Raw genomic sequence first — 53,633 nt, 5'->3', positions numbered from 1 at the left:
TCCGGGCTCCGGGCTCCGGGCAATTATCGGCGCATCCGTTTCACGTGAAACAAGACGAGGACTTACCCCCAAAACCGCGATGCAAGCTCAAGGCGAGCAGCGGGGCGGACCTGCACATCTCCCGCGTTCTCAGACTTGGCGGCCCTGGACTCCGCCAGCTGCTGCCCAGACCTTGAAATTGCACTCAGCTGGCGTTGTGGTCGCGGCGTCTACCTCAGTGGCGGGCTGGACCCGGCAGGCCCTCGACGAGGGATCGATCGAATCGCTGCGCGCCCCGCGTCCAGCACACAGGGCCGGCCGGCAAAGCGCAAAGCCAAACTCGCTGCACAGGTCTCGCCAACCAGGGGTCGGCTTCCCGCTGGCTCGACATGGCGGCCTGGCCTCTGTCTTCGAGAAAGCAGGTCCGTTCCGAGCCAAACAGCAGGACTCCTCGAATGATCCAGCAGCCGGATTTCCCTCAACCAGTCGGCAAGTACGCAACGGCGCCAGTACATGTGTCGCAAGCCCACAACCGCAAACTGCCGCCAAGGACGCTCGCAGAAGAAACGCAGCACGGACTAAGCCTGTGGGCAACACGAGCCAGCGCACCAAGCAAGTCCGGACGACGGCCAGGCGACACAGCCACCGAGGTTTCCACAGTCGACGGTATCCATCACCGGGCCCGACGCCGCTCCGTAGGAGATCAACTCGGGAATGCTCGCCGCCATCACGCGCCAGACGTTAGCGCTAAGACGCTCCGGAGCGAGGATCGTTCTGAACTAATCGACCCAACCGCAGGGCAGACGACGGACGTCTCGCCGTTTGCGAAGGATGACCGGCGATCACGCCGACCCTGCAATAACTGTCGACCACAAGAACCTTCAATAGGCAGCGATCCCAACCCTCGACGGATCAGGCAAGAATCCGCGGTGCCGCCGCGAAGATGCGCAGCAGCCGATCACCGCCGACGGGAACCGCGGTTGCCATACATCGGCGCGCCGACGCTTGATACGCCGCCGATCAAGTCGACCGTGCATGGAGAGTTCACGGCGTTCAAGACTGCTGCCGGCTAGCGAAGTTGTCCCCGAACGATCTTCAAGAGCCCATCGTTCCAACAGACCTATGTAACTTTCAAGGGAGCAGCCAAAATTGACAGAAAGCATCCGAGAGACCTCCCAACCCGAATTCCGGGCAAATCGGGCGTCAGATTTGGGTTGCTCCGGCAGAAGCGGAAGATCCGAAATCCCAGGAGAATCGTTCTGACAGAACCGAATGTGGTGGACCAAGCACCTCTCGCCCTGGCCAAGTTGATCGCCGACGGCCACTCCGGCGTCCAAGCCAGCGATCGCGATCTCCGGTAACCCCAACCGGCCATGCTCAGTCCGTTGCTGGAAGCGACCAGCCTCACCCTGTCGCGCACAAGCCGACGGAAGCTCCAACTCCAGCCCGCGCCCACGGAACTAGAAAACAATCCCGAAGGAAGAAACCAAACAAGGTCGACGAAGCACCGCGAGACGAGGAGACCAACGCCAACCACGGTCGAAGCCTCGGGGGACAGGCCACCACATGGAGCCCGCCGACCAAGCGAATCACCGAGGCCGCCCACCAACCGAACTCACGCAACCCGGCCGGCCACCTCACACCCCGGACATGAAGAAGGCACGTGATCCGCCGAATCACGTGCCCGTCGTCTCCTTCGGATAGCGACCCCGCCGCCGCCACCCGTACCGCTCATTCCGCTGTGGAGCCCGCGCCTTCTTCCTCCACGCCGATCATTCCGACGATCCGTTCGAGGTCATCCACCGTGGCGAACTCGATCGTGATCTTGCCCTTGTTACGGCCGATGTCGACTTTCACCCGGGTATCGAAGCGATCCGAGAGACGGTCTGCCAAGTCGTTCAAAGCCGGCGCGTGGACCTTGGCACGGCGGGCCGGCGTGGACTTCTTGGCTGGGCCGTCCGCGATTGCCAGGGAGACGAGCTCCTCAGTTGAGCGTACGGAGAGGCCTTCGGCCACGATGCGTTTCGCGAGGTCTTCCTGGGTGTCGCTGTCGTCCAAGCTAAGGAGGGCTCGGGCGTGACCCGCGGAAATGACGCCCGCGGCCACCCGGCGCTGGACCGGGGCCGGCAGGTTGAGAAGCCTTATGGTGTTCGAGATTTGCGGGCGGCTACGGCCTATGCGGCGCGCCAGCTCCTCATGGGTTGCGCCGAACTCTTCGAGCAGTTGCTGGTACGCGGCCGCCTCTTCCAGCGGGTTCAGGTTCGCCCGGTGGATGTTTTCGAGGAGCGCATCGCGCAGCATCGCATCGTCGCGGGTCTCGCGGATGATGGCCGGGATCGATTCCTTGCCGACCGCCTGTGCTGCGCGCCAGCGACGTTCGCCCATGACCAGCTCGTACGTGCCGTCGCCGATGTCTCGGACAACGATGGGCTGGAGGAAGCCGACTTCCTGGATCGAGGTCTTGAGCTCGTCCAGGGCCTCGTCGTCGAAGACGTGGCGAGGCTGCTTCGGGTTGGGCACGATCGAGGTGACCGCAAGCTCCGCAAAGCGCGCACCCGGCACGGGAGCCAGACTGACACCGTCGTCAACAGGGGGAGCGGCTGGCTCCGCAGGCGCGGCAACGGGCGGTGCGGAAACGGGAGCTGACGGCGCCGAATACTGCGGGGGAGGAGTCGTCGAAGCGGCAGTCTCCGCAGCCGGTGGTGCCTCCGCCGGCGGCGCTGTGGGAATCAGCGCGCCCAGGCCGCGGCCGAGGCCACCCCGTGGACGGTTCTTCATGCCGTGCCTCCCGTGTTGACCCCGCGGTTCGCAATCTCCAAAGCTGCCTCGAAGTAGCTCGTGGCACCCCGCGATCCCGGATCGTAGGTCATCACCGATTGGCCGTAGCTGGGAGCCTCCGACACCCGGACGTTGCGAGGAATCACCGCCTCGAGCACCTTCGAACCGAAGTGGTTCCGCACGTCCTGCTCAACGGCATCGGCGAGGCGGGTGCGGCGGTCGTACATGGTCAACAGGATCGTGGAGACGTCCAGCGTCGGGTTGAGGTGCTGGCGTACCAAATTGATGTTGTTGATCAGTTGATTGAGGCCTTCCAGCGCGTAGTACTCGCACTGAATCGGGATCAGCACCTCTTGTGCCGCGCACAGCGCGTTGACCGTGAGCAGCCCGAGCGAGGGCGGGCAGTCGATGAAAACATAGTCGAACTTCTCGGGGTGAGCGCTGATCGCCCGAGCAAGCCGGGACTCGCGCGCTACGACTGAGACGAGCTCGATCTCCGCGCCGGCCAGGTCGATCGTGGCCGGAACACAGAACAGGTTCGGAATGCCCTCGACTGCCTGCGCAACCTCCGCCAGCGGCACGTTGTCGATCAAGCAGTCGTAGACGTCGGGTACGCCCGCATGGTGCGGCACGTTCAGGCCGGTCGAGGCGTTTCCCTGCGGGTCCAGGTCCACCACCAGGACGCGGTTACCGTGCAGCGCGAGCGCCACAGCAAGGTTGACCGTCGTGGTGGTCTTGCCGACGCCGCCCTTCTGGTTCGCGACGGCGAGCACCCGGGGATGAGCGGGCCGCGGCATCGTGATCTCGCCGCTCGGATTGAGGATCTGCACAGCTCGCAACGCTTCCATGGCAAGGGGCGGATCGTCCTCATCCGGGGTCGGCGTTTCACGTGAAACATGCTCGGCTGCTTCCTGGGGAGCAGCCGGCGGGGCCGAAACCGGCGGGGCCGAGGTGGGATGTGTTGAATAGGCAGCGGCACCCGACGTGGGTTCGGCTGCGAGGCCAGCCGCGCCCGACGTGGGCTGCACGGCAAAACCAGCGGCGCCCGAAGTGGGCTGCGATGACAAGTCGCCGTGAGGATGAGTAGCGAATTCGCCGGTCGGCGAGGTGGAGAGTTCGCTGGGCACAGACGCCGAGCCCGAGGCTGTAACGCCAGCCGGAACAGCAGCAGGAGGCGCCGAACGGGGCGCTGGAGCGGTACGACGGGAGTCGGACGGAGTTGGTTCGGGAGCGCTCACCGGGGTGCCGTACACCTGTCCCTGGCCCGCACGTGGCTGCGGGACGCCCTGGTCTCCACTGTTGAAAGTCACGGTCAAGCTCACACTCCGATCCGGCTCGGCGTTAGGCTCGGTTTCACGTGAAACACCGTCCCAGCCGGGGTCGCCGTCGGGCCCCCTGCCATACTCATGCACCGTTTTATCCCTGCCTGGTTGGATGGAGTCGGCACCGCGAGCGTGCGGTCCGGCAGGAAGCGGCGGCGCGTCTACTACGCCAGCCGTCCGGTCCACACTATCGACGCGCGGCCAGCCTACGGCCGTCGGGCGACGCGTGCCACGCCTGTCCGTCTGATGAGTCGAGACCGATAGATTCGCGGGCGCCTCGAAAACCATAAATCCGGCAACATGCCGCAACTTCCCCCCGCACCAACGCACACTTCCACAAGGCCACCCCAACCCCGAAAACCTCATATATGTACGCGCTGCAAGCCCCACAACCGCAACCCCGGCGCTGGCAGAATCTCCCGCCCCTCCCCGAATCCCCCCAAGCACAACGCCCGTACCAGCCCGCGCCGACTCCCCGGTCTTCGGATCAGCCCCCTGACCACCTGGCAAACCAAAACCGCCACCGCCCGGCCCGCCCCACAACCCAGCCACCCCGGACGCATCCGCAACGTCAACATCCGCCGTACCCACGCCCGCGATCGAAGTGGCCGCCCCAAAAGCGACCATCGCGCCGTGCTCCAACACACGGTCGGCCATCAATCCAACATCCGACAACCCGAATCCAGCCAACCCAGCTGACGCCAACTCAACCGAGGAACCACCGACCCCGCTAAAGCCGACCAGACTCAAGCCAGGGCCAAGGCCGGAGCTAGGGCCAGAGCGAGAGCTAGGGCCAGAGCTAGGGCCGGAACCGGAGCTGAGGCCAGAGCTGGAGCTGGGGCTGAGGCCAGAACTGGGGCTAGGGCTGAGGCCAGAGCTGGGGCTAGGCCCGATGCTGGAGCCAGAGCTGGAGTCGGTCCCGGAGCCGAAGCCGGGACCAGGGCCGAGACCAGAGCCGCGGCGAAAGGCGACCGGACGGCGATCGACAGCGACCAAGTCTGCTGCCCCACCCGGCGTCGACTCAAGAAGGCCGGCCTCTGACAACCCGGAATCAAAACCGAAGTCAGGCGAGCGCGAATCCAAATGCTGATGCTGTCCAGGCGGGGGCGTAGGTCTCGGGATCTTCCCTGTTTTCTTTCGCGCGCCCCGCCTGGCCATTTAACCCCTCCGCGATCTCCTTTTCCCGGGACCGCGACCACCGGCGGCGCCGGAGGAACGGCCCTGGGCGGCCGTCCGCTGGGACGACCTTGGCCCTGGTGCCACGACGAGTCGCTCGCGCACGATCTCGACAACCGTGGCCGGCGGATCGATCAGTCCTGCCCCGCAGAGCCGGACGGTCGGGTCGCCGCCGCCCAGGCGCGCGATCTCGTCACGGTGCTCCGCTATCTCCTCCTCGGCTGAGGCACCCTTGAGCGCCAGAAGCCGGCCGCCCAGGGCGGCGAGCGGAAGGCACCAGCCGGCAAGCCGGTCCAGTGGCGCTACCGCCCGGGCGGTGACAACGTCGGCGGGGGCGGGGGGTCCACCAGCGACGTCTTCCGCACGACCTCTCAGGACCGTGACGGTCGAATCGAGGCCGAGCGCTGTCACCGCTTCGGAGAGGAAAGCGGTTCGTCGTGCCAGCGGCTCAACCAGTGTGATCGTGAGATCAGGCCGAGCCACTGCCAGCACGATACCGGGCAAACCGGCACCAGACCCCACGTCAATCACCGAAGCGCCCACCGGAATCATCTCGGACATAACGCCGCAGTTGATCAGGTGCCGTTCCCACACCCGCGGCGCCTCCCGCGGCCCGATCAACCCGCGAACGACGCCCTCGGTCACCAGCAGCTCAGCAAACCGCCCCGCCAGCTCCAACCGCTCCCCAAAGACCCGTTCCGCAGCCGCCAGGTGCTCAGCAGGCGGCCCAAGGACATCCGCACCGGAAGGACCCGCAGAGGGAACTGAATCACCGCCAGAGCCTTCTCCAGCCGCGGAACCCAAGCCCTCCCGAGCGCCAGACTCCGCCCCAGACCCAGCAACAAACCCAGAATCTGAACCACCAATAGCCACAGGGTCAGGCTCAACAGCAGACACAGGATCTTGCCCGACGACAGACACACGGTGAGACACACCGGTAGACCCCGACTCAGAGCCAGAGTCCGCCTCAGGCCCAGCGACAGACACAAGGTCCTGCCCGACGGTAGAAGCGGCAGCACGCCCAGAAGCAGTTGCAGAAGCCGCACGGCCAGACGCACCGGCAGGGACCGTGCCAACGCCAACGTCGCGAACAGGGTCAGCAGGAGACGCAGCAACGGGCCCAGCAGCAGATGCAGCAACGGGTCCAGCAGCAGAAGGAGCAACGGGTCCAGCAGCAGAAGCAGAACCAGTGCCAGACGCGGAGTCAGCAGCAGCAGTGCCCGACGCAGGCGAGGGCACCGCCTCAGCGGCAGGAACAGCGTCAGAGGCCGGCTTCCGAATAGAGGAGCCACCCTTCCGTCCAGGAAACCCCCGAACCGGAACCCGCCGCGAAGAAAGCGAGGAAAGCGAGGACGCCCGCCCCGACGACCCCGACCCCGAAGACGGCGAGGCCCCCGACAAGGGCGCAGACCCCGACCCCGACGGGCGCCTGGCCGCAGACGCAACCTCAGGCCCGGACGCAGACGCAGGGGAGAGTTCGGGATCGGTGGATTCTGAACGTACTGAAATGGGGGCGGGAGAAGAAGACGGCCCGGGCGAAGAACCCGGGCCGTGCTTTCCCGCGCCGGAGCGTGGGTCTGTCATCAGATCAGATCAGCCGGCCGCGCTGATGATGATGCGCCGGTTGGGCTCGACGCCCTCAGACTCACTCTCAACGCCGGAGATCGCGTTGACGACGTCGTGGACGCACTTGCGCTCGAAGGCCGACATCGGCTCGAGGCGGACGGCGTCGCCGTGCTCCTTGACCTTCTCGACGGCGTTGCGGGCCACGGCGGCGAGTTCCTTGCGGCGGGTGGCGCGGTAGCCGCCGATGTCGAGGAGGAGGCGGCTGGGGGAGCCGGTGGCGCGGAAGATCGCGAGGCGGGTGAGCTCCTGGAGGGCTTCCAGGGTGGCGCCGCGCTGGCCGACCAGGGACTGGAGGCCGCCGCCGACGACCTCGACCATGGGGCGGCCGGCGGATACGAGCTCGTCGATGTCACCGTCGGCGTCGAGGACGTCGAGGAGGCCTTCGATGTAGTCGGCGGCGACCTCGCTCTGCTTGAACAGATCCGAGTCGGTCGTCACGTTCTCCGACTTCTTGGGCTCCTCGGTACCGGCCGGCTCCGTGGTGACGGCTGCCGTCGTCTCCTCGGTGCTGGGAGTGCTGGTGTCGGTCACGGTCTCATCTCCGTACTCTCGGGCCGGACCTGCTCGGTCCGCTGTTTCCCGCTCCGGCGGAGTCCATCGCCGACGCGGGGAGGTCTGTGTCGCCGCACCTCACCAGGGTCGCGCGCGGCCCGGCCTGATGTGGCCGGGCCGTCGCTGCGTCATCCCTTGGGTTTGGTGGCGGGCCGCGTGCCCTTCTTCGGGTTCATCGGCTTGGCGCCCGGCTTGGGCGCGAGGGCCTTCGTGTCGACGACCGGGGTCGCCGCTTCGGGCTCTGCCTGCTTGCGGCCGAAGAGGCCACGGCCGGCGGACTGCACCGGGCTCTTGGCACCGTTCTTCGCTACGGTCGTGCTGGTCGCGGGGCGGGCCGATGAGGTGCCGGCCTTCGCGTTGGCCATGGCCGGCGGCGGGAACTTGCGAAGCACCCACTGCTGCTGGGCCAGGCTGAACAGGTTGTTCGTGACCCAGTAGATGACCACGCCGATCGGGAACAGCGAACCGGAGACGAGCAGCGACAGCGGGATGCCGTACAGCATCAGGCGCTGGATCATCTTCTGCTGCGGGTCTTCGGCCCAACCGGTCTTGAGGATCATCTGACGGCTGGTCAGGTAGGTGGTGGCCATCATCGTCAGCACCAGGATGCCGGCGATGATCTTCACCGTGACGCCGGCGCCCGTGTAGCCCAGCTGGGTCAGCTCGGCCGCGGACGAGCCGAACTTGGCCGGCAGCGGGACCGTGAACAGCGCCGAGTGGGTCGCGTCACGGAACTGGTCGGCCGTCCAGCCGTACAGGGTGGGTCGCGGGTTGTCCGGGTTGAGCCGGCGCAACACGTGGAACAGGCCCAGGAAGACGGGGATCTGCAGGAACATCGGGAGGCAACCCATGAGCGGGTTGGCCTTCTCGACCTTGTAGAGCTCCATCATTTCTTTCTGGAGCGTCTCCCGGTCACCCTTGTGCTTCTCCTGCAGTTCCTTCACCTTGGGCTGCAATGCCTGCATGGCCCGCTGGGACTTGATCTGCTTGACGAAGACGGGGAAGAGGATGACGCGCAGCGTCACCACCAGGAAGACGATCGAGAGGATCCAGGCCCAGTTGGTGCCCAGCACCCGACCGTCGGAAATGCCGATCGCGTCCCAGAGTGCATGCCAGCGCAGGAGGATCCACGAAATGGCGAAGTAGATCCAGTCGAGACTCAATTCATGCTCCAGTCACATCGGCAGGACGGTGACGGATCGGGTCGGGCACGGGGTCGTACCCACCGGGGTGGAAGGGGTGACACCGCAACAGCCGCCAGATCGCGAGGCCGGTTCCGTGGAGCGCGCCGTGCTTCGCGAGCGCCTCCTGGGCGTACGCGCTGCACGAGGGGTAGAACCGACAGCGGGCCGGCAACGCCGGGCTTATATACCGACGGTACGCGACGATCGGCGCGGTCAGCAGGCGGGCAACGGGTGTCATCGCCGCCGCCTGGGCGACCGAGCAGCGGCGATCGCCGCGTCCAGGTCGGTGCCGAGCGTCTCGAAGGACGCCGCGGCTGAGGAAGGTAAGGCCCGCACGACCAGCGAGGCGCCCTCGGGCAACTCGCCGAGCCGGGGTCGGACAAGGTGACGCAACCGTCGGCGGACCTTGTTCCTGACCACCGCGTTGCCCACTGCTTTGGATACGACAAAGCCGGCGCGCGCCTCGGAGGCTTGCGCCGGCTCGTCGAGAAGCAGATGGACGACCACGGTGCCACGGCCGGCACGGCGGCCATTACGGACCGCTGCGGCGAAGTCGCTGCTACGCCGCAGTCGTTGCGCTGCGGCCAGCACGACTACCTGGGCATCCGGCCCGTCAGCTGTCGGCTCTAGGCCGACAGCTTGGCGCGGCCCTTGGTGCGACGCGTCGAAAGGATGGCGCGGCCGGCACGGGTGCGCATGCGCAGCCGGAAGCCGTGGGTCTTGGCACGCCGGCGGTTGTTCGGCTGATAGGTGCGCTTGCTCACGTCAGAACTCCGTCTTCGTACTACGTCCAGGGGGCATCAAGCTGCAAGACGCCACTTTAGCAGAGCGCGGCGGAGCAACCGCCCGAGACTACGCAGGGCCGATGCGGTGGTCAACTGTTTCGACCGCGAACGCGGCGCGTGCGGTACCGTCCGTCACCCAGGTCGGTGGCGGCGCGCACGGAGTGAATCTTTTCGTGCCAAGCCTGCCCCGGGGTGGGTACCGCCGGTTGATGCAGGGGTGGCAGCGCTGTTAGCGTGCCCGTTTGCTGGTCTTCAGCGCCGCCGGTGACACCGGCCTCATCAGTGACACCGATCTCATCGGTGGCACCCGAGGCAGGAACCGGACGAGGCGGTGAATCGTTCGGCACGGTGAGCCTGTTTTCCCGCGCCAGCACAGGCTCCGGGAAGTCTGCCGACCATCCGGCCGGGGAGCGAATACCGACGAGTGCACAGGTTGTGGATAACCTGTGGACAAGCCGGTGCGCCGTGCACGTTCAGCACGTTGGATGTGCTGGCTTGGGGGGTCAAGCCGGTCCGTTGCCCACAAGGGCGGCGTAGCGGCAAAGGCGGAAGCCGAACAAGGCCACCGGGTGATTCCGGTTGGCGATGGGGGTGGCGCGGCGGTGGCCGACACGGTCGACCTTGGCGGGGTCTGGGCTGCGGCTACGGACGAGTTGGCGGACGAGATCGCGTCCGCTCAGCAGCGCGCCTACCTGCGACTCACCCGTCTTCGCGCCATCGTCGAGGACACTGCGCTCCTCTCGGTCCCGGACACGTACACCCGCGACGTGATCGAGTCGCGGCTGCGTCTCGCGATCACCGAAGCTCTCTCCCGGCGACTCGGCCGGCCCATCCAGGTGGCCGTCACGGTCCGCCCGCCTGAGGACGGTTCGGGACGTCCCGGCACGGTCTACGGCACCCCGCCGCCGGAGCCGCCGACGCAGCCCCCGGCGCATTACGCGGACCCGCAGCCCCCGGCGTACCCGGATCGTTATCCACAGCCTTCGGCCTATGACGCGCAGGCCTACGACGACGGCCCGACCGGCTCGGCCCAGGTGCCCTTTGCCCATGGTGTGCCGCAGGCGCGCGACGGCCAGGAGGCCCTGTTCGCCGCGCCGCTGCCCATGGGCCAGCCCGAGCAGACCAAAAACACCCTCGCCGAGGAAAAGCCGAAGGCCGACCCCCCGCGCCAGGTCCCGCACTACCAGGACAGCCAGAACGACGCCGTCGGTCACCGGATGGCCGGCGAGCAGTCCCAGCTGCGTGACAACCAGCGCCGCTCCGACGACCGCATGGGAATGCAGGGTCAGGACCGCCGCGACGACACCCTGCAAATGCGCCACGGCGGCGACAACGGTCCCGGCCGCTCGCCGCTCGGGAACCAGCAGGGCGGTCAGCGCCCCGGCGGCAACGACGGCAACCGGCTCAACCCGAAGTACATGTTCGAGACATTCGTCATCGGCTCGTCCAACCGTTTCGCCCACGCGGCGGCGGTAGCGGTCGCGGAGTCGCCGGCGAAGGCGTACAACCCGCTCTTCATCTATGGCAGTTCCGGCCTGGGGAAAACCCACCTGCTGCACGCCATCGGTCATTACGCCACGACGCTCGGTCACGCACGCAGCGTCCGCTACGTCTCGACCGAGGAATTCACCAACGACTTCATCAACAGCCTGCGCGACGACAAGACGCAGGCCTTCCAGCGCCGCTACCGCGACGTCGACATCTTGCTGATCGACGACATCCAGTTCCTGGAAAACCGCGAGCGCACGCAGGAAGAGTTCTTCCACACATTCAACACGCTCCACAACGCGAACAAGCAGATCGTGATCAGCTCGGACCGTTCCCCGCGCCAGCTGGCCACCCTCGAGGACCGCATGCGAACCCGTTTCGAATGGGGCCTGCTCGCGGACATCCAGCCCCCCGACCTGGAAACCCGCATCGCGATCCTGCAGAAAAAGGCCGCCCAGGAGCGCATGTACGCGCCCGACGACGTCCTCGAATTCATCGCCTCCAGGGTCTCGAGCTCCATCCGCGAACTCGAAGGCGCCCTCATCCGGGTAACGGCTTTCGCCAGCCTCACCCGCTCCACGGTGCAGCTGTCCCTGGCCGAAGAAGTACTCCGCGACTTCATGCCCGACGGCGGCGGCCCGGAAATCACCGCGGACCAGATCATGGTCTCCACAGCGGACTATTTCGGCGTCAGCCTCGAAGACCTCCGCGGCCATTCCCGCTCCCGAGTCCTGGTCAACGCCCGCCAGGTCGCCATGTACCTGTGCCGAGAACTGACCGACCTCTCGCTGCCAAGAATCGGCCAAGCCTTCGGCGGCCGCGACCACACCACAGTCATGCACGCCGACCGCAAAATCCGCCAGCACATGGCCGAACGCCGTTCCCTCTACAACCAGATCGCAGAACTAACAAACCGCATCAAACAAAACACCTGACACCTACAAGTACGCCCGGCGGCGCCCCCAACCGCAAACCCCGCGAATCCGCCTCCTCGGCCAGGCCGTAACCACTCCAGGCCGTCCCCCGCTGCCGGGCATCCCTGCAACACCGTCTCGCCTACAGCGCCGCACCAATTACCGCCCGGCAACGCTGCCCAAGCGCAGCAATCTCCCCGCCGAAAGCGCAGGCAAATTCCCCAGCGGCCCGGCCTCTAACGCTCGCCACCGACGAGAAGATCACGTTCGCCCTGCGGTCCGATGTGGATCTTGTTCGCCGTCGCGGCGCAACCGCCCGGCCAAGCATGAACACCCGCCGGTCCGCATCGGTACCTGCACCTGCACCTGCCGTCAGCCTGCTTCCATGTGCGGCGACCCTGTGCACAACGCAGCCAACGCCGACATCCCACATCGGCCGGCCACACTCCAGCGGTCAGACATCCGCCCTTGACGTAACCAACCCGCCAGTCCCGGGGCTGTACATATCCGACGCTCATCTCTGGTCGCGCCCGTCCCCGATCTCAGCAAGCCCGCCTCCCGACAACACCTCCGGTGTCCTGCTTGCCCATGTCACCGCTCGAGCCGCAGACACCCGCACTGTTCAGCCAGGGCGAACACCAACCAGGCCCCCAGGCGATCAAAGCGACCACGCCACCAACCACAGGCCCACCAAGTTACTGAGCCTGTGAGCTTGTCCCGCCGCTGAGCTTGTGCCGCCGCGCTGAGCTTGTGCCGCCGCGCTGAGGCTGTGCCGCCGCTGAGCTCGTGCCGCCGCTGAGGCTGTGCCGCCGCGCTGAGACTGTGCGCCGCTGAGCCTGTGAGTCACCCCGCTCAGCAACCGGGGCCTCTCAGCCACTTACCAACCAACCCGCTGAGCGACCCGGCACTCCGGCACTCCGGCACTCCGGCACTCCGGCACTCCGGCACTCCGGCACTCCGGCACTCCGGCACTCCGGCACTCCGGCACTCCGGCACTCCGATGATCAAGCGATCACGCGGCCTGATCACCCGCTCGCTGCGCCACCCATACAAAGTGCCGATGCTGCGAACGCCCCGAATGCTGGCCGCGAGGATGACGCAGGGTGCTCACAACTACTGGCGGCCGCCGCAGGCCAGCCACGACCGGGGTCATGGACCAACGGCTGAGGCTGAAGCGTGACATCCCACCAGCCACGAATCCTCGGACGTTGCCTGAGCGCGAACAGCCGCAAGCCAGGGATCCGACGAACAGCGAAGACGGCGGTGCACCCGAGAACCAAGCGGACGGACGCCAACCGACAAGCCACGCCTGCACCGCCGGTGTCGTGAAGCCGCCGCACATCACCTACAGATCCCGCCGCCAGCCGCCCCGGTCCAAAGCGGACGCCAGCAACACAGCCAGCCCTCATCCACAGGCACCAAACCGGCCTCCACCGCAGAAATTTCACAGCCTTGCCCGCCAGGCCCGCGAAATCTTTTTCGACCGGGCTGGGGACAACGAACGGCACCGGCGTGAGCTGCGCAGACACAAAGTTGTGCACCGGTTATCCACACCTCAGTCCACAGAGGTGACCGAAATGTCTGCCCGAGGGGGAGGTTCATCAGGCCGCAACCAGGGCTGGTCAGAGGCACTTTGGTCCCGGGTTTGTCAACGGTGGGACGGGACCGTTTCGTGCCAACGTTATCCACACTAATTCACAGGCATCCACAGGTTGTTGTCCCCAACGGTGGATAACTTTGGCGCCGGTTACCCACAGATGTGGACTGGCCCTGGGGAAATCGATGTGGATAATCACTGAGAGTCACAAAGTTTTCCACCTACCCCCACTGGATGTGGAAACCCTGTTGAAGGTTCTGTGGACGACGTGTCGGTAGCGTTCCGGCGTCATCCACAGGTCGGGGGACAAACCCGGTGGATATCCGGTGGATAACCGGTGGACAACGGTGGACAACTTTGGTCGGGACGCCAACTGTGGACAACCAGCTCGGTTCGTACCCTGGTTACCCACATGTGAATCACCGGTGGATAACTCTCTGACCTGCGACAACACGAGATATCCACACTATGCACAGGACCGATGATTACGACTGTTCTCTCTCCCGGAAAATTTGAAGATCAATCATCAGGGCTGGGGAAGGTGTGAATGAGTTGCTCGAGGCTCGATCCGGGCTCGGGTCAACTTCTCAGCACCGGGGGGCGGGCGGACGCATGACCACCGCTCGCCATAGAGTCAGAGGGCTCCATCAGCACATCCGAAGCTGGCTCGTTGAGCAGACGAGCAGTCAGAGAAGTCAAGAAAGTGACGCGGAGGGCATGGCATGAAGTTCCGGGTGGAGCGTGACGTACTCGCCGACGCCGTGGCGTGGACGGCTAAGAGCCTCCCCAGCCGACCGTCGGTGCCGGTTCTGGCGGGCGTCATGCTCCGCGTGACCGACGGCAAGCTGCAGGTCTCCGGCTTCGATTACGAGGTCTCGAGTCAGGTCTCCGTAGAGGTGCAGGCCGACGCCGACGGCGCCGCTCTCGTCTCCGGTCGCCTGCTCGCCGAAATCACCAAGGCACTGCCGGCCAAGCCGGTGGACATCGCGGCGGTCGGCTCCCACCTGGAGCTCGTCTGCGGCAGTGCCCGCTTCACCCTCCCGGTGATGCCTGTGGAGGATTACCCGTCGCTGCCGGACATGCCCTCCAGCGCGGGCACGGTCGACGCGCAGACGTTCGCTGTCGCCGTCGCCCAGGTCGCCATCGCGGCCGGGCGGGACGAGACGCTGCCGATGCTCACAGGTGTGCGGGTCGAGCTCGACGGTTCGACGATGACGATGCTCGCCACCGACCGTTACCGGCTGGCCATGCGCGAGCTCGAGTGGAACCCGGACGATTCCGAGATCAGCCTCAACGCGCTCATCCCGGCGAAGACGCTGAACGACACCGCGAAGGCCATGGGCCCGGTCGGTGGCGCTGTGACGCTCGCCCTATCTCAGGGCAACGCCGGCGAGGGCATGGTCGGCTTCGCGGGCGGCGCACGGCGCACCACGAGCCGCTTGCTGGACGGTGCCAACTACCCGCCGGTGCGCTCGATCTTCCCGTCGACGCAGAACGCGCACGCGAATGTCAGCGTCGCCGGTCTCGTCGAGGTGGTTCGCCGGGTCGCCCTGGTGGCCGAGCGCACGACCCCCGTGCTGCTGAGTTTCAGCGAGGATGGCCTGGTCGTCGAGGCTGGTGGCACCGAGGAGGCGCGGGCCAGCGAGGCCATGGAGGCAGCCTTCACCGGTGAGCCGCTGACCATCGGCTTCAACCCGCAGTACCTGATCGACGGTTTGCAGAACCTCGGCGCGTCGACCGCCGTACTCTCATTTGTCGACGCTTTCAAGCCCGCTGTGATCTCCCCCGCAGACGAAGACGGCGAAATCAAGCCCGGATACCGCTATCTGATCATGCCTATTCGGGTAACTCGCTGATACTGGGCCTGAAGAAACACTCACCTAGGGGGAACACCATGCAGCTCGGCCTAATCGGGCTCGGCCGGATGGGCGGCAACATGCGCGATCGCCTGCGCGCCGCCGGCCACGAAGTGGTCGGCTTCGACCACCACCCGGATGTCACGGACGTCGCGAGCCTGGAGGAGCTTGTCAGCAAGCTCGCCGCGCCGCGTGTCGTCTGGACGATGGTTCCGGCCGGTCAGATCACCGAAGACACGATCAACCAGCTCGCGGACCTGCTGTCCGAGGGCGACGTGATCGTCGACGGTGGCAACTCGAAGTTCACCGATGACGGCCCGCGTGCCGAGCGTCTCGCCGTCAAGGGCATCGGCTACCTGGACTGTGGCGTCTCCGGTGGCGTCTGGGGCGCGACCAACGGTTACGCACTGATGGTCGGCGGCGACGCCGACAACGTCGCGAAGGCGCAGCCGATCTTCGACGCGCTCAAGCCGGCCGGCCCGTACGGCTTCGCGCACGCCGGTCAGGTCGGTTCCGGCCACTACTCGAAGATGATCCACAACGGCATCGAGTACGCGATGATGCAGTCGTACGCCGAGGGTTACGAGATCCTCAAGGCGGCCGAGCTCGTCGACGACGTACCCGCCGTCATCAAGAGCTGGCGGGAGGGCAGCGTCGTCAAGTCGTGGCTGCTCGACCTGCTGGACCGGGCCCTCGACGAGGACCCGGAGCTGGCGAACATCCGCGGTTACGCGGAGGACACCGGCGAGGGCCGCTGGACCGTCGACGAGGCCGTGCGTCTCGCCGTGCCGGCCAACGCCATCGCGGCGTCGCTGTTCGCTCGTTTCCAGTCGCGCCAGGAGGACTCGCCGGCAATGAAGGCGATCGCCGCTCTGCGCAACCAGTTCGGCGGCCACGCCGTCAAGCGCTGATCCATGTACGTGCGCCGGGTCGAGCTCACCGACTTTCGTTCGTACGAGCGGGTGGCGGTCGATCTCGACCCCGGCGTCGCCGTTCTGGTCGGCCAGAACGGCATGGGCAAGACGAACCTGATCGAGGCCCTCGGGTACGTGGCCACCTTGGACAGTCACCGGGTGGCCACCGACGCGCCGCTGGTCCGGGCCGGGGCGACCTCTGCCGTGATTCGGTGCGAGATCGTCCACGATGGACGCCAGCTCCTGGTCGAGCTCGAGATCGTGCCGGGCAGGGCCAACCGGGCAAGGCTCAACAGATCACCGGTACGCCGTTCGCGCGAGATCGTCGGTGCCCTGCGCATGGTGCTCTTCGCCCCGGAGGACCTCGAACTCGTCCGCGGTGACCCGAGTGAGCGCCGCCGCTACCTGGACGACCTGCTCGTCGCACGTCAGCCTCGCTACGCAGGGGTACGCGCCGACTACGACCGCGTGGTGAAGCAACGTAACGCGCTGCTGCGGACCGCGTACCTCACTCGCAAGGTTGGCGGGACGCGTGGGCAGGACCTCTCGACGCTCGCCGTCTGGGACCAGCACCTGGCGCAGCACGGTGCCGAGCTGCTGGCCGGCCGGATCGAGCTGGTGGCGGCGCTCGGCCCGCACCTGACCAAGGCGTACGACGCGGTCGCTGCCGGACGGACGTCAGCTTCCATCGCGTACACATCAAGGCTCGGTGAAGGCCTGGCGCCGGACCGCCCAGCCCTGCAAGAGGCGATCCTCGCCTCGCTCGAAGAGCGACGCTCCGCGGAGATCGAGCGGGGGGTCACTCTGGTCGGCCCGCACCGCGACGATCTCACCCTGGCTCTGGGAGAACTTCCCGCCAAGGGGTACGCGAGCCACGGCGAATCCTGGTCGTTCGCGCTAGGCCTCCGACTGGCGGCGTACGACCTCCTGCGCACCGACGGCATCGAACCGGTGCTGATCCTCGACGACGTATTCGCCGAGCTGGACGCCGGTCGCCGGGAACGCCTTGCGGCCCTGGTCGCGGACGCCGCACAGTTGCTGGTGACGTGCGCGGTGCCGGAGGATGTGCCGGCGACCCTCCAGGGGGCCCGCTACGACGTCGGACCAGGAACGGTGACCCGTGTCTGAGGAGAGCGCCAAAAAGCCACCAGCGGCCGCCACAGAGGGCGCGGAGGCTCCCAAGGTTGCCGGGCCCGAGCTCGCACGCGCAGTCCTGGACGCCGCACTCGCCAAGCGCCGGGTGTCACAGCAGCATCGCCGCCGTACAGAAATCGCCCAAGCCAGCGGCAAACGCCTGCGCGGCTACTCAGGTCCGGGCCCCGACCCCCGCGACCCACAGCTCTTCGGCTCGGTCCTGGCAAACATCATGAAACAACGCGGCTGGCAAAAACCGGCCGCAGAAGCCACGGTCTTCGGCGCCTGGGAAAAGGTCGTAGGCGAGGACATCGCCAAACACAGCCGCCCCCTGAAACTCGAAGACGGCGTCCTGGAAATCGAGGCCGAGTCCACAGCCTGGGCCACCCAGCTCCGCCTGCTGACCGCCCGCCTCCTGAAGAGCATCGCGGCGGAGGTAGGCCACAACGTCGTAAAGCGCCTCAACATCCACGGCCCAGCAGCCCCCTCCTGGAACAAGGGCCCCCGCCGAGTCCAAGGCCGAGGCCCCAGAGACACCTACGGCTAAGCCCACGGCGCCAGGCCCCCGGCCTACGCCCCCGGGCCTACGCCCCGGCCCCCGGCCTATGCCCCACGGCTCCTGTTGGTGAGGAGCGAATTGCCGCGCTGATGAGTTCGGGCCCAAAATCGGCCAGGCGAAGCCGACGTCGATTTTGGGCCCGAACTCATCAGCTCCCAGCGGCGCATGAGCGATCGAACCCAATGACACAGCGCGATCGAACTAATTAATAGTCAGCAAATACTGCGTAGCCGCGGTCTGCGCAGCGGCGGTAGAAGCCGGACAGGATCGCCAGCTCGGTGCGGGCAAAGCTCCAGTGCGGAGCATTTCCCGCCTCGTCGCGCAGGGCGGTCAGGCGCTGGTCGAGCCAGCGCAGTTGCTGCTCGGCGAGCCGGCCGCCGGCGACGGCCTCGCGCATGACGGTGGCGACGCTGTCGAAGGTGACGAGGTCGCCGTAGGGCTGGTGGCCCTCGACGAAGCGCTCGACGCCGCCCGCGATCCAGGCGCAGCCGTCGGGGTCGATCACCGGGTCCTCGTCCTCAGCCGCGGCGTCAGTGGCGTAGAGCACACCCTCAAGCCCGAACAGAAGATCAACAAGCTCTGTGTACGCGGTGGCGCGCACCGTGCCGGTCTTGGCGATGTGCAGCGCCAGCGCAGCAGTGGGCGCGGCGATGTCCGGTGCGTCCGCGACGGCGCCGAAATCGACGAATTCCGCCGGCGCCACCGGGTCGTAGAACCGGTTTGTCCGTGGCCAGAGCACAGCCACGTTGTCCAGCCCCTTGTCGTGCGCCATGGGGCCCACCCTTCCTCGACCTGCCGGCTGTGACCGCCCGGAGGGAACCTACCCACCGGTTTGCGGGCCGTCCGGCCTTGCCCCCGGCCCGCGCGGGCGAGGTTACGACACTGCCGTACGCCTTCGCGAGGCAGTGTCGAGGACGACTGGCTGTCGTCAAGCAGTGTCGCAGCGCGTGGCGTTCGGCCGCGGCAGGCGCGCCCCGGCGGCCGCCTACCCGATGGTTCGCCGTTGCGGAGGGGCCGCAATCCGTGTAGGGGGACCCGTGGGAGCGGCCCTTCTCCGCGCTACGGCAATCTGAGGTGCCCGCGCGAGGGTGCCGGACCCCCGATAACTCGCCCCGACGGAGTAGAATCGACGGAGACCGGGAAAGTCACTCCCGTGTCGGAGCTTCCATGTCGATAAACCCGGCGTCTATGTCGGTGAACCCGGCTCGGGCAACCTTCGTCACGCTATGCGATTTTCCCAGCCGATCACGATCCGCGGGACGTCCGCGGCGACCGGCGCGCTCGGCTCCACCGGTGGTCCGCCTGCTCTTCGCGGCTCGCTCGACTGTGGCAGGCCCTGCCCGCCGGCTCTCCGCCGGCCGCTCCGCCAACCCCGTGACCGGGCCCTTCAGGGGACCGGTGCGAGAAAGTGGCCGAGGGTGGCAGAGAACAAGCAGGAATACGGTGCCGGTTCCATCACCGTGCTCGAGGGTCTCGAGGCGGTCCGCAAGCGCCCCGGTATGTACATCGGATCGACGGGCGAGCGTGGCCTGCACCACTTGGTCTGGGAAGTCGTCGACAACGCCGTCGACGAGGCGCTCGCGGGCTACTGCGACACCATCGACGTGCGGCTGCTGGCCGACGGTGGTGTCTCGGTCACCGACAACGGCCGCGGTTTCCCGGTCGACCTGCACCCGAAGCTGAAGAAGCCCGGTGTCGAGGTCGCGCTGACCGTCCTGCACGCCGGTGGCAAGTTCGACGGCAAGGCGTATGCCGTCTCCGGTGGTCTGCACGGTGTCGGTGTCTCCGTGGTCAACGCGCTGTCCACGAAGATGTTCCTGGAGATCAACAAGTCGGGCAACGTCTACCGGCAGCACTACACCGCGTCCAAGCCGGGCCCGCTGGAGAAGGGCGAGGCGACCGACAAGACCGGTTCGATGGTGCAGTTCTGGCCCGATCCGACGATCTTCGAGACCATCGAGTTCGACTGGCAGACGATCTACCGCCGCATCCAGGAATACGCGTTCCTCAACAAGCGCCTGACGATCCACCTGGCCGACGAGCGCACCGACCACCTGGACGAGAACGGCAAGGGCCGCGAGGTCACCTTCATGTACGAGAACGGCATCGCCGACTTCGTACGCCACCTGAACGCCACCAAGACCCCGATCCACAAGTCCGTGATCGAGTTCGAGGCCGAGGCGAACGACGAGGGCATGGCCCTCGAGATCGCCATGCAGTGGAACGAGTCGTACGGCGAGTCGGTCTACACGTTCGCCAACACGATCAACACCCACGAGGGTGGCACCCACGAGGAGGGCTTCCGCGCCGCGCTGACGAGCATCGTCAACCGCTACGGCGTGGAGAAGAAGTTCCTCAAGGGTGACGAGAAGCTCTCCGGCGAGGACATCCGCGAGGGTCTCGCCGCGATCATCTCGGTGAAGCTGGCGAACCCGCAGTTCGAGGGTCAGACGAAGACGAAGCTCGGCAACACCGACATGAAGAGCTTCGTGCAGAAGATCGCCAACGAGCGGATCGCCGACTGGTTCGACCGCAACCCGGCCGACGCGAAGCAGATCATCACCAAGGCCTCACAGGCGGCCCGCGCGCGGATCGCCGCCCAGCAGGCCCGCAAGCTGGCCCGGCGCAAGTCGCTGCTCGAGTCCGGCTCGATGCCGGGCAAGCTGGCCGACTGCCAGTCGACCGACCCGCGGGTGTCGGAGCTGTTCATCGTCGAGGGCGACTCGGCCGGCGGCTCGGCCAAGCAGGGCCGCGACAGCCAGATCCAGGCGATCCTGCCGATCCGCGGCAAGATCCTCAACGTGGAGAAGGCCCGGATCGACCGGGTGCTGAAGAACAACGAGGTCCAGGCGCTGATCACCGCGCTGGGCACCGGCATCCACGAGGAATTCGACGTCGCCAAGCTGCGCTACCACAAGGTCGTGCTGATGGCGGACGCCGACGTCGACGGCCAGCACATCCAGACGCTGCTGCTGACCCTGCTGTTCCGTTTCATGCGGCCGCTGGTCGAGCTGGGGCACGTCTACCTGGCCGCCCCGCCGCTCTACAAGATCAAGTGGAACAAGCGCGGGGACGACGCCCAGTACGCATACTCCGACGCCGAACGCGACGGACTGATCGCCCTGCGTCAGCAGAAGAAGGCGAACGCCAAGCCGGACGACATCCAGCGGTTCAAGGGTCTCGGCGAGATGAACTTCCACGAGCTGTGGGACACGACGATGGACCCGTCGACCCGCACGCTGCGTCAGGTGACTCTCGACGACGCTGCAACGGCGGACGAGTTGTTCAGCGTCCTTATGGGTGAGGACGTCGAAGCCCGCCGCTCATTCATCCAGCGCAACGCCAAGGATGTTCGCTTCCTGGACATCTGATCCTGGAGTGAGCGGCGTCTCACGACGTCGCTCACCTCGGGTTATGCACAGCGTTTCACTGATTTCCACAGCGTTATCCACAGCGAGATGCGTGTTTCAAGCCCGTTTGTCGGGTTTGACCGTGAGTAAGGGTTAACTGTGACGGATACTCCCGAGAACCCCGCCGAGGAACCACAGGACGTCGTCGGCGGCGGTGTCGGCCAGCGGGTCGAGCCGGTCGGCCTCGAGGTCGAGATGCAGCGCTCGTACCTCGACTACGCCATGAGCGTGATCGTCGGGCGCGCGTTGCCGGACGTCCGCGACGGACTCAAACCGGTGCACCGCAAGATCCTGTTCGCGATGTACGACTCGGGCTTCCGCCCGGACCGCGGCTACGTCAAGTGTGCGCGTGTCGTCGGCGACGTGATGGGCAACTACCACCCGCACGGTGACTCGTCGATCTACGACGCGCTCGTCCGGATGGGGCAGCCCTGGTCGCTGCGCTACCCGCTGATCGACGGCAACGGCAACTTCGGCTCGGCGGGTAACGACCCGCCGGCCGCCATGCGGTACACCGAGTCGAAGCTCTCGCCGCTCGCCATGGAGATGCTGCGGGACATCGACGAGGACACCGTCGACATGCAGGACAACTACGACGGCCGGGCCAAGGAGCCCACGATCCTGCCGGCGCGGTTCCCCAACCTGCTCGTCAACGGTTCCGAGGGCATCGCGGTCGGCATGGCCACCAAGATCCCGCCGCACAACCTGCGCGAGATCGCCGCGGCCGTGCAGTGGCGCCTCGACAACCCCGAGACCGACGAGGCCACGACGCTCGAAGCGCTGCTGGAGATCGTCAAGGGTCCCGACTTCCCGACCAAGGGCCTGATCGTCGGTCAGCAGGCGATTCAGGACGCCTACCGCACGGGTCGCGGTTCGATCCGGATGCGCGCGGTGGTCGAGGTCGAGGAGGACGCCCGGGGCCGGCCGTGCCTGGTCGTCACCGAGCTGCCCTACCAGGTCAACCCGGACAACCTCGCCGAGCGGGTCGCCGAGCTGGTCAAGGAGGGCAAGCTCACCGGGATCGCGGACATCCGAGACGAGTCGTCCGGGCGTACGGGCATGCGGTTGATCCTGGTCCTGAAGCGCGACGCGGTCGCCAAGGTGGTCCTCAACAACCTCTACAAGCACACCCAGCTGCAGGAGACGTTCGGCGCCAACATGCTGGCGCTGGTCGACGGGGTGCCGCGCACGCTCAACCTCGCGCAGTTCATCACGTACTACGTCGACCACCAGATCGAGGTCATTCGCCGGCGGACCGCATACCGCCTGCGCAAGGCCGAGGAGCGCGCGCACATCCTGCGCGGCCTGGTCAAGGCGCTGGACATGCTCGACGAGGTCATCGCCCTGATCCGGCGCTCGCCGACGGTCGACGACTCGCGCCAGGGCCTGATGCAGCTGCTCGAGGTCGACGAGATCCAGGCCAACGCGATCCTGGACATGCAGCTGCGCCGGCTGGCCGCTCTCGAGCGTCAGAAGATCGTCGACGAGCTCGGCCGCATCGAGATCGAGATCGCGGATCTCCAGGACATCCTCGCCAAGCCGGAGCGGCAGCGGGCGATCGTCTCCGAGGAGCTCGCCGAGATCGTCAGCCGGTTCGGCGACGACCGGAAGACCCAGATCATCCCGTTCGACGGCGAGGTCTCGATGGAAGACCTCATCGCGCGCGAGGACGTTGTGGTGACGATCACACGGACCGGTTATGCCAAGCGTACGAAGGTCGACCTCTACCGGTCGCAGAAGCGCGGCGGCAAGGGCGTGAGCGGCGCAACCCTGCGCCAGGACGACATCGTCAGCCACTTCTTCGTCATCTCGACGCACTCCTGGATCCTGTTCTTCACGAACAAGGGCCGGGTATACCGGGCGAAGGCGTACGAACTGCCCGAAGCCAACCGGACGGCGAAGGGTCAGCACGTCGCCAACCTGCTCGCCTTCCTTCCGGACGAGCACATCGCGCAGATCATCCAGATCCCGAACTACCAGGTCGAGCCGTACCTTGTGCTCGCCACCAAGAATGGCCTCGTGAAGAAGACCCGACTCGAGGAATTTGACTCCAACCGCAGCGGTGGCATCATCGCCGTGAACCTGCGGGAGGATGACGAGTTGGTGGGCGCTGCACTGGCGGCACCGGAGAACGATCTTCTCCTGGTGTCCAAGAAAGCCCAGGCCATCCGCTTCAACGCGACCGACGAAGCGCTGCGGCCGATGGGACGGGCAACGTCCGGTGTTATCGGCATGCGCTTCGGCGACAACGACGAGCTACTCGCGATGGAGGTGGTTCGTGATGGCATGGACGTTTTGGTCGCCACCAATGGCGGGTATGCCAAGCGGACGCCGATCGAGGAGTATCCCGTGCAGGGACGGGGCGGCAAGGGCGTGCTGACCGCCAAGATCACAGAGCGTCGTGGTGGTCTGGTCGGAGCGCTCGTGATCGATCCTGAGGATGAATTGTTTGCCATCACCAGCAATGGTGGTGTCATCCGGACTCCCGTGAAGCCTGTACGGCGCACACGGGATCGGAACACAATGGGGGTCAAGCTGATGGACCTCCCAGAAGGTGTAACCATCGTGGCGCTTGCTCGCAATGCCGACGAGCCTGACGAACAGGACTAGTTGATGCCGGAGACACAGGCGAAGTCGGGGGGTCCGGGGTCCTCGGCGACACCCGGCGATGCGGAGCCGAAGAAAGACGGCGCCGCATCGAGCGGGCGCGCGACGGTCCCCGCGGACCCTTCGTCCACGCCGAAGTTCACTCGCGCCCCGGGGATGCCCCCGCCGCCGGGTGAACCTGCCGCCGACAGCGAAAGCCCGGCCGATGGCAAACGGCCGGGCGGCCCTGCGGGTGCGAAAGGATCGGCTTCTGTGCCGATCGTCACCAAGGGCAAGAGCGGTGGCACCGGAGCGCAGGGCACCCAGCCCGGACGCGCGTCGGTAACCCCACCCCCCGCCCAGCCCGCAACGGCCCCCCAGCGACCCGGAGAGGCCCCCAAACGCCCCTCCGGCGCGGCAACGGTCAGCGCCGGCGGTGGCGCTGGTGCCGTGGGCGCCGCTCGGGTGTCCGAGGCTGTCCGCTCGGCCCGCTCGACGGTCTCCTCGGCCGCCGCGCGCGGTCCGCGCCGGGCCCGCCTGAACCTCAAACGGATCGACCCCTGGTCCGTCATGAAGTTCGCCTTCGCCGTCTCCGTCGTCCTGTTCATCGTCGTGGTCGTGGCCACCTCGGTGCTCTACCTGGCCCTCGACGCCATGGGCGTCTGGGGTGAGGTCAACACCAGCCTCGAGTCCCTCGTGAACGCCAGCGGCGGCACCGACGCGGCAGCCGGCGGCGGCTTCCGCATCACCGCCTGGGGCGTCATCGGCACCTCGATGCTCATCGGCGCGGTCAACGTGGTCCTCTTCACCGCACTGGCCACGCTCGGCGCGTTCATCTACAACGTCTGCGCCGACCTGGTCGGCGGCGTCGAGCTCACGCTCGCCGAGCGCGACTAAAACAGCAGGTCAAACGGGTAGCGGTCGCCGCCTTCGCGCGGCGGCCGCCCCCGATTTGGGTGCGGCCAGGCGGTTACGGTAATCTTCGTATCGCTGTTGAGGGGCTATAGCTCAGTCGGTTAGAGCGCAGAGCTGATAACTCTGAGGTCGATGGTTCGATTCCATCTAGCCCCACCACACAGTCCTCCACCGCAAAGCCAAGGGGACCGGCAATGCTGAAGAAGCTCCTGATCGTCGCCGGCATCATCGGCGCGACGGCACTGGTCGTCAAGAAGGTCAAGGCCTCCAGCGACGAGAGAGCCCTCTGGCACGAAGCCACCACGGCACCCGACCTGCGATAAGACCGCAGCGGTCAGGCCTACCCGCCAGGCCTACCTGCCAGACCAGCCCATCGGGTCGGCGAGGCGAGGGTGATGAGGTTGGCGCAGTCAGGACGAGGCCGGATGGTCTTCACTGACGAGAGCAGCACAAACTAGGGGCCCTAGCTCAATTGGCAGAGCACCGCCTTTGCAAGGCGGGGGTTAGGAGTTCGATTCTCCTGGGCTCCACGAGAAAATCTGGCATCCCTCTACCCGCTGATGGCGCGGGTGGGGGGATTTTCTCGTTATGTCTGCTACCGGGGGCCGAGCCCCCGGACGCCCCCATGGTGCGGGGGTTGCGCTCACCGTTTCGGTTGCGCTTGCGTCTGGTGGGTTGCACTTGCCGTTCCGGTTGCGTTTGCGCTTGGTGGGTTGCACTTGCCGTCTTGATTGCGTCTGCGCCTGGTGGGTTGTGCCTGTCGTCTTGGTTGCGTCTGCGGCTGGTGGGGTGGGTTTGGGTGGGTGGGTTTGGCGCGTTGGAAGTGCGCGTGTTTGGTCTGCGCGGGTTGGGTGTCCTTGCGTTGCGTCAGGGATGACGGGCATCACACTTGCTGATCCGTCGGCTTCCTGTCGGGGCCGAGCGACTAGCTCAGACATCTGTGGTTCTACGTCGCGCTCACCGGCCCGCCGGCCCAGCACGACAGCGGGCGGACCAGCCCGTTCCTTACCTGGCACGGTCACTGATCGGCATCGCCTACTACAAGGACATCGCGCTTGGCGTGCTGAACTTTCGCTCTGACTGGATCGACTACTACTACCGGGACGTCGGCGCACAGAAGCGCATCCTGTCCGACGCGTTCGCGGGCCATGGGGAATGGTGCGTACCCGCCGGTCCCGGCGGCGACCTTCTCATGCCCGCTGTCCACCAGGCGCTGGACGAACGCAACGAACGGCTGCGTGCCATGAGCCGAGGATGAACCCGCTGCTGGGGTCGGGGCTCGTAGGGTGTGGGGATGTTTTTTGTTGATCTGGGGGGTGGGGGCGAGCTTCGGCCCCTGGAGCCCTGGCAGGCCGCGGAGTTCCTCGCTCATATGGATCGGGCCCGAGAGAGCGTTGATCCGTGGATTCCATGGGCCTCGCTGAGCCACGATCTCGAGTCGGCGACGGCGCGGTTGCAGCGGTATGCGGATCTGGCTGCCCGGGATGCCGGGCGGCTGTACGGGATCTGGCTCGACGGGGTGCTGGTGGGCGGGACGATGTTTGTGTCGTTCGATGTGGCCACCGGGGTTTGTGAGGTCGGGTGCTGGATCGAGCCTGCGGGCAGTGGGCGAGGGCTGGTGACCAGGGCTGTGCGGGCGTTGATCGAGTGGGCGTTCGTGGAGCGGGGGATGTATCGCGTGGAGTGGCACTGCCGGCCCGACAACACGGCGAGCAGTGCGGTGGCTCGGCGGGTGGGGATGACCCTGGACGGTGTTATCAGGCAGAACTACCCGTATCGCGGTGTTCGGTACGACAGCGAAGTTTGGTCGGTTCTGGCTCCTGAGTGGAAGTCGGGGCCGATCTGAGGCGAGTCCTCGATCACAAAGCGGGATTCAGGTCTTCTGCAGAGAAGGTTGCCGGGTGGATATTTAGCAGGTCTAACCATTCGGGGAGGTGCGATGTCTACTTCCACCGCGACCAAGCTTCTTGGCCTGCTAGAGAGCCTGCTGCAGGCCCCGCTACCCGTCCGGCTCCGTGCCTGGGACGGCTCCGAGGCGGGACCACCAGAGGCACCGGTTCTGATCGTCCGGCACCGTCGGGCATTGCGTCGATTGATGTGGCAGCCCAACGAACTCGGGCTCGCCCGGGCGTACGTGTCGGGGGATCTTGATGTAGAGGGTGACCTCTATGACGTGCTTCACCGGCTTGCGGCCCTGATCTGGGGGTCCGCGCCGGAGCCGCGATCCCTGCCGAAGGCCGAGGTCGCCGCTGACCTGTTGCGCCTGGGAATTGTCGGGCCTCAGCCCAAGCCACCCGCCGAAGAGATCGCGATGCAGGGCACCCGGCACAGCAAGCGCCGCGACCGGCAGGCGATCAGCCACCACTACGACGTCGGCAACGACTTCTACGAGATCGTGCTGGGCGAGAGCATGGTCTACTCCTGCGCCTACTGGACGAGCGATTCGCCCGACTACGGCCTGGCCGATGCGCAGCGCGACAAACTCGACCTGATCTGTCGCAAGCTCGAGCTCAAACCAGGGATGCGGCTGTTGGACGTCGGCTGCGGCTGGGGAAGCCTCGCCCTGCACGCGGCCCGGGAGTACGGCGTTGACGTGGTCGGTGTCACCCTCTCGACCGAGCAGGCCGAATACGCCCGCAAACAGATCGCCGAAGCAGGATTGACCGCTCACGTCGAGATCCGGGTCCAGGACTACCGCGACATCGAGGACGGACCTTTCGATGCCATCTCCAGCGTGGGGATGGCCGAGCATGTCGGAACCGGACCGTACGCGGAGTACGCCGCGATCCTCTACCGGCTGCTCAAGTCCGGCGGGCGGCTGCTCAACCACCAGATCGCCGCCCTGCACCCGGATCCGGAGCCGGCATCGGGGCGCAAACAGCGAAGCTTCATCGACGCGTACGTTTTCCCTGATGGCGAGCTCGCACCGGTAGGCACCACGGTCAGCCTTCTGGAGAACGCCGGTTTTGAGGTACGCGATCTGCAGGCACTTCGCGAGCACTATGCCCGAACCCTGCGCGCATGGGTCGCGAACCTCGAAGCCGAATGGTCCACGGCAGTGAGCTTGACCACGCCTGGACGGGCGCGGGTGTGGCGGCTCTACATGGCAGCCTCGGCGATCGCGTTCGAGCAGGGCCACATCGGCGTGAACCAAGTTTTGTGTGTCAAGTCACTCCGAGACGGCACAAGTGGCATGGCGCCCACGAGAGCGGGATGGCTGGCATGATTTCTTCGCGTCTGCGTACCCGTTCCGTTACGCACCGGCCCGGTTGACGTGAGTAGCCTTCACTCGTGAGTGGACGGAAACGTGCCGCTGCCATCATCGTGCGGGACCGGCGGGTGTTGATGGTGCATGAGCGGAGCCGGCGTGAAGGACTTCGGGAGTGGTGGACACTTCCCGGAGGTGGGATCGATCCGGGCGAGACGGCTGAGGACGCCGTGCGCCGGGAAGTACTGGAGGAGGTAGGTCTGGTCGTCAAAGAGGCCAGATATTTGCAGGACGTGCCGTACCCATCGGGAATGACCTCGATCTTCGCCTGCACCGTCGGCGACGGCGAACCGGAACTCGGCCCGCACATCGACGGCCCGGAACCGATCGGCCTGCAATGGGTGCCGCTGCCCGACGTGCAACCGAGCGACAGCGGCCTGCTACCTGTGCCCCCGATGATCGTCGCGCTTCCACTGGACTGAGCTCGGCCGGGTCGGCGTTGCCGCGTCCGACCCGGCTGCTCGGGTGACCGCTACGGGTCAGACCGGCTCGGCGGGGGCTTCCTGGCGGTGCGGTACGGCTTGGGCCTGGGGCGCGGCGTCGTGCGGGCGCAGATCGGGGACGTCCGGCTTCGGCGGGATATCGTGCGCGCGTTCCGTGCTTGGCGTGGTGTCGCGCGTGCGCGGATCCCTGATGGCGACCGGCCGTGGCGTGGTGTCGCGCGCGTGCGGATCCCTGATGGCGACCGGTGGTGGAGTGGGGTCGTGCCGGCGTGAGTCGGTGGCGTCCGCGCGTGGGTCTGTGACGTTCGGGTTCCGGGCTGGGTCCGGGTGCGTTGTTGTCGCTGGATCAGTCGTTTCCGCTGGAGCTTTGGTGGGCGGGGTGGCTGAGTCGGTGGTGGCTGGGTCGGATGGGTCCGAGATGGTTCGGTAGCGCTCGGCGACGAAGTAGGCGCAGCTGAGGGCGTACCCGAGAGTGAGCAGGAGACCGACGGCTCGGACCGTTGTCGGGGCGACGGCCAGGAGGGTCGCGCTCAGCGCACCACCCGCCCAGCTCGCGAGCAGGACGGTGTTGACCGTGTCCTGCGGCGCCCAGCCATCAACATTGCGCCGACGGGCCTGCCGTTGGAGTTCGGTGAGAAGGGCGTGGCCCATGCCGACAGCGAGCATGCCGAGCAGCACGGTGGCGAAGACGGAATGCGCACCACCGGCGACGGCGGCCACTGCTGTGCCGCCGGCCAGCAGGGCGAGGCCACTTACGGTCCCGACCCGGGCGCTACGTCTCTCCTTCACATCCAGTGACAGTCGGCAAGATCTGGCCGGGTCTTAGGCCGGTGCGGGCTGTTCCCGGTCGGCGGGACGGGGTTGCGGCAGCCGATCCCAGGCGGCAGTCGATCCCAGGCGGCCGCCGGCGCGGTGGAGTCGGCTGAGGCAGTGAGATCGGCGGGCTGGGTGAGGTGTGCTGGGTGAGGTGTGCTGGGTGAGGTGTGCTGGGTCGGCCATGCTCGGGTGGGGGCCGCCGGGTGGTGGGACGCGGTTAGCCGGGCGGGGTGATGTGTGGGCCGCGTGGGGTGGGGTGACTCCGGTGGCTTGTGGGGGCTGGGCGGGGGAGGATGGCGGGCGTGATCGGATCACTGAAACTTGAGCCTGCGATTTCTCGGCTTGACCTGCTTGGGCCGCCTGTGGCTGCGGCTTTGGAGGTCTGGCCGGTTGATGCGCCCATCGACGGCGATCAGGTGCTGGTTGCGCCGATCGATGCCTCGCTGGCTGATACCGCGGCGTTCTGTGAGGCGTACGGGGTGACGCTGGAGGAGTCCGCCAACTGCGTGATCGTTGCCGGGCGACGCGGGGAGGTCACCCGGTATGCGGCCTGTGTCGTGCTGGCGACCACGCGGGCCGATGTCAACGGGATCGTGCGGCGGCATCTGGATGCGCGGAAGGCGAGTTTTGCGCCGATGGACGACGCGGTGCAGTTGACCGGGATGGAGTACGGCGGTATTACTCCGATCGGGCTGCCGAAAGACTGGCCGGTGCTCGTCGACTCGCGGGTTGTGGCGATGCCGCACGTGATCATCGGGTCGGGGGTTCGGCACAGCAAGATCTCCATCGCGGGGCCGGCCCTGGGGGCGTTGCCCGGCGCTGAGGTGATCGAGGGCCTCGCGCGGGAGGCCTGAGTTCCGGGTGGGGACGGCTTAAATCGCTGGACGCGATGGGGCCGGCTTGGTTCGCTGCGGAGTGTGCAAATTCGAGAGTTGCGGGTTGCTGAGCTTGAGTTGATTCGGGCGATTGAGGTTCGGGCTGGGACGCTGTTTCATGCGGTGGGGAAGTCGGACATCGCGGAGCATCCGGTGCCGGCTGCTGAGGAGTTGGCCCGGTTCGTGCGCTCCGAGATGAGCTGGGTGGCCGTCGGGGACGATGATGCGCCGGTGGGGTTTGTGCTCGTTGACGTCGTGGACGGGCTCGCGCATGTCGAGCAGGTCAGCATTGATCCTCCGTACGCCCGCCGCGGCATCGGCAGCGCCCTGATCGATCACGTCGGCTCCTGGGCGGCCGGTCGCGGTATGGAGGCGTTGACCCTGACGACGTTTCGGGACGTGCCGTGGAACGGGCCGTACTACGCCCGGCTCGGGTTCAAGGAGCTGGGTGATGCCGAGCGGGGGCCCGAGCTGACCGAGTTGATGGCCGACGAGGCGCGGCATGGGCTGGACCCCGCCGAGCGGGTGGCGATGCGACGGGAAGTGGCCGGCGATCGCCCCGCTGCCAGACTCGAAGCCTAAAAATCAGGGTCGATGTTGTTTCACGTGAAACGTCACAAGGGAGCAAAACCGCGCCGGGCGATCTCTTCCAGCGCTGAGCGCAGGACCGAGCTTTCCTGCGCGCCCTGAATGGCGAACTTACGGTCGACGACGAGGTTCGGCACGCTGGTGATGTCGAGTTCGCGTGCCTCGGCGAGGTCGGCGTTGACCGCGTCGGTGCCGGCCGGGGACTCGAGGTAGGCCAGGGCCGCCTCTTCGTCGAGGCCGATCGCGCCGGCGAGCCGGGCCAGCTCGTGGTGGGAGCCCAGGTCGATGCCGTGCTCGAAGTGGGCCTGTTGCAGGGTGTCGATCATCATGAGCTGGAGGTCCTGGGTGGCTGCCCAGGCGACCAGGCGGTGGGCGTCGAACGTGTTGGCCAGGATTGCCCGGTCGAAGTTGATGGTCAGACCTTCGGCGGCGGCGATTGCGGTGACGCCGGTGAACATCTGGTCGGCGCGTTCAGGATTGCCCAGTTTTTCAGCCATGGCCTGCTTGATCGGGATCGGCTGCGGCACCGGTGACGGGTCGAGCTGGAAAGCCCGGAAGGTCAGGGTCACGTCGCTGGGGAACTCGTGCAGGACCGATTCCAGACGATGCTTGCCCAGGTAGCACCAGGGGCAGACGAGATCGGACCAGACCTCGATATTCACGAGGCCGAAACCGGGGCGTCGGCTGAGGGAGGGAGCTGCTCGCGGATCTGGCGCTTGAGTCGTCCCAGGATTGCCGTGCCACCGCGGATGCGCAGGGGGCTGATCGCCGTGGCGAGGCCCATCCGCGTGTACAGGTCGTCGGGGACAGCGAGGATCGCCGCGGTGGACGCCCCCGCCAGGCCTTCCGCGAGAATGCCGGCGAAGGCCCGGGTGGTCGGGGCCTCGGGTGGGCAGTCGAACCAGGTCTGGACCGTGTCGTCGGCCCGGACCTCGGCGCGCAGGAAGAACTGGGTCTGGCACTCCGGGACCTGCTCCATGCCTTCGTGACCGCTGAGCTCGGCGGGCAGGGGCGGGACCTCGTCGGAGAACTCGATCAGCATCTCGAGGACGAGCTCGCGCGGGGCGGAGACGAACTCGTCGACGATCTCGGCCAGTTTCGGGGGCATGTCGCTCACGGTCGAACCCTACGTCGCGGTGGTCGGGGCAGCGGTTGTCAGGAGGGCCACATCGCTGAGGCTGAGGATGCCGACAACCTTGCGGTCGGCGTCGCAGACCAGCAGGCGGCGGACGTTGCGCTCGCGCATGGCGGTGACCGCGTCCTCCACGGTGGCCGACTGCTCCACCATGATGAGCTCGTGGGACGCGATCGTCGCCAGAGTGGTGGCCTTGGGCGGGAGACCCTCGGCGATCGCGCGCACGACGATGTCGCGATCGGTGACCAGGCCGGCGATCGTGGGGCCGTTGGTCACCACGACATCGCCGATGCTCTGGTCGCGCATGGCCTGCGCCGCTTCGTCGAGGGTCGTGTCGCCCGGCAGGTAGACCACCCGCCTGGTCATCACGTCGGACACCACCGCTCTCGCCATGGGTGCTCCTCCCCGTGATCCCTGCCGCCCGACAGGTGACCGCTGCCGCCCGATAGTTGAGCGGGTTCTCGACCGTCTCACCGATTACACCCCGTACGTCCGGTTGTGGAACAACCCCGGATTACCCGGCCAGCGTTTGCGCAACCTCCGTCAGTGGCACGTCGCGGCGTTCACCCGTTCGGCGGTCGCGCACTTCCACCCAGCCCTCGGCGAATCGGCGCCCGACGACCACGATGCGGCGGATGCCGATCAGCTCGCTGTCGGTGAACTTGACTCCGGCGGAGAGCTGCGGGCGGTCGTCGACCAGGACCCGCAGGCCGTGGGTCTCGAGGTCGGTTGCCAGGTGCAGTGCCGCCTCGATCTGGCCGTCCTTGCCGGCGCCGATGACGTGCACGTCGGCGGGAGCCACCGCGTCGGGCCAGAGGATGCCGCGCTCGTCGTGGTGCTGCTCGGCGATCGCCGCGACGGCCCTTGAGACGCCGATGCCGTAGGAACCCATCGTGGGCCGGACCGGTTTGCCGTTGGCACCGAGGACGTCGACCTTGAATGCGTCGGTGTATTTGCGCCCCAGCTGGAAGATGTGCGCGAGCTCGATGCCGCGCCGGATCGTGAGCTCGCCCTCGCCGCACTGCGCACAGGGGTCGCCCGCGCGGACCTCGGCGGCCTCGATGGTGCCGTCGGGGGTGAAGTCACGGCCGGCGACCACCGAGGTGGCATGGCGGCCCGCCTCGTTGGCCCCGGTCAGCCAGGCGGTGCCGGGTGCCACGCGGGGGTCGGCGAGGTAGCGGACGGCCAGGCTCTGCGGGCCGATGTAGCCGCGGACCAGGTCGGGCCGGGCCGTGAAGTCGTCGAACATGGTCGCGGTGGCCGGGGCGAGCGACGCGTCGAGGCGTTTGAGGTCGACCTCGCGATCGCCGGGCACGCCGATGACCAGCAGCTCGTTGTCCTTGCCGGGATGGTGCACGGTAACGACGACGTTCTTGAGGGTGTCGGCGGCGGTCCAGTCGGTGCGGCCTTCGAGCGCACGGGAGTTGGCGAGCTCTACGAGCGACGCGATCGTGGGCGTCGCGGGGGTGTCGTGCACGGTGAGCGGCCCATGCGTGCGGCCGTCGCTGCTCGGCACGGGTGTGACGACCGCTTCGGTGTTGGCCGCGTAGTCGCACTTCGTGCAGCCGACGAACGTGTCCTCGCCGACCTCGGCCGCGGCCAGGAACTCCTCGGACGCGGAGCCACCCATGGCTCCGGACATGGCGGCCACGATGGTGTGCTCCAGGCCGAGCCGTTCGAAAATCTTCTGGTACGCCACGCGGTGCCTGTCGTAGGCCTCGGCGAGCCCCTCGTCGGTGAGGTCGAACGAGTAGGAGTCTTTCATCAGGAACTCGCGACCCCGCAGCAGCCCGGCACGGGGACGGGCCTCGTCGCGATACTTCGTCTGCACCTGGAACAGGACCAGCGGATAGTCCCGGTATGAGCTCGTCATGTCCTGCACGAGCAGGGCGAACAGCTCCTCGTGCGTGGGGGCGAGCAGGAAATCCGAGCCGCGGCGGTCCTTCAGCTTGAACAGGTCGTCGCCATACTCCGACCAGCGGCCGCTGATGTCGTAGACCTCACGGGGGAGCAGCGCGGGAAACGCGACCTCCTGGCCGCCGATCGCGGCCATCTCCTCGCGGACGATCTGCGTCACGCGGTCGAGCACCAGCTTGCCGAGCGGCAGCCACGTATATCCGCCCGGTGCCGCGCGACGGATGTAACCGGCCCTCAGCAGCAGCCGATGACTCGGCACCTCCGCCTCGGCCGGCTCCTCGCGCAGGGTTCTGAGCAGCATCGTGGACATTCGCATCGCCATGCCCCAGAAGAGTAGAGACCCTCACCGACGGAAACACCCGGTTATCCACAGGGCGCTCAGTGTCGCCATCGTCACGCTCCCCATGACGGCCGTACGGTGCAAAACTTTGCTGTTAGCTACAGGTAAGGGGACGTTAAGGGGGCGGCCGTGCGCTGGACGAACTTTGTGGCGATGGGTGACAGCTTTACCGAGGGCATGAACGACGCCTATCCCGACGGCAGTTATCGCGGGTGGGCCGACCTGGTCGCCGCACGGCTGGCAGTCGAGGCGGGACCTGATTTCGGCTATGCGAACCTCGCAGTCCGCGGCAAACTGCTCGATCAGGTTGTCGCCGACCAGCTCGAACCCGCCCTGGCGATGCAGCCGAGCCTGGTGAGTTTCGCGGCGGGCGGCAACGACATCCTGCGGCGCAAGGTCGAGCCGCGGAGCCTGGTGGAGAGGATGGACCCGGTGGTCGGCCGGCTGCGCGAGGCGGGCGCCGACGTGATCCTCTTCCGGTTCGCCGACGTCACCGCCCACCTGCCCGGGCAGCGTTTCATGAGCCCCCGGGCCGCGGTTCTCAACAACGGCGCCGACGAGCTCGCCGCCAGACACGGCGCCCACGTGATCGACCTCTTCGGCGACGATGTCTTCCACCACCCGGTGATGTGGAGCCCCGATCGGCTGCACATGTCGCCGGCCGGGCATCGCCGTGTCGCCGCTCACGTTCTCAACACTCTCGGCGTCGGCGTGGAGGAGGACTGGCTGCTGGTGCCGCCGGTCCCCGCGCCCACCCCGTGGCTGCTGGCGCGCAGTGCCGACCTGCGCTGGGCCGGTCAGCACCTCGCCCCCTGGATCCGGCGCCGGCTCGCCGGGGCCTCGTCCGGCGACCTCGTCACGGCGAAGCGTCCCGAGCTGGCCCCGATAGACGCGCTAGCGTGAGTGGCATGTCCGTTGCGAACGACCCCGCGCCGTCACTGCAGGCGTACGCGCACCCCGACAAGCTCGTCACCACCGAGTGGCTTGCCGCGAACCTAGACACTCCCGGCCTCGTCGTCGTCGAGTCGGACGAGGACGTGCTGCTCTACGACACGGGCCACATCCCGGGCGCGGTCAAGGTCGACTGGCACCTCGAACTCAACGATCAACTCACCCGCGACTACCTCGACCCCGAGCAGTTCGCGGCGTTGTGCGCGGCCAAGGGCATCGGCCGGGACGACACGATCGTCTTCTACGGCGACAACAACAACTGGTGGGCGGCGTACGCCCTCTGGGTCTTCACGCTCTTCGGGCACCGCGACGTGCGCCTGCTCGACGGCGGCCGGCAGAAGTGGGCCGCCGAGGGTCGTGAGCTGACCCGCGACAAGACCACCCGCACCGAGGCCAAGTACCCGGTGCCGGTTCGTGATGACAGTGGCATCCGCGCGTTCCGCGACGAGGTCCAGGGCCACATCGCCAACGGGTTGCCGCTGGTCGACGTCCGCTCGCCGCAGGAATACACGGGCGAGCTGACCCACATGGCGGCGTACCCGCAGGAGGGTGCCCTGCGTGGTGGGCACATCCCGGGCGCGCTGAGCAAACCGTGGAAGTCCGCGGCCAACGACGACGGCACGTTCAAGCAGGCCGATGAGCTCGCGAAGATCTACCGCGACGAGCTGGGCCTGGACAACGGTGACGACATCATCGCCTACTGCCGGATCGGTGAGCGGTCGAGCCACACCTGGTTCGTTCTGCAGCACCTGCTCGGCTACCCGCAGGTCCGCAACTACGACGGCTCGTGGACGGAATGGGGCAACCTGGTCCGCGCCCCGATCGCCCGAGGAGCGGAGCCCGGCGGCCTGGCTTAGAAAGAACCGTTGCGTGTGACAGGCAGACTCTCCGGCCATGGGGGCTGCCTGGCACGCGTACGGAACGATCATGGTGGTGGCGGTTCTGCTGTTACCACCGCTGGGGCTGCTCGCCTACCGGTCGCGCGGGAGGCCGGCGCTCGCTGAGGCAGGGATCGTGGCCGGGTCGCTGCCGTGGGCGCTCATGCTCTTCACGCGGCAGGATGCTCCGCGGGACGTCGAACTCGTACCGTTGCAGGATCTGTCGTCCTGGATCCCCGCGCAGGTCGTCGGCAATCTGCTGGTGCTTGCGGCCTTCGGCTTCTTCCTGCCCGTGCGGTTCGCCTGGGCCGCGTCGCTGGGCAGGATTTGCGTCCTCGCACTCGTCACCTCGACCCTCATCGAGGTGTTGCAATGGGTGAGCGCGATCGGGCGGGTGTCCAGCGTCGACGATGTCATCGTCAACACCGTCGGTGCGGTTGCCGCGGCGGCTTTGTCGCGGCGTTGGTGGGCAGGTCGAGCGCCTGCCGTGACACCGAAAATGGTATTTCCCGATGGGCGAGATCAGCTGAACGGCCGTTAAGGTGTCGACTTGACAGCGGGTTAGAGTTGCCGGGTGACGGTAGATCAGCAGCAACGTCCCGGTGCGCCCGCCCCGCGGCGGCGTTCTCGGCGGGACGAGATTCTCGAGATCGCGGTGGGGCTCTTCGCCTCGCGTGGATATCACGGCGTGTCGATGGATGACATCGGTTCCGCCGCCGGCGTGACCGGGCCGGCGCTCTATCACCACTTCGCCGGCAAGGAAGCCATGCTGGTCGCCGCGCTGATCCCGGTCAGCGAGGGGCTGCTGCACGGCGGCAAGGAGCGGGTCGGCCGCCACCCCGAGGACGCGCAGGCGGCCCTCACCGACCTGATCGAGTTCCACGTGGAGTTCGCTCTGGCCAACCCGGCAGTGATCGCGTTGCACCTGCACGAGCTCGACCGCCTTCCGGAGGAGCCGAAGCGGCAGATCCGCAAGCTGCAGCGGCTCTACGTCGAGGAGTGGGTCGTCGTGCTCGGCACGCTGCGCCCCGAGCTCGAGGCGGGCGAGGCGCGGGTGCTCGCGCACTCGGCGTTCGGTCTCATGAATTCCACGCCGTTCCTCGGCGGCGAGGTCGACCGCCGCCGTCGCGCGGCACTCCTTCGTGAAGCGACGGTCCACGCTCTCATCGGCAGGTAGAAGCATTGGCAGGTAAAAAGATGATCGAGTCGTTGCTCATCGCCAACCGGGGCGAGATCGCCCGCCGGATCATCCGCACGGCCAAGCGGCTGGGGATCCGGTCGATCGCCGTCTACTCCGAGGCCGATGCGGGAATGCCGTTCGTCGTCGAGGCCGACGAGTCGGTGTGCGTGGGCCCGGCCAATCCGGCGGAGAGCTATCGGAACACCGAGGCCATCCTCGCCGCGGCGAAGTCGACCGGCGCTCAGGCGATTCACCCCGGGTACGGCTTTCTGAGTGAGAATGCGGACTTCGCGCGTACGGTCGAGGCGAACGGCCTGGTGTGGATCGGACCCGGCGCCGAGGCGATCACCGCGATGGGCGACAAGATCAATGCTCGGAACCTGATGGCGGAGGCCGGGGTCCCGGTGGCTCCCGGCACGCACGATCCCGCGGAATCCGTCGAGGCCGCGATCGAGGCGGCGAATGCGATCGGCTATCCGGTGATGGTCAAGGCCGCAGCCGGCGGTGGCGGAATGGGCATGGCCGTCGCCGACGACGAAACCGCGCTGCGCAAGGAATACGAGAAGGTCACGGCATTCGCCGCGCGGATGTTCGGTGACGGCTCGGTGCTCATCGAGCGTTACTTCCCCCGGGTCCGGCACGTCGAGGTGCAGATCCTCGGTCTCGCCGACGGCCGGGTGATCGCGTTGAGCGAGCGGGAATGCTCCGTGCAGAGGCGCAATCAGAAACTCGTCGAGGAAGCCCCGAGCCCGGCGGTCAGCCCCGAACTGCGCGCGCGTTTCCTGGCCGCGGCGGTCAAGGCCGGCGAGGCGGTGGGCTATCGCAACGCGGGCACGGTCGAATGCCTGCTCGACCCGGCGACCGGGGAGTTCTTCTTCCTCGAGATGAACACCCGGCTGCAGGTCGAGCACCCGATCAGCGAGCTGATCCACGGCACCGACCTGGTCGAGCAGCAGCTGCGGATCGCCTCCGGTCTCGAGCCGAACTTCGACGTCGAACGACCCACCAGCGGACACGCGATCGAGTTCCGGGTCAATGCCGAGGATCCCAAGCGGTTCTTCCCGGGCCCCGGCAAAATCACGACGTGGGTCGAGCCGGCCGGCGACGGTGTGCGGGTCGATTCCGGGTATGGGCCGGACACCACGGTCACCCAGTTCTACGACTCGCTCATGGCGAAACTGATCGTGTTCGGTGTGGACCGGGCGGATGCGATCGCCAAGGCGCGTGCCGCAGTGGCCGGTTTCCAGGTGGCCGGCCCCAAGAACAACCTGCCCTTCTTCGCTGAGCTGTTGGAGAACGACGAGTTCCTGTCGGGCGACTACGACACGGGCATCGTGGCCCGGATGAGGTGAGGACATGACCGCCGTCTCGATCCGTGAGGTCGCTCCCCGCGACGGCCTGCAGAACGAGGAGCCCATTGCCGCCGATGACAAGGTGCGGCTGATCGACGCGCTTTCCGGCACGGGGGTGCGCCGGATCGAGGCGGTTTCGTTCGTTCACCCGAAAGCCATTCCGCAGATGGCTGACGCGGACGACGTCTGGGCACGCGCCTGGCACAACCCCGACGTCCGCTATTCGGCGCTGATCCCCAACAAACGCGGGGCCGAGCGTGCCATCGCGGCGGGTTTCGGCGAGATCGAGGTTGTCGTCTCGGCCAGCGACACCCATAACCGGCGCAATCTCAACCGCTCCACCGACGAGACGCTCGATGAGATCACCGCGATGATTCCGCTGGTCCATGCGTCCGGCGCGACGCTCGAGGTAATCGTCGCGACCAGTTTCGGCTGCCCGTTCGAGGGCGACATCGATCCGGACCGCGTGGCGTCCATCGTGGAACGGGTCCGTGCCGACGGCGCCGACCGGACGGCCTTCGGCGATACCACCGGCATGGCGACCCCCCGCCGGGTCCGTGACCTTCTTTCATCGGTACGCCCGGAGCTGCTGCACTTCCACAACACGCGCGGCACGGGGCTGGCGAACGTCCTGACAGCGCTCGAGCTCGGAGTCCGCGAGTTCGACGCCAGCGTCGGCGGGATCGGTGGCTGCCCCTACGCGCCCGGCGCGTCCGGCAACATCGCCACCGAGGAGCTGGTGCACATGCTCGAGGACATGGGCATCACCACGGGCGTCGACCTGGAATCGCTGCTCGACGTCGCGGCGATGGCCGAGAAGATGCTCGGGCGCACGCTGCCGTCGGGGGTTCTGCGCGCGGGGCCGCGTACCCGCCTGGTCTGAAGCGTGTCCCCGGCTGGTTCGCTTCGTTATCAATACCGGCAGCTTTCAAGACCCGGATCACGCCGGTCCCGGGCGTGACCCGAGCGGCGCTGTCAAGCGCCGGGCACGAAAAAAGATGCCGGTGCTCCTCCACGGCATCGGCGTCGGAGAACGGGAGTCCCCGCGGTCTGCGGGGGCTCCCGTTCGCGTCTTTCCCCCCAGGTGCAATTGCGCTAACCTAACGATCGTTCAGGGCGGAACGATCGGCGGGAGGGGGCCACGTGGCTTTCGACGTGGAAGCGTTGGCGCAGGCGCACAAGCGGGCGGTCGCCGGCGGCGCGGAGAAATACCACGCCGCGAACGCCGCCAAGGGCAAGCTCTTCGCCCGTGAACGCATCGCGCTGCTGGTCGACGACGGCTCCTTCGTCGAGGACGGCCTCTACGCCAACAGTCTTGCCGACGGGCTCCCCGCGGATGGCGTGATCACCGGAACCGCGCGGATCGACGGGCGCGGTGTGTGCGTGATGGCCAACGACTCCACCGTGAAGGCGGGGTCGTGGGGCGCGCGTACGGTCGAGAAGATCATCAGAATCATCGAGCGGGCGTACGCGACCGGCGTACCCATGGTGTATCTCGTTGATTCCGCGGGCGCGCGCATCACCGACCAGGTCGACCTCTTCCCGGGCCCCCGCGGAGCGGGAAAGATCTTCCACACCCAGGTCCGGGCGTCCGGGTCGATCCCGCAGGTCTGCGCGTTGTTCGGGCCGTCCGCCGCGGGCGGGGCCTACATCCCGGCGTTCTGCGACGTGGTCGCGATGGTCGAGGGCAACGCCAGCATGTATCTCGGCTCCGACCGGATGGTCGAGATGGTCACCGGGGAGCGCACCACGCTGGAGGCGATGGGCGGCGCCCGGGTGCACTGCGCGGAGTCCGGCGTCGGGCATTTCCTCTGCAAGACCGAGCAGGACGCGCTCGACGTGGTCCGTTCCTACCTCTCCTACCTGCCGTCCAACTACACGCAGGAGCCGCCGGTCGCCGAGCCGGTGGAATCGGCTGCCGTGGACCTCGGCGCCCTCGTGCCGGTCAGTGAACGGCAGGCGTTCGACATGCGCCGCTACATCAAGGGCATCGTCGACCAGGGCTCGTTCTTCGAGATCCATGCGCTCTGGGCCCGCGAGCTGACGGTCGGCTTCGCGCGCCTCGACGGGCAGGTCGTCGGGGTGCTCGGCAACAACTCGATGTTCAAGGGCGGCGTGCTCTTCGTCGACTCGGCCGACAAGGCGAGCCGGTTCGTGCAGCTCTGCGACGCCTTCAACGTGCCGCTGATCTTCCTCTCCGACGTTCCGGGTTTCATGGTCGGCTCGGCGGTGGAGAAGCAGGGCATCATCCGGCACGGCGCCAAGATGATCACCGCGATCTCCGAGGCCACCGTCGCGAAGATCTGTGTGGTGGTGCGCAAGGCCTACGGCGCCGGTCTGTACGCGATGGCGGGCCCCGGGTTCGACCCCGAGGCGACGATCGCCCTGCCCACGGCCAAGATCGCGGTGATGGGGGCGGAGGCGGCCGTCAACGCCGTCTACGCCAACAAGATCGCCGCGCTGCCCGAGGGCGAGCGCGAGGGTTTCATCGCCGAGCGCCGCGCCGAGTACGAACGCGACATCGACGTCATGCGGCTCGCCAGCGAGCTGGTCATCGACACCGTGATCGAGCCCGGCGACCTGCGCGGCGAGCTGATCCGCCGCTTCGCCGCAGCCCGGGGCAAGGACCGTTCCTTCTCCCGCCGCCGCCACGGCGTCACTCCCGTGTAGAGAGGATCCGTCATGGTCGACTTCCGGCTCAGCGAGGAGCAGGAGGCGCTGCGCGAGAGCGTGCGAGATTTCGCGCGCGAGCAGGTGGCGCCGGTGATCGCCGAGCACTACGAGCGCAAGACGTTCCCGTACGACCTGATCCGGCAGATGGGCAAGATGGGCCTTTTCGGCCTGCCCTTCTCTGAGGAGCACGGTGGCATGGGCGGCGACTACTTCGCGCTGTGCCTGGCCCTCGAGGAGCTGGCCAGGATCGACAGCAGCGTGGCGATCACCCTGGAGGCGGCGGTCTCGCTGGGTGTCATGCCGATCTATCTGTTCGGTACGCCCGAACAGAAGGAACAGTGGCTACCCAGGCTGACCAGCGGCGAGGCCCTGGCAGCATTCGGGCTGACCGAGCCGGGCGCGGGTTCCGACGCCGGCGGCACGACGACCCGCGCGGTGCTCGACGAGGCGACGGGTGAATGGGTCATCAACGGCTCGAAGGCGTTCATCACGAACTCGGGCACGGACATCACCTGCCTGGTCACGGTCATGGCGGTCACCGGCACGAAGCCCGACGGCCGCAAGGAGCTCTCCACGATCATCGTGCCGTCGGGGACCCCCGGGTTCACCGTCGCGCCCGCGTATTCCAAGGTCGGCTGGTGTGCCTCTGACACCCACGAGCTGGCCTTCGACGACGTACGAGTGCCGGCCGCGAACCTGCTCGGCGAGCGCGGCCGCGGCTACGCGCAGTTCCTGCGGATTCTCGACGAGGGACGGATCGCGATCGCCGCGCTCTCCACCGGCCTGGCCCAGGGCTGTGTCGACGAGTCGCTCAAATACGCCCGTGAACGGCAGGCGTTCGGCAGTGCGATCGGCGGTTACCAGGCGATCCAGTTCATGATCGCGGACATGGAGATGCGCGCCCACATGTCCAGAGTGTCCTATTACGACGCCGCGGCCCGGATGCTCGCCGGTGCCGACTTCAAGCACCAGGCCGCCCTCGCGAAGCTCTACGCGAGCGAGGCGGCGGTGGACAACGCGCGCTACGCGACCCAGGTCCACGGCGGCTACGGCTTCATGAACGAGTCGGCGGTCGGTCGTTTCTACCGCGACGCCAAGATCCTGGAGATCGGGGAGGGGACCTCGGAGGTCCAGCGGATGATCGTCGCCCGCGGTCTGGGTTTGTAGCGTTCACGCCGTTGAACAGGCGATCTTGGACTCCCGGGCAGGTTTGGCGGCAAATCCGGCGGCCTCTGCGTCGGTTAGTCGACAAACTGCCGCCTCAGGTCGGCATTCATCGACATGTCTGCCTAGGTTCATAACCATGACGTCCGATCACGGGGCGGACCAGGAGGGTCCGGGATTCGACGCCGTGCTGCGCAGTTACCGGCTGCGGGCGAAGCTGACGCAAGAGGAGCTCGCCGTCCGCGCGGCGGTCGGGGTGCGTACGGTCCGCGATCTCGAGCGCGGCCGCGCATCGCGCCCGCAGCGGACCACGATCGAGCTGCTCGCCGCGGCGCTCGGCCTGACCGGCGCCGACCGGCTCGCCTTCCTGGCCGCCGCTCGCGGCCAGCCCTCCAGCTCGCCGATGCCGACCCGCTTCATCCGGCTGCCACCAGCCGGCGATTTGATCGGCCGCGACGGCGATGTCACCGAGCTGGTCACCCGGCTCTCCCAGCCGATGGCGGAGGGCCCGCGCGGCATCACACTGGTCGGCCTGGCCGGGGTCGGCAAGACGAGCCTCGCGCTCACCGTCGCGCATCGGGTCGCCGAAGCGCATCCCGGCGGGGTCGCCGGCATCGTGATCACCGACGGCTCGACCGCCGGTGAGGTGCTGGGCGGGGTCGCCGCGGTCTTCGGCGTGGGCCGGCCCGACGACCTGGCCCCCCGATTCGCCGGGCGCGCCGCGTTGCTGCTGATCGACGCGGTGGAGCGGTCGCCCGAGTCGATCGCCGAGGTGCTCGGCGACCTGCTCACGCAGCACCCGACCCTGCGTTTCCTGGCCACCGGCCGGCACCCGGTCGGCCTGCCCACCGAGCGGGTCTGGCCGGTCGCGCCCCTGGTCGCGCCGCCTGCCGGAGTGGGCACGACGCTCGCTGACGTTGCCGGTTATCCGGCCGTCGCACTCTTCCTCGATCGCCTGGCCAAGGTGCGCGGAGCCCCCGTCGAGCCCGAAGAGGTGCCGTCTCTGGCCGCGCTGGTCCGGCGCCTGGGCGGCCTGCCCATCGCCCTGGAGCTGGCGGCGGCCCGCGGCCGTGTCCTGACGGTCGAAGAGATCCTTGACAGGTACGGTGACCGCGTCCTCGACCTCTCCGGGCGCCCCGAGGACGGCGGCGTGCTCTCGGTGCGCGATGCCGTCGCAGCCAGTTACCGGTTGCTCTCCAGCGACGAACAGGCCGCGCTGCACCGGGTCGCCACGTTCAGGAACCGCTGGTCGTTGGACCTCGCCGAGCAGATCGTCGACGGGCGCCCGGCCATCGACGTCGTGCACCTGCTGGATCGCTTCCTCGAGCTGGGCATGCTGAGCGCCCGGGGCGCCCGGGCATTCCGCTTCCGGCTGCTCGACGTGGTCGGCGACTACGCCCTCGAACAGGCCGCGATCCAGGGCGATCTGCACGCCGCGCGCGCCCGTCATGCGGAGGTGATGGCCGAGATGGTCCGCGGCATCGCCCCGGAGCTGAAGGGCGCCCGGCTGGCAGAAGCCGCCGCCCGCCTCGACGACGTGGCCGGCGACCTCGGAGCGGCGCTGAACTGGGCGGCGAAGGAGGACCCGCACACCGCCCTGCGCATCGCGGCCTGCCTTCCGAGATGGTGGCGCTTCCGTGGACGCGACGTCACCGGCCGCCAGTGGATACGCCGGCTGCTGGCAGATCCGCGGACGGCCGACGCCGACCCGGCCACCCGAGCCTGGGCCAAGGTGGGGCTCGCGCAGCTGGCCCTTGAGCACGGCTCCGGTGCCGAGGAGATCGGCTCGGCGCAGGCGGCGCTGGCCGACTTCCGTGACCTGGGTGACGTGTCCGGGCAGCTGACCGCGCACACCCAGCTGGCCGCGCTGTGGATGACCATCCGCGTCTTCGACCGTGCCCGGGTGCACGGAGAGGCCGCTCTCGAGCTGGCCCGCTCCAGCGGGCGCATCCGCGACATGGCGGTCGCCGAGAACAACCTGACCTGGCACGAGATCCGGCGCGGCGACCTGGCCGCGGCCAGGGCCCGGCTGGCCGAGGTGGATCGACTGGCCAGCCGCTGTGGCGAGCACCGGCTGCGCGCGGTCGCCGCGGCCAACCTGGCGGAGGTGGAACGACTCGACGGTCACCTCGAGGAGGCCGCCCGGTTGGGCCGGCACGCCATCTCCGAGCTGGAGGACGTCGGCGACCCCGGGCATCGCCGCCGGGTGCTGGCCTCGATCGGACAGGCGCTGGCGGAGTCGGGTCGCGACGACGAAGCGGCGGAGGTGCTGGAGGAGCTGCATCCGGGCGACTCGCCGCTGTCACCGGACGGCCCGGCTGCGATCGTCGAGGCTGCTGTGGCGCTGCATCGGGGGGAGCAGAAACGCGCGGCGGAAGCCTTCGCCGCCGCTGCTGACGCCTATGCCGATGCCTACGATCCGAGGGACGTCGTCGAGGCGTTGATCGGTCAGGCGAGGAGCACGCCGGACTCGCAGGAGCGGGCCGATGTGCTGCGACGGCTGGGGGAGATCTGTCGCAGCGGGGGCATCGAGCTGCTGCCGCGCGAGAAGGAGTGGCTCGGCCTGGCGTGACGTGCGTGGACGGCCGGTGTTTTACGTGCCCCCCACAACACCGGCCGTCACAGCGCCCCAGTTAACGCGGCGAGAACGAGGGCTCCCCCGATCTGCCCCGCCCCGGCCTCGGCCGCGCCGCGTCCCCCTGCGGAGATCACCCTATCCGCGTGGTGCGGGTGAAATGCCTGAATAGACGGGTTTCGGCCTGGGCGCACGGCGGTTCTGCCGGTAGTTCTGCCGGTTACCCACGCGTCAGTGACTGTGGATAGTTACTCGCTGTGGAGACGAATCGGGAGCGCCCGCTGCTCGCATCCCGCAGCCCAGGGAAATCCGCGCCGAATCAGGCTGCTGACGCGGTGCTCTCGACCTCTGTTTCGTCACTGCCGGCGGTGGCGCAGGGATTGACCGCGTCACGGATCCGGCGCAGCGATTCCATCATCTGGTCGAGCTCGGCCGGAGCGAGCTGGCCGATGAACCACTGCTGCATGAGATCCAGGTGGCCCGGGAGCACTTCCTCCAGGCGCTTGATGCCCGCCTCCGTGATCACCGCGTATGAGCTGCGCCGATCGCTGGAACAGGCCTCGCGCCGGATCAGGCCTTCACGGTCCATGCGGTCGACCACGCGGGTCACGCCGCTGGTGGACAGCGAGGTCTGCCCGGAGAGGTCGGTCATCCGGAGCCTGTTCTGTGGTGAGCGGGCCAGACGCAGCAGCACCTCGAACTCGACCGAGGAGAGCCGGTGCTGCTCGAACTGCGCGGCGAAACGGTTGGTGAGCCCGGTGAACGCCTCGGAGAACAGTCCGAAGGCGGTGAACCGGGGGTCGTCGAAGTCAGATGCCACGCAGCCCATGGTAGCGCGTTCTCTTGACAGGTGGAATATTGCTTGGCATATTGTTGCTCCGTCAGACAACTACTGGCTCTGCCCCAGGAACGAGGATCCAAACATGAGTGACATCCGCACCTTCGAAGGCCTCCAGATCCCCGCCGCCGGCACCTACGAGCTGGACGCGGCCCACAAGCGCGTCGGCTTCATCGCCCGGCACCTCATGGTCAGCAAGGTCCGCGGCCAGTTCGCCGAGGCCACCGCCACCATCACCATCGGCGAGGACCCGCTGCAGTCCTCGGTCACCGCCGAGATCAAGGCCGCCAGCGTCGAGACCGGCCAGGTCGACCGTGACAACCACCTGCGCACGGGCGACTTCTTCGAGGCCGAGAAGTACCCCACGATCGTCTTCCGCAGCACCGGCATCAAGTCCCACGCGGGCGCCGAGTTCGTCCTCGACGGTGAGCTCACCATCAAGGACGTCACCAAGCCGGTCGAGCTGGTCGTCGAGTTCGAGGGCGCCACCACCAGCCCCTACGGCCAGTCCGTCTTCGGCTTCAGCGCGAGCACCGAGATCGACCGCGAGGACTGGGGCCTGACCTGGAACGTCGCCCTCGAGACCGGCGGCGTGATGATCGGCAAGAAGATCAAGATCGAGATCGAGGGCGAAGCCATTCGCCAGGCTGCCTGATCTCGGCCCGTTCCATGGCCTGACCACCGGTTCGCTCCGTGACACCCTGCAGGAGCGCTCCGGTGAGCTCGGCGAAGGCACATCTGCCGCACCCGAGCGAACGAAAAGCGCCGCCCAGACCGGGCGGCGCTTTCGGCGTTAGTGGGGCCTTTGTGCGCTTGGAGCTGCACGCGAAAGCGGCGTACGGGGCTAGATGCGGCCTTACGGGTTGTCGCTCTCGCTGTCGGTCAAGGGGATCTCCGGGGGGACGTCGCTCGGCTTGGCCTTCCGTGGCGCGCTCTTCCTCGCCGGGGTGGCTCTGGCCGGTTGCCCTGGAACAGTAGGCGCGGCCTGCGCGGCCTGGTTCGCCTTCTTGGCCGGGGTCGAAGCACTCTTTGACGGAGCGATCGCCGGTCTGGCCTGCCGGGGTGTCGTCGTCGCCGACGCGGTGTCGGACACGGACATCGAGGTCTGCGCAGGTGCGGCCTTCTTCGCCGGGACGGTCTTCCTCGCCGGGGCCTTGTCAGTTTCCACCGAGTCGGTCCGTCCGCGTCCGGCCGACTTCTGGGCAGGCGCCACAGGCTCGCCGGCAGCGGACGAAGGCCCTGAAGTGGCTCCCGCCGCGGAACCGCCCGCTGCCGACGATGGCCCAGCACCACCCGCGGCCGCCGCTGCGGACCGAGCCCCGGCCGACGACGGCGCGGAACCGCTGACCGCAGGTGAAGCCGAGGATCGGGCTCCGGTCGACGACGGCGCGGAACCGCTGACCGCAGACGACGCTGAGGATCGGGCTCCGGGGGACGACGGTGGGTTGATCTGGGCGATCGTGGGTGAGTCCGGTGGTGGGGTGACCGTGGAGGCGCGGGGCCGGGGGGTCGCGGGTCCGCCGGCCCAGGCGGGGCGTTCGGCGGGGGATTCCGGGGCCTTCGCCCGGCCGGTTACGACCGCGGGGGTTTCGGTGCCCTTCGAGCGGCGGGTGCGTCGCTGGCGGGGTGGCTGTGGCGGGCGGTTGGCGCGGGCTGTGCGGCGTTCCGCGGCGCGGCGGCCGACCGAGACGGTCAGGGCGGAGCCTGCGAGGCCGGCGAGGACTGCGTACGGTGCGGTCAGGTATGCCGATTCGAGGGGGCCGAGCGAGCCCGTGAGCTGCGGGGCGAGCACGAAGAACGCCGTGGCCACCAGCAAGGGGCCGACCGCGCCGGACGATGCCGTGCCGAGCCCGAAGTCGCCGCGCCGGGTGGCGGCCCAGGCGCCCAGGATGCCGAGCACGAAGGCGGCGAGAAGCGTGAGCAGGGCGCTCGGCCAGTAGATGGTTCCCACGACCGCGCCGGGGTCCGTGCCGGTGAACTGCCAGCTGGTCAGGTAGGTCGCCGAGGGTTGGTGCCAGAAGACATCCATCACCACCGCGGCGATAGCCAGGGCCCACAACCAGGTCGCCGTGGCGATGAGGTTGGCGGCGACCGGGCGCGTGAAGACGGCCCAGTAGGCGAGGGCCATTCCTAGAAGTACGCCGATCAGGGCGTACCCACCGGCTGTTGATTGTGGGGTGTACTCGTCGGGGCGCACGGCGGCGCGGGCGGGAAGCGCGACCAGCGCGACCGTCAGCAGAGCCCCGACCGAGGCTGAGGCTGCGAGCGCGAAGCGCCACAGACCGCCCGAGACCTGACCCAGCCGACCGGCGATCACGGCGCCGAACACCGTGGCGCTCGCCGCGATCCATGTTGCCCAGCCGAGACTCCCCAGCCAGACGCTGTCGTCCGGGGTGGCCGTCGCGGGCCACACCACCACGCCCAGGCCGTAGCCCAGGCCGAGCTGGGCGGCACCTGTCCCCGCGGCCACCCCGGCCGCGGCTGCCACCTGCGTTATCCAGCCCTTAGCGGCCATGCCGGGCACTGTAGCGGTCGTTGACGATGCCTGCGAATCGATGAGCGAATGCTTCAAGATTGGTTAAGTTGATTTCTCAGAGGGCGGACCAGGGAGGAAGGTACGGCGATGTCCGATGACACCGGCGAGTTCTTCCCGTTCCGCGACGAGGACGAGATTGAGCCGAACGGGCGTACCGGGGGGAGTGACAGCGGCGCCGGCGACGAGACCCGCGCCCTGCCGCCCGTCCCGTCCGATGCCGACGCGACCTCGGTTTTCCGACCGGTTTCGGACAACGACGCGACGTCGGTTTACGCGCCGGCCAGTGGGGGCGCGTCCGGTTGGGACGACGAGGACCAGATCTGGGCGGGCCGGGCCGGCGTTCGTGCACCCGGACCTGCCGACGATGCCACGCGTACGGACTGGGCCGCCGTTCCGGAGGATGAGCCCCGCGGCAGATGGTGGACGCCGATCCTGGTGGGGATCGTGGCGTTTGTGCTGCTCGCGCTGCTCGGCTGGGGGATCTATCTGATCGTGAGGTCGAATGGCGGAACCGATCAGGGGACCCCGGCGGTGACCCCCACGGCGACGCGCGCACCGGCTGCGACCGCTACCACCGGGCCGACGTCGAAGCCATCGTCGGCCGCTCCGACCTCGGCAACCCCGTCCAGTGCGGTGCCGAGCACCGCCAGCGACATCACCATTCCCGCGTTGCGAGGGCTCTCCCTGGACGAGGCCAGAAACGCGTTGAACCGCAAGGGTCTCAACTACCGCCTGCGCTACGTGGCCAGCACGGATGCCCCACCAGGAACGATCATCGGCAGTGACCCGGCCGAGGGTCAGCAGGTGCCCGATGACACGATCGTGAACCTGATCATCGCGAGTGAGCCGACCGCCACCACGACGCCGCCGTCCACTCCCACCGCCACGCCGTCCGTCGACTACGACGAGGACTGACTCCATCGTCACCCGGCCGTTCGTCACCCGGCCGTTCGTCACCTGGCCGTTCGTCACCTGGCCGGCGGACGCAGGCTCAGCGGTTGGCGCGCAGGGCACGGGTCGGGATCGCGCCCGAGGTCAATCCCGGCTGACGGGCGTTGCGGGCGCGCGGGTCGGGCGCCTTGCCGACCTGGCGCAGGCCGCCGACCTGCACAAAGATGGAGCGGCGCTCGACGGCGTCGCCGCCTGCGTTGAGTTCGTAGCCGTCGAGCCAGATCCAGCCGTCGTATGTCGGCCAGTCATGAACTCGGATGACCCGGAAGAGCATGGGCGATGAGAATTGGACACTCGCCGCCTTCGTCACATGGATGACATCGCCGGACCGAGGAAGCACGCCATCTCCTGTCCTGAACCCGAATTTGGGGGGCAAACACCGATTTGCCACACGGTGAACACAGATGCTCCAGTGTGCCCGGCTCGTACGTCTTGGCAACCTTGTGAGGGTGCCAATCATCACAATGGTGCCGTAATGACGCGACCGGCCCTCCGTCAGCCGGTGGAGTAACTCCGCGACTTATCGGAGTCCACGTAGGACAATCAAGAGATCAGGCAGACCATGATCGGTGTTGTGCCGTTCACGAACTGCCGGGCCTGACGGCCATCACCGATTCGTGCGGTGACGAGCGCCATACCCGAAAGATTGCACCACGCCTGTAATCGATGCAAGTTGCATGTCAGCCGTCCGTGACGAAGTGATCACTGTCGACGCTTGAAGGATCAAGAGATCAACAGCCAGACTGGAGCCGACAAACGCCGTACGGCGGAGCAACTTGCCGGTTCCGCCACCTACCGGAGGTGAGCGTGAATCCGCGCCGAAGCCCAACCATCCGTCGTCGCCGACTCGGCGCCGAGCTGCGTAAATATCGCGAAGCAGCGGGCGTGACGATCGACGTGGTGGCCGACCGCCTCGGCTGCTCGCCGTCCAAGGTGTCCAGGATCGAGACCGGCCACACCAGTGCCACCCCACGTGACGTGAAGGACATGGTGGACATCTACCGCGTTGACGGCGCGGTGTCCGACGAGCTCGTCCAAATTGCCCGCGAAGCCCGGCAAAAAGGGTGGTGGCACCCGTTCAGTACGGTTCTGACCGGCGCTTATGTGGGGATGGAGGCCGCCGCTCGATCCGTTCGGGCGTACGAGCAGCAGGTGATTCCCGGACTTCTCCAGACCGATATGTACGCAGATGCATTGATTCGGGGCGCCCGACTGAGTGACACCGACCAACAAATCGAGCAACGGGTACGAGTCCGAATGGCGCGCCAAGCGTTATTGATTCAGGACGATCCGATCGATCTTTGGGTGGTGCTCGATGAGGCGGTGGTGAGTCGCCCGGTCGGTGGCGACGACGTGATGAGAGATCAACTTTTCCGTCTGGCTGAGATGGCCGCGTTGCCGAACGTCACTCTCCAGATCCTGCCCTTCGCGGCAGGGGCGCACGCCGGCATGGATGGCACTTTCGCGATCCTCGACTTCCCGGATGCCGAGGACCCGGACGTGGTGTTCGTGGAGAACGCGACCGGCGGGCTATTTCTGGAGAAGGTCGACGAACTGAGCAAGTACAACTCAATCTTCGATGCCATCCGATCGACGGCCCTCCCCCCGGAGGAGTCCAGGAACATGATCGCATTGCTGGCAGAGGAGCCATTGTGGAAGTCGAAACCAAGGGTTTCCGGATCAATCTGAGCCGTGCACAGTGGTTCAAGAGCACCCGTAGCGGTCCCAATTGCGACAACTGCGTCGAAGTGGCGTTTGTAGACAAGGCGATCGCGGTGCGCGACTCGAAGAACCCGACCGGTCCCGCGCTGATCTTCACCGCGGACGAGTGGGACGCGTTCGTGGGTGGCGCCAAGGACGGGGAGTTCGATCGGTAACCCTGCCTGGTAGAACACCGGCCCTCACGGCCGGGAAGTAGGACGCCGGCCCCGCACGGCCGGCGGCGCAGCGTCGGCTCCGCACGGTCGACGACACGACACCCGGCCCCGCACGGCCGGTTGCACCAACACCGGCCCCGCACGGCCGGTTGCATTAACACCGGCCCCGCACGGCCGGTTCAGCAACAAATCGGCCGGTCGGCCTCGCAGGGGTACCGCGCTTTGAGGGATTCCGGGTCCTGAGGAGTCCGGGCCTCGATGAGGTGCCGACCGGCCCGCCAGGTCCGTGTTCGCCTGGCCTGACGCGCGACCAGGTCAGGCGAGCGACCACGGTCACCATCCGACCGGGGTCATCCATCCGACCGGGTCAACCATCCGACCAGGGTCGACCATCTGACGATGGGCAACCAACCGGCCTCGGGCAACCGAGCCCAGTTGCCATCGTCGACCCAGAAGCAGGCGTGCGACCGCGGGTGACCAGCCAGTGGCCATTGCCGGTCCAGAAAAGCCCGGGCCGATCCTGGACCCGATCTCCCGGGTGGGCTGGAGCAGGCCGGAGGACGGCTGAGTGAGGCCATGAGCCCACGCCCGCAGCTTTCGCGGGCCGTGGGCTGTTATGCGTAATTTAAGGATTTTGTACCGTCGCCGGACGCGCGCCACCTCGTTGAACGCCTTAAGTGCGGGCCGGACTGCACTGACGTACCGCTGTCGCCCGTATGGCTGACTGTCTCCCTCGCGTGACGGTGCGGGCAGGGCCACCTCGTGACGGTGCGGGCAGGGCAATTCAACGAGCGAGGCAGGGCGAACACATGACGATCGGTTCCGACAACCTCAGCAGCGGGAACCCGAGCGCGCAGGACCGGTTCAGCGGGGGTGTGAGCGCGTACCGGCAGAATCGGCGCGAGGGGTCCATGTCGGGGGAGCACGGCGAAGCGGAGCTGATGGGGCGGGGCGGCCCCGGTTCTCTTTCGGCGGCCGGTCTGCCGACGCGTAACCCGATGGACCAGGATCGCACGGGGAAGATGCCGGCACTGGACATGCAGGGCCTGACCGAGCCGGTATTCCCGCCGGGTGGCTGGATCGACTCGACGGCGACCCCCACCCCGTTGCCGCCGCAGCTCGGGGCGGCGGCGCAGTCGATGGCTGATCACCCGTTGCTGCGTGGTCTGTTGATGGAGCTTCCGGGGCGCGGCGCGATGCCGGCCTCCGACTGGCTGGACCGCTGGTTCGAGGCGGCCCGGTCGATCCTCGAACTGCTCTACGTGCAGGAATCCAACCGCGGCAAGCAGTAGGTCAGGCAGCCAGATCGACCGCGCCCGCACCGATGGCGCGGTCGGTCGGCGTCTCCTCGGGCAGCGGGGTGTAGCGCTCGGTGCGCAGGACGGGCGCGTGGCGCATCCGCCCGATCGGGGCCAGCACCGCGAGGTTGAGCCGGCTGTGCCGGATCGCGTGCCGCAGGACCAGGGAAAGGGCCGCGACGCCGACGATGCCGATCGCGATGCCCGCGAAGTCGGCACCGGGCACTTCCACAAGATCAGCAGCGATGGGTACGCCGAGCAGCGCCGCCAAACCTGTCACCTGCAACGGAACGGCGACCAGCGGATGCGCGGCAGCAGCACGCAGCGCGGGCGGGGCCGGTGCGAGCGGCGCGGTGGCGAATGCGCCGGCGCCGCGCCGGATCTGGCCGAGGCGCCGCGCGGTCATGGTCAGCACGAACAGCGCCGGGACCGCCGGGAAGAGAGCCGCGGCCGGCGCGGAAGTGTCGCCGGGGAACAGGCCGGTCATGACGAGCACCGCGACGAACAGCCCGGCACCGGCACCGACCACAGTGGAGAGCAGCCGGGCGCGCCGGCGGAGCTCGCGGGCGGTGCGGGCAACCGGGAGCGTGTCGGCGAGCAGCCCGGCGGTGAGCCAGACCACGGCGAGAGCGCCGATGAGAATGAGGTCCGTCGTGGTGTTCACATCCACAGACTTCACCTGTCGCGCAACTCGCAAAACCGGGAAATCACCGGACCGGAAACCCGTAGGGGTCATGCTTTTACGCTGCGTTGTCAGATGACCACGGTACGCCCTCAGCCCAATGGGCGAAGTGGACAATGCCCCCTGTTGCGCCCGTGACGCGTGTCCTAGTGTCGGGTGTCAGACGGCCGGTGCGGATGCTCGCGAATGTTCATCGGTCGCTGCGTGCTCGACCTGGGGAGGTCGGCCGGGATCCCCTCAACTCCGCGAACGCGATGGGGTCCCGGCACTCCCTCAGACCGCGAACTTCTGCACCTTGTCGGTGGTCGGTGCCGGCGGGGTCGCCTTCCACAGCCCGGCCTTCTGTGCCGCGAGCCGCGACACGTAGGCGGGGTTGAGCAGGAGGTAACGCTTCCACAGTCGCTTGGGCTCGAGACCGAGACGCCACAGCCACTCGAGGGCGTACTTCTGCATCCACGCGGGCGGGTTCTTCAACAGGCCGGCGTGGTAGTCGAAGGCCGCGCCGACGGCGAGCAGCGGCA

Annotated in this window: 49 protein-coding genes and 2 tRNA genes (1 of these 51 cut by a window edge); 31 read left to right on the top strand and 20 right to left on the bottom strand. The window is 67.5% G+C overall.

All coding sequences use genetic code 11. The features are described from left to right. Window positions 1-1,710 precede the first annotated feature (1,710 nt). The 9 genes from Aco04nite_RS14910 to rpmH all read right to left on the bottom strand — a co-directional run bounded on the left by Aco04nite_RS14910 (window position 1,711) and on the right by rpmH (window position 9,381). Window positions 1,711-2,757: a ParB/RepB/Spo0J family partition protein gene (locus Aco04nite_RS14910; RefSeq protein ID WP_212997825.1), complete on the bottom strand. Its 1,047-nt coding sequence runs from the start codon at window positions 2,755-2,757 to the stop codon at window positions 1,711-1,713. Continuing rightward, window positions 2,754-3,785: a ParA family protein gene (locus tag Aco04nite_RS14905; protein ID WP_438874919.1), complete on the bottom strand. Its 1,032-nt coding sequence runs from the start codon at window positions 3,783-3,785 to the stop codon at window positions 2,754-2,756. The genes Aco04nite_RS14910 and Aco04nite_RS14905 overlap by 4 nt, the downstream gene beginning before the upstream one ends. A gap of 1,452 nt (window positions 3,786-5,237) precedes the next feature. Further along, the gene (gene rsmG / locus Aco04nite_RS14900; protein WP_244876005.1) at window positions 5,238-5,966 is read right to left on the bottom strand and encodes a 16S rRNA (guanine(527)-N(7))-methyltransferase RsmG; all 729 of its coding nucleotides are present in this window, start codon (window positions 5,964-5,966) and stop codon (window positions 5,238-5,240) included. After that, entirely contained in the window at window positions 5,897-6,547 is a 651-nt protein-coding gene (locus tag Aco04nite_RS48815) for a hypothetical protein (RefSeq protein WP_244876006.1), read from the bottom strand. Before Aco04nite_RS48815 ends, rsmG begins: the two co-directional genes overlap by 70 nt. A 301-nt stretch (window positions 6,548-6,848) precedes the next feature. Continuing rightward, window positions 6,849-7,412 carry a Jag family protein gene (locus Aco04nite_RS14895; protein WP_212997823.1) on the bottom strand — a complete coding sequence of 188 codons (564 nt, stop codon included), beginning with the start codon at window positions 7,410-7,412 and terminating at the stop codon, window positions 6,849-6,851. A gap of 149 nt (window positions 7,413-7,561) precedes the next feature. Continuing rightward, window positions 7,562-8,596, bottom strand: coding sequence for a membrane protein insertase YidC (yidC, locus tag Aco04nite_RS14890; protein WP_212997822.1), 1,035 nt, complete (start codon window positions 8,594-8,596; stop codon window positions 7,562-7,564). Window position 8,597: 1 nt separating this feature from the next. Continuing rightward, window positions 8,598-8,855: a membrane protein insertion efficiency factor YidD gene (gene yidD / locus Aco04nite_RS14885; protein ID WP_203837282.1), complete on the bottom strand. Its 258-nt coding sequence runs from the start codon at window positions 8,853-8,855 to the stop codon at window positions 8,598-8,600. Continuing rightward, window positions 8,852-9,208: a ribonuclease P protein component gene (gene rnpA / locus Aco04nite_RS14880; protein WP_203837281.1), complete on the bottom strand. Its 357-nt coding sequence runs from the start codon at window positions 9,206-9,208 to the stop codon at window positions 8,852-8,854. The genes yidD and rnpA overlap by 4 nt, the downstream gene beginning before the upstream one ends. Before the next feature lie 35 nt (window positions 9,209-9,243). Next, a complete protein-coding gene (rpmH, locus tag Aco04nite_RS14875; RefSeq protein WP_203837280.1) occupies window positions 9,244-9,381 on the bottom strand; it encodes a 50S ribosomal protein L34 in 138 nt (45 codons plus the stop codon). A 623-nt stretch (window positions 9,382-10,004) separates the two neighbouring features. Here rpmH and dnaA point away from each other — a divergent pair. The 5 genes from dnaA (at window position 10,005) to Aco04nite_RS14850 (ending at window position 17,852) form a co-directional block, all read left to right on the top strand. Further along, window positions 10,005-11,825 carry a chromosomal replication initiator protein DnaA gene (dnaA, locus tag Aco04nite_RS14870; RefSeq protein ID WP_212997831.1) on the top strand — a complete coding sequence of 607 codons (1,821 nt, stop codon included), beginning with the start codon at window positions 10,005-10,007 and terminating at the stop codon, window positions 11,823-11,825. Between the two features lie 2,298 nt (window positions 11,826-14,123). Beyond that, window positions 14,124-15,257 (top strand): DNA polymerase III subunit beta, encoded by a 1,134-nt coding sequence (dnaN, locus tag Aco04nite_RS14865; RefSeq protein WP_212997821.1) that lies wholly within the window; start codon window positions 14,124-14,126, stop codon window positions 15,255-15,257. A gap of 38 nt (window positions 15,258-15,295) precedes the next feature. Then, entirely contained in the window at window positions 15,296-16,168 is an 873-nt protein-coding gene (gene gnd / locus Aco04nite_RS14860; protein ID WP_212997820.1) for a phosphogluconate dehydrogenase (NAD(+)-dependent, decarboxylating), read from the top strand. Window positions 16,169-16,171: 3 nt separating this feature from the next. Then, window positions 16,172-17,299 (top strand): DNA replication/repair protein RecF, encoded by a 1,128-nt coding sequence (gene recF, locus Aco04nite_RS14855; RefSeq protein WP_212997819.1) that lies wholly within the window; start codon window positions 16,172-16,174, stop codon window positions 17,297-17,299. Next, window positions 17,292-17,852 carry a DciA family protein gene (locus Aco04nite_RS14850; protein WP_212997818.1) on the top strand — a complete coding sequence of 187 codons (561 nt, stop codon included), beginning with the start codon at window positions 17,292-17,294 and terminating at the stop codon, window positions 17,850-17,852. The genes recF and Aco04nite_RS14850 overlap by 8 nt, the downstream gene beginning before the upstream one ends. A gap of 217 nt (window positions 17,853-18,069) precedes the next feature. On the opposite strand, the gene Aco04nite_RS14845 is transcribed toward Aco04nite_RS14850, so the two are convergent. Beyond that, entirely contained in the window at window positions 18,070-18,636 is a 567-nt protein-coding gene (locus Aco04nite_RS14845; protein ID WP_203837274.1) for a hypothetical protein, read from the bottom strand. A gap of 646 nt (window positions 18,637-19,282) precedes the next feature. On the opposite strand from Aco04nite_RS14845, the gene gyrB reads away from it, so the two are divergent. The 10 genes from gyrB to Aco04nite_RS14795 all read left to right on the top strand — a co-directional run bounded on the left by gyrB (window position 19,283) and on the right by Aco04nite_RS14795 (window position 28,465). Next, window positions 19,283-21,235 (top strand): DNA topoisomerase (ATP-hydrolyzing) subunit B, encoded by a 1,953-nt coding sequence (gene gyrB, locus Aco04nite_RS14840; protein WP_203837273.1) that lies wholly within the window; start codon window positions 19,283-19,285, stop codon window positions 21,233-21,235. Between the two features lie 138 nt (window positions 21,236-21,373). Beyond that, window positions 21,374-23,884 (top strand): DNA gyrase subunit A, encoded by a 2,511-nt coding sequence (gyrA, locus tag Aco04nite_RS14835; RefSeq protein ID WP_212997817.1) that lies wholly within the window; start codon window positions 21,374-21,376, stop codon window positions 23,882-23,884. A gap of 3 nt (window positions 23,885-23,887) precedes the next feature. After that, a complete protein-coding gene (locus Aco04nite_RS14830; protein WP_212997816.1) occupies window positions 23,888-24,757 on the top strand; it encodes a DUF3566 domain-containing protein in 870 nt (289 codons plus the stop codon). Between the two features lie 100 nt (window positions 24,758-24,857). After that, window positions 24,858-24,934: transfer RNA gene (locus Aco04nite_RS14825), tRNA-Ile, on the top strand. A 35-nt stretch (window positions 24,935-24,969) separates the two neighbouring features. Beyond that, window positions 24,970-25,098: a DLW-39 family protein gene (locus tag Aco04nite_RS14820; RefSeq protein ID WP_212997815.1), complete on the top strand. Its 129-nt coding sequence runs from the start codon at window positions 24,970-24,972 to the stop codon at window positions 25,096-25,098. A 134-nt stretch (window positions 25,099-25,232) separates the two neighbouring features. Beyond that, window positions 25,233-25,305: transfer RNA gene (locus tag Aco04nite_RS14815), tRNA-Ala, on the top strand. Between the two features lie 410 nt (window positions 25,306-25,715). Then, complete coding sequence (locus tag Aco04nite_RS14810; RefSeq protein WP_212997814.1) at window positions 25,716-26,033, top strand: hypothetical protein; 318 nt, start codon at window positions 25,716-25,718, stop codon at window positions 26,031-26,033. A 36-nt stretch (window positions 26,034-26,069) separates the two neighbouring features. Further along, window positions 26,070-26,621 (top strand): GNAT family N-acetyltransferase, encoded by a 552-nt coding sequence (locus tag Aco04nite_RS14805; RefSeq protein WP_212997813.1) that lies wholly within the window; start codon window positions 26,070-26,072, stop codon window positions 26,619-26,621. A 93-nt stretch (window positions 26,622-26,714) separates the two neighbouring features. Next, the gene (locus tag Aco04nite_RS14800) at window positions 26,715-28,001 is read left to right on the top strand and encodes a class I SAM-dependent methyltransferase (RefSeq protein WP_212997812.1); all 1,287 of its coding nucleotides are present in this window, start codon (window positions 26,715-26,717) and stop codon (window positions 27,999-28,001) included. Between the two features lie 65 nt (window positions 28,002-28,066). Beyond that, a complete protein-coding gene (locus Aco04nite_RS14795) occupies window positions 28,067-28,465 on the top strand; it encodes an NUDIX domain-containing protein (RefSeq protein ID WP_212997811.1) in 399 nt (132 codons plus the stop codon). A 57-nt stretch (window positions 28,466-28,522) separates the two neighbouring features. On the opposite strand, the gene Aco04nite_RS14790 is transcribed toward Aco04nite_RS14795, so the two are convergent. Further along, window positions 28,523-29,275 carry a superantigen-like protein SSL4 gene (locus tag Aco04nite_RS14790; protein ID WP_212997810.1) on the bottom strand — a complete coding sequence of 251 codons (753 nt, stop codon included), beginning with the start codon at window positions 29,273-29,275 and terminating at the stop codon, window positions 28,523-28,525. Window positions 29,276-29,607: 332 nt separating this feature from the next. On the opposite strand from Aco04nite_RS14790, the gene Aco04nite_RS14785 reads away from it, so the two are divergent. Both Aco04nite_RS14785 and Aco04nite_RS14780 read left to right on the top strand, forming a co-directional pair. Next, on the top strand, window positions 29,608-30,156 hold the full coding sequence (locus Aco04nite_RS14785; RefSeq protein WP_438874918.1) for a YbaK/EbsC family protein: 549 nt from the start codon (window positions 29,608-29,610) through the stop codon (window positions 30,154-30,156). A gap of 144 nt (window positions 30,157-30,300) precedes the next feature. Next, window positions 30,301-30,759, top strand: coding sequence for a GNAT family N-acetyltransferase (locus Aco04nite_RS14780; RefSeq protein WP_244875999.1), 459 nt, complete (start codon window positions 30,301-30,303; stop codon window positions 30,757-30,759). A gap of 32 nt (window positions 30,760-30,791) precedes the next feature. Here the strand turns inward: Aco04nite_RS14780 and Aco04nite_RS14775 are convergent, their stop codons facing one another. The 4 genes from Aco04nite_RS14775 to Aco04nite_RS14760 all read right to left on the bottom strand — a co-directional run bounded on the left by Aco04nite_RS14775 (window position 30,792) and on the right by Aco04nite_RS14760 (window position 34,139). Then, a complete protein-coding gene (locus Aco04nite_RS14775; protein ID WP_212997808.1) occupies window positions 30,792-31,427 on the bottom strand; it encodes a DsbA family oxidoreductase in 636 nt (211 codons plus the stop codon). Beyond that, on the bottom strand, window positions 31,424-31,882 hold the full coding sequence (locus Aco04nite_RS14770) for a SufE family protein (protein WP_212997807.1): 459 nt from the start codon (window positions 31,880-31,882) through the stop codon (window positions 31,424-31,426). The genes Aco04nite_RS14775 and Aco04nite_RS14770 overlap by 4 nt, the downstream gene beginning before the upstream one ends. A gap of 9 nt (window positions 31,883-31,891) precedes the next feature. Continuing rightward, window positions 31,892-32,293, bottom strand: a complete 402-nt coding sequence (locus Aco04nite_RS14765) for a CBS domain-containing protein (RefSeq protein ID WP_212997806.1) — start codon at window positions 32,291-32,293, stop codon at window positions 31,892-31,894. 121 nt (window positions 32,294-32,414) lie between these two features. Beyond that, the gene (locus tag Aco04nite_RS14760) at window positions 32,415-34,139 is read right to left on the bottom strand and encodes a proline--tRNA ligase (protein ID WP_212997805.1); all 1,725 of its coding nucleotides are present in this window, start codon (window positions 34,137-34,139) and stop codon (window positions 32,415-32,417) included. A 171-nt stretch (window positions 34,140-34,310) separates the two neighbouring features. Here Aco04nite_RS14760 and Aco04nite_RS14755 point away from each other — a divergent pair, with 171 nt between their 5' ends. The 9 genes from Aco04nite_RS14755 (at window position 34,311) to Aco04nite_RS14715 (ending at window position 44,927) form a co-directional block, all read left to right on the top strand. Continuing rightward, complete coding sequence (locus tag Aco04nite_RS14755) at window positions 34,311-35,060, top strand: SGNH/GDSL hydrolase family protein (RefSeq protein ID WP_438874917.1); 750 nt, start codon at window positions 34,311-34,313, stop codon at window positions 35,058-35,060. Between the two features lie 5 nt (window positions 35,061-35,065). After that, on the top strand, window positions 35,066-35,965 hold the full coding sequence (locus Aco04nite_RS14750; RefSeq protein WP_212997803.1) for a sulfurtransferase: 900 nt from the start codon (window positions 35,066-35,068) through the stop codon (window positions 35,963-35,965). A 76-nt stretch (window positions 35,966-36,041) separates the two neighbouring features. Beyond that, window positions 36,042-36,527, top strand: a complete 486-nt coding sequence (locus Aco04nite_RS14745) for a VanZ family protein (RefSeq protein WP_212997802.1) — start codon at window positions 36,042-36,044, stop codon at window positions 36,525-36,527. A 33-nt stretch (window positions 36,528-36,560) separates the two neighbouring features. After that, window positions 36,561-37,163: a TetR/AcrR family transcriptional regulator gene (locus Aco04nite_RS14740; protein ID WP_203837256.1), complete on the top strand. Its 603-nt coding sequence runs from the start codon at window positions 36,561-36,563 to the stop codon at window positions 37,161-37,163. A 20-nt stretch (window positions 37,164-37,183) separates the two neighbouring features. Beyond that, window positions 37,184-38,518: an acetyl-CoA carboxylase biotin carboxylase subunit gene (locus tag Aco04nite_RS14735; protein ID WP_212997801.1), complete on the top strand. Its 1,335-nt coding sequence runs from the start codon at window positions 37,184-37,186 to the stop codon at window positions 38,516-38,518. Window positions 38,519-38,522: 4 nt separating this feature from the next. Continuing rightward, complete coding sequence (locus tag Aco04nite_RS14730) at window positions 38,523-39,401, top strand: hydroxymethylglutaryl-CoA lyase (RefSeq protein ID WP_212997800.1); 879 nt, start codon at window positions 38,523-38,525, stop codon at window positions 39,399-39,401. A gap of 260 nt (window positions 39,402-39,661) precedes the next feature. Continuing rightward, window positions 39,662-41,188 (top strand): acyl-CoA carboxylase subunit beta, encoded by a 1,527-nt coding sequence (locus tag Aco04nite_RS14725; protein ID WP_212997799.1) that lies wholly within the window; start codon window positions 39,662-39,664, stop codon window positions 41,186-41,188. A gap of 12 nt (window positions 41,189-41,200) precedes the next feature. After that, complete coding sequence (locus Aco04nite_RS14720) at window positions 41,201-42,358, top strand: acyl-CoA dehydrogenase family protein (RefSeq protein WP_212997798.1); 1,158 nt, start codon at window positions 41,201-41,203, stop codon at window positions 42,356-42,358. A gap of 136 nt (window positions 42,359-42,494) precedes the next feature. After that, window positions 42,495-44,927 carry an ATP-binding protein gene (locus Aco04nite_RS14715; protein ID WP_212997797.1) on the top strand — a complete coding sequence of 811 codons (2,433 nt, stop codon included), beginning with the start codon at window positions 42,495-42,497 and terminating at the stop codon, window positions 44,925-44,927. 322 nt (window positions 44,928-45,249) lie between these two features. On the opposite strand, the gene Aco04nite_RS14710 is transcribed toward Aco04nite_RS14715, so the two are convergent. Further along, window positions 45,250-45,759, bottom strand: a complete 510-nt coding sequence (locus tag Aco04nite_RS14710; protein WP_212997796.1) for a MarR family winged helix-turn-helix transcriptional regulator — start codon at window positions 45,757-45,759, stop codon at window positions 45,250-45,252. Window positions 45,760-45,853: 94 nt separating this feature from the next. On the opposite strand from Aco04nite_RS14710, the gene Aco04nite_RS14705 reads away from it, so the two are divergent. After that, complete coding sequence (locus Aco04nite_RS14705) at window positions 45,854-46,423, top strand: YceI family protein (protein WP_212997795.1); 570 nt, start codon at window positions 45,854-45,856, stop codon at window positions 46,421-46,423. Window positions 46,424-46,624: 201 nt separating this feature from the next. On the opposite strand, the gene Aco04nite_RS14700 is transcribed toward Aco04nite_RS14705, so the two are convergent. Beyond that, a complete protein-coding gene (locus tag Aco04nite_RS14700; protein WP_212997794.1) occupies window positions 46,625-48,283 on the bottom strand; it encodes a DUF2339 domain-containing protein in 1,659 nt (552 codons plus the stop codon). Window positions 48,284-48,391: 108 nt separating this feature from the next. Between Aco04nite_RS14700 and Aco04nite_RS14695 the strand changes: the two genes are divergently transcribed. Next, entirely contained in the window at window positions 48,392-49,219 is an 828-nt protein-coding gene (locus Aco04nite_RS14695; protein ID WP_212997793.1) for a PASTA domain-containing protein, read from the top strand. A 76-nt stretch (window positions 49,220-49,295) separates the two neighbouring features. Here the strand turns inward: Aco04nite_RS14695 and Aco04nite_RS14690 are convergent, their stop codons facing one another. Further along, window positions 49,296-49,595: a hypothetical protein gene (locus Aco04nite_RS14690; RefSeq protein WP_203837246.1), complete on the bottom strand. Its 300-nt coding sequence runs from the start codon at window positions 49,593-49,595 to the stop codon at window positions 49,296-49,298. A gap of 467 nt (window positions 49,596-50,062) precedes the next feature. Between Aco04nite_RS14690 and Aco04nite_RS14685 the strand changes: the two genes are divergently transcribed. The 3 genes from Aco04nite_RS14685 (at window position 50,063) to Aco04nite_RS14675 (ending at window position 52,424) form a co-directional block, all read left to right on the top strand. Continuing rightward, window positions 50,063-50,944, top strand: a complete 882-nt coding sequence (locus tag Aco04nite_RS14685; protein WP_212997829.1) for a helix-turn-helix domain-containing protein — start codon at window positions 50,063-50,065, stop codon at window positions 50,942-50,944. After that, window positions 50,908-51,132, top strand: coding sequence for a DUF397 domain-containing protein (locus tag Aco04nite_RS14680; protein WP_203837245.1), 225 nt, complete (start codon window positions 50,908-50,910; stop codon window positions 51,130-51,132). Before Aco04nite_RS14685 ends, Aco04nite_RS14680 begins: the two co-directional genes overlap by 37 nt. 809 nt (window positions 51,133-51,941) lie before the next feature. After that, on the top strand, window positions 51,942-52,424 hold the full coding sequence (locus tag Aco04nite_RS14675) for a hypothetical protein (protein WP_212997792.1): 483 nt from the start codon (window positions 51,942-51,944) through the stop codon (window positions 52,422-52,424). A gap of 1 nt (window position 52,425) precedes the next feature. Here Aco04nite_RS14675 and Aco04nite_RS14670 read toward each other — a convergent pair whose 3' ends face one another. Then, window positions 52,426-53,100, bottom strand: coding sequence for a hypothetical protein (locus tag Aco04nite_RS14670; RefSeq protein ID WP_244875998.1), 675 nt, complete (start codon window positions 53,098-53,100; stop codon window positions 52,426-52,428). A gap of 285 nt (window positions 53,101-53,385) precedes the next feature. After that, window positions 53,386-53,633 carry the end of a WecB/TagA/CpsF family glycosyltransferase gene (locus tag Aco04nite_RS14665; protein WP_438874916.1) on the bottom strand. Its footprint extends 574 nt past the window's final position, so 248 of the gene's 822 nt are visible here — the last part of the coding sequence; the start codon falls outside the window, past its right edge; the stop codon is at window positions 53,386-53,388.

Source organism: Winogradskya consettensis, from assembly GCF_018332715.1.
GTDB lineage: Bacteria > Actinomycetota > Actinomycetes > Mycobacteriales > Micromonosporaceae > Actinoplanes > Actinoplanes consettensis.
Note: the sequence above shows the minus strand (reverse complement) of the source record. Positions and strands in the feature narration are given on the sequence as shown.

Bases quoted from the DNA above. Each gene is read 5' to 3' on its own strand.
- Aco04nite_RS14800 (WP_212997812.1), top strand. From the start codon at position 26,715: ATGTCTACTTCCACCGCGACCAAGCTTCTTGGCCTGCTAGAGAGCCTG.
- Aco04nite_RS14715 (WP_212997797.1), top strand. From the start codon at position 42,495: ATGACGTCCGATCACGGGGCGGACCAGGAGGGTCCGGGATTCGACGCC.
- Aco04nite_RS14675 (WP_212997792.1), top strand. From the start codon at position 51,942: ATGACGATCGGTTCCGACAACCTCAGCAGCGGGAACCCGAGCGCGCAG.
- Aco04nite_RS14755 (WP_438874917.1), top strand. From the start codon at position 34,311: ATGGGTGACAGCTTTACCGAGGGCATGAACGACGCCTATCCCGACGGC.
- Aco04nite_RS14710 (WP_212997796.1), bottom strand. From the start codon at position 45,759: ATGGGCTGCGTGGCATCTGACTTCGACGACCCCCGGTTCACCGCCTTC.
- Aco04nite_RS14805 (WP_212997813.1), top strand. From the start codon at position 26,070: ATGTTTTTTGTTGATCTGGGGGGTGGGGGCGAGCTTCGGCCCCTGGAG.
- Aco04nite_RS14730 (WP_212997800.1), top strand. From the start codon at position 38,523: ATGACCGCCGTCTCGATCCGTGAGGTCGCTCCCCGCGACGGCCTGCAG.
- yidD (WP_203837282.1), bottom strand. From the start codon at position 8,855: ATGACACCCGTTGCCCGCCTGCTGACCGCGCCGATCGTCGCGTACCGT.
- Aco04nite_RS14830 (WP_212997816.1), top strand. From the start codon at position 23,888: ATGCCGGAGACACAGGCGAAGTCGGGGGGTCCGGGGTCCTCGGCGACA.
- Aco04nite_RS14735 (WP_212997801.1), top strand. From the start codon at position 37,184: ATGATCGAGTCGTTGCTCATCGCCAACCGGGGCGAGATCGCCCGCCGG.
- Aco04nite_RS14820 (WP_212997815.1), top strand. From the start codon at position 24,970: ATGCTGAAGAAGCTCCTGATCGTCGCCGGCATCATCGGCGCGACGGCA.
- Aco04nite_RS14845 (WP_203837274.1), bottom strand. From the start codon at position 18,636: ATGGCGCACGACAAGGGGCTGGACAACGTGGCTGTGCTCTGGCCACGG.
- Aco04nite_RS14720 (WP_212997798.1), top strand. From the start codon at position 41,201: ATGGTCGACTTCCGGCTCAGCGAGGAGCAGGAGGCGCTGCGCGAGAGC.
- Aco04nite_RS14765 (WP_212997806.1), bottom strand. From the start codon at position 32,293: ATGGCGAGAGCGGTGGTGTCCGACGTGATGACCAGGCGGGTGGTCTAC.
- Aco04nite_RS14910 (WP_212997825.1), bottom strand. From the start codon at position 2,757: ATGAAGAACCGTCCACGGGGTGGCCTCGGCCGCGGCCTGGGCGCGCTG.
- recF (WP_212997819.1), top strand. From the start codon at position 16,172: ATGTACGTGCGCCGGGTCGAGCTCACCGACTTTCGTTCGTACGAGCGG.
- Aco04nite_RS14695 (WP_212997793.1), top strand. From the start codon at position 48,392: ATGTCCGATGACACCGGCGAGTTCTTCCCGTTCCGCGACGAGGACGAG.
- Aco04nite_RS14750 (WP_212997803.1), top strand. From the start codon at position 35,066: ATGTCCGTTGCGAACGACCCCGCGCCGTCACTGCAGGCGTACGCGCAC.
- Aco04nite_RS14705 (WP_212997795.1), top strand. From the start codon at position 45,854: ATGAGTGACATCCGCACCTTCGAAGGCCTCCAGATCCCCGCCGCCGGC.
- gnd (WP_212997820.1), top strand. From the start codon at position 15,296: ATGCAGCTCGGCCTAATCGGGCTCGGCCGGATGGGCGGCAACATGCGC.
- Aco04nite_RS14760 (WP_212997805.1), bottom strand. From the start codon at position 34,139: ATGGCGATGCGAATGTCCACGATGCTGCTCAGAACCCTGCGCGAGGAG.
- dnaN (WP_212997821.1), top strand. From the start codon at position 14,124: ATGAAGTTCCGGGTGGAGCGTGACGTACTCGCCGACGCCGTGGCGTGG.
- Aco04nite_RS14700 (WP_212997794.1), bottom strand. From the start codon at position 48,283: ATGGCCGCTAAGGGCTGGATAACGCAGGTGGCAGCCGCGGCCGGGGTG.